Raw genomic sequence first — 57,192 nt, forward strand, 5'->3', positions numbered from 1 at the left:
ACAGGGGGGCTGGCCTGCGGCGGGGCTTGACCACCGCTGCGGCTGAGACCGACGGGCCGTGCGGGGGCGGGAGGGGCGACAGGCGGTGTCGTCCCCCCGCCCCCGCACGGGCACAGGGCAGTCCGCGAACCGGAGGCGAGGAGCCAGGCGGGATCCACGCCCCGCCCCTCCCCCTTCTCCCGGAGTTCACCCGGCCGCCCCGGTCCCACGGCGCGCCACTGGTCGGGCCAATGGCACCGAGGGACAAGGCTTGGCACGGTGCGGGTCGGTGCCCATGATGGACCTGCCGGGTCGTCACGGGACGCGCAGCGCTCTCCGGACGCCCTCCCCTACCCCACGTCCCCTCAGCCGCAGGGAGCACGCATGGAGTTCGCAGGAATCCAGCCGTCCCGACGCCGTCTCCTCACCGGTTCCGCCGCCCTCGCCGCGGCGACGGTGCTCGCCCCCCTCGGCGGTACCCGCGCCACCGCCGCCACCCCGCACGCCGCCACCGCCTACCCCACCGTCCACTGGACGCCGGCCAGCACCTCCAACTACACCGCCTCCAACCGGCCCACCACGTATCCGGTCGAGATGGTCGTCATCCACGTCACCCAGGAGACCTACGCCGACGCCGTGAAGATCTTCCAGAACCCGGCGAAGGAGGTCTCCATCCACTACCTGGTGCGGTCGGCCGACGGCTACATCGGGCAGTGCGTCAAGGAGGACGACGTCGCCTGGCACGCCGGCAACTGGGACTACAACACCCGCAGCATCGGCATCGAGCACGAGGGCTGGGTCGACGACCCCTCGTGGTTCACGGAGACCATGTACCGCCAGTCAGCCGCCCTGACAGCCGCGGTCTGCGCCCGGTACGGCATCCCCAAGGACCGTGAGCACATCATCGGCCACGCCGAGGTGCCCGGCACCGACCACACCGACCCGGGTGAGTACTGGGACTGGGCGCACTACATGGACCTGGTCCGCGACGCGGGCTGAGCCCGCCGGTTCCCGGCACCCGCCCCGGGCGGTCACCGTCCCGTGCCGAGCCCGCCACCGAGGGGCCACGCGCCCCGGCCGCGCACACCCGCTGTATCCTCCTCCCCCGCCCGGTGGCCGTACGGACGGCCGGACCGCCGTGGGTCCGGCCGCCGGCGGCGGACCGCACCGGGCGCCGCAAACCGCCCCGGCCCACCGGCCCGGGCACGAACCGTGGGAGCAACCGGTGAGGAAACGGTACGCACGGGCGCGCGCCGCCCTGACGCTCGTGGCGACGTGGGCCGTACTCGCCGGTGCCGGGGTCGCCGACGCCCTTCCGGCGACGGCCGCCGCCGAACCGGTGCGCGCCACCGGCACCACCGTGCTCGCCCCGGGCATCCGGTACACCACCCTGGATCTGCGGATGCCCGGCGGCACCGCCCACGCCCACCTGCTCACCGCGGACCTGAGGGTTCGCCACGTCACCGCGGACCTGCTCACCCCCGGCGCGGTGGCGCGGCGTGGCACGGTGTCCGCCATGGCCGACGCCCGGGGTGCCGTCGCGGCGGTCAACGGGGACTTCTTCAACATCGAGGAGAGCCAGCACCCCGGGGTCGAGCCCACCGGTTCCGCGGACGGGCCCGCCGTCTCCTCCGGCCGGGTGCTCAAGTCGGCCGTGCCCGACGGGCAGCGGTTCGGTCCGGCACTGCCCGCGGGCACCTCCACCCGCGACGTGTTCGTCCTGGGCACCGACCGCCGGGCCCGCCTCGACGAGCTGACGCTCCGGGGAACGGTGCGCACCCCTCACGGCGTCCTGCGCCTGGGCGGCCTCAACCAGTACGCCGTGCCGGTGGGTGGCGTGGGGGCCTACACCGCGGCGTGGGGTGCCACCTCACGCGCCCGGGCCGTCTGCGGGACCGACACCGTCCGTGCGGCGCCGTGCACCACCGACGCCTACGAGGTGACGGTCCGCCGCGGCAGGGTGGTGGCCACCGCGGAGAGCCCCGGGGCCGGGGCCGTCGCCGGGGACAGCGTGGTGCTGGTGGGCCGGGAAGGGGGCGCACAGGCACTCCGTGCCCTCCACCGCGGTGACCGGGTCGCGGTGTCCGCCGCCCTCCGGGCGCGCACCACGGGCCGGTTGAAGTTCGCCGTCGGCGGCTTCCCCGTCCTGCGCGGGGGCCTCCCGCTGCCGGACCTGGACACCGGAGCGGCGGCGGTGCGCACCGCGATCGGCACCGGCAGCGACGGGCGGACCCTGTACCTGCTCGGCCTCGACGGGGCCACCGGCTCCGCCCGCCTCACCGTGGCCCAGCTCGCCGAGGTCATGCGGGAGCTCGGCGCCGCCGACGCGATGAACCTCGACGGCGGCGGCTCCACCGAGGTGGTCGAACGCGCGCCCGGCAGTCACTCCGTCACGGTCGTCAACCACCCGTCCGACGGTGCGGAACGCCCGGTGGCCGAGGCGGTGGGTCTCTTCGCGGGACGAGGGTGAGGCGGCGGCACCGGGCACGCCCCGCGGCGACTGCGAGGGCCGCGCCTCCCCGGTTGCTGCAAGGGGACACCCGGCCGGCCCCCGGCGCGAGCGTCATGGGGGCGGCGGCCGGTGAGCGCTCCGGCCGCCGCCCCCGTTGCCTGCACCGTCTTCCCATTCGTCTGCTGTGCTCCTGCCCCTGCTTCACCTTCTGCGGATCAGGCGGGCTGGTCGCCGGTGTAGCGGTAGATGTTCCCGGCCGTGTTCACACCCCACACCGTCCCGTCGGCTGCCGCCCCGATGTCGGTCAACGCTCCGGAGACCTGTAGCCAGGGGCTGGCGTCGTCGTTGGTGTACCGGTAGATGTTGCCGCCCGCGTTCACGCCCCACACGTTCGTGCGCGCCCCCGCCGTGATCCTCACCAGCGCACCGGGGATCTGCTTCCAGTCGGCCATCGTCTGCCCTCTCCTCCGCCGGAACTGTTTCGTCCGGCTACTCCCCAAGGGGAGCGATTCATCCGATAAGTGAACAAAGGAACGGGAGAGAGATATGGTCCGTGAAGGTACGTTTGACGAATGACTTCCCTGCCGGTGCGGGCTGTTGCGCCCCCGGAGCCACGTCAAGGCGGCGCGAGTTCTTCTCGCTCGCGCGAGTGATAATCAGGCGAGATGTTGACGCGGGCGGCTCGGAGCGGAGCCGCCCGCGGCCGTCACGGACGCACGGAGCTGACCAGGTCGGCCGCGCCGGAGAGGCCGTTGTGGATCTCGGGGGCGAGGGAACTGCCTGCGAGGTAGAAGCCGAGGACGGCGCAGACCACCGCGTGCGAGAACTTGAGTTTGCCGGTCCTCACCAGCAGCACCGCCAGGGACACCAGCAACAGGACGACGGAGATCGAGATCGCCACGACTACCTCCTCGGCTGCCGCACCAGCGGCGGTGGGTAAGGAACGCGGCCAGTGTTTCCTACCGCGCGGCTCCGACTGCCCATGGCGTGGTCGGCCGATCAGGTGGTCTGACGGTCGCCCCACCAGTGGCGGCCTCCTCCGTCCCGCAGACAACGACCGAGGGCCGCGAACGGAAACGTCCGATCCGGGCACGGGACGACCCCACAACCGAACAACCGAACAACCGGGCAACCGGGCAGACGACCTGGCGGGCCCCGCTGCGGGACCCGCATCGGGAGGTGCGATGAACGAGTCGTGGGCCGGCCGGCCGCGGGGCAGCCGCTCCTGGCCCGCCGAGGTGGCGAAGGTGCTGGAGGCGCTGCCGCCCGTCCTGTTCGCGGTCCCCTACTCCGGTGCTCACCCACCGCAGCCGCCGGCTTTGGCAGTCGCGGGTGAAAGGGCGGCAGCTCCGAGGCCGGACGGGCTGGACCTGACGGCCGGCGCCAACTGCCAGCGCTACGCCTACGCCGTCCTGGCCCACCACGGCCGTCGGGTGCCGCCGCTGCGGTCGGCCGAGCTGTGGGCCGACGCGTCCGCCACGGTCCGTGCGCCACGCCCCGCCCCGCTGGACCTCGTGCTCTTCGACGCCGGTCCGGTGCCGGGACGGGCCGAGGGGTACGGGGCGCACGTGGGGGTGCACCTCGGGCCGGACGCCGTGCTGCATCTCTGCCGGGAGGTGGGCCGGCCGGCCGTGTGGCGCTACGGGGACTTCGCGGCACGGGCGCGTTACGCACGGTTCCTGGGCGCCAAACGGGTTCTCCCGGCGCACGGTTGACGGGCCGGGGCGGCCGTCCGCACCAGCGCCCGCACCAGCACCAGCACCAGCACCAGCACCAGCACCAGCACCAGCACCAGCACCAGCACCAGTGAGCATGACCTACCGAGCTACACGGCACCTGCCTCGGCGACAGTGGTGACGGCCGCCGGCGGGGCCGCCGCCGAGGCGGAGGAGCCGGGTCATGTCGTGTAGTCCGCGTTGACGCGGACGTATCCGGCGGACAGGTCGCAGCCGTAGACCGTGGCCCGGGCCTCCCCGATGCCGAGCGTGACGACGATGTCGACCTCGTCCCGGCGCATGATGTCGACGAGCCTGTCGAGGGTGTCGTCCTCGGGCTCTTCGGGGTACACCTCGACGTCGCCGAACCGCACGGTGACCTTGTCCGGCGCGATGTCGGTGTCCTCGGTGTTCTTGCCGACGGCCATCAGCACCCGGCCCCAGTTGGGGTCGGCGCCGTGGACCGCGGTCTTGACCAGGGGGGAGTTGACCACGCTCTTGGCGATGCGCTTGGCCTGCGCGTGGTCGCCGGCCTGGTCCACCGTGACCTGCAGGAGCTTGGTGGCGCCTTCGCCGTCGCCGGCCAGTTGCCGGGTCAGGTCCAGGCAGAGGTCGGCGAGGGCCGCGGAGAACCGCGCCGGATCGACCGGTCCCGCGGCACCGTTGGCGATGAGCGCCACGGTGTCGGAGGTGGAGGTGTCGGTGTCGACGCTCAGGCAGTTGAACGTCTGGTGCACCGCTCCGCGCAGCGCGCCGTCCAGGTCGTCCGGGGACACCTCCGCGTCGGTGAACACGTAGGCCAGCATCGTGGCCATGTCGGGTTCGAGCATGCCGACGCCCTTGACGACGCCCACGATGCGGGCCTGTCCCACGGTGCGCGCGGCGACCTTCGGACGGGTGTCGGTGGTCATCATCGCGCGGGCCACGTCCAGCGGTTCGGCCGTGAACGCCGCGAGCCCGCGCTGCGCGGTCTCGTCGAAGTGCCTGCGGATCGCCTCCATCGGCAGCGGACGTCCGATGACGCCGGTGGAGCCGATGAGGACCTCCTCCTCTTCGATGCCCAGCACTGCGGCGACGCGGCGAACCACCTCGGCCGCGTTCTCCTCACCCTGGCGCCCGGTGGCGACGTTCGCGTTCTGCGCCAGCGTCGTCACGGCACGCAGGTGCCGCCCTGCCGCATGGGCGCGGCTGAGGACCACCGCCGGGCCCGCGAAGAGAGACCGGGTGAACATCGCGGCACTGGTGGCGGGCCGGTCGGAGGTGACGACGGAGACGTCGTCGCCGTGCTCGCGCAGTCCGCCGTGCCCCGTACAGGCCCGGAAGCCCGCCGGCCACACCACCGGGCCGGCATCCAGAGTTGATGCATGCTCATACGTCATGCAGCATAGGTTTGCATTGGGGGGATGGGGTGTCCATCCCTTTTCCGCCGACGGCACGCAGGCGCAGCACCGCGGTGGCCGGTCGCCGTGGCGGCACGGAGAGGCAAGTGGCGAGTGAGACCGGTGGCCTGCCGGCGCGGGTCTCCACGGGGCCGGGGGCACCCTCCCGGGTGCCGTGTGCGGGAGCGGGCGGCCGGGACCGGGCGCCTCAAAACAGCGACCGCTGCCGGGCGGCGGCCGGCTCAGGGTGTGTCAGAAGCCGCCGCCCTGGAAGCCGCCGCCCCCGCCCCCGTCGCCGAAGCCACCGCCGTCCCCGAACCCGCCGCCACCGGAGAAGTCGTCGGGGTTGAAGTCGCCGCCGGTGTAGTCACCGCCGTCGGGTCCGCCCCAGCCGCCGTCCAGCCCGCCCCAGCCCGCGCCGCCCCAGGGGGCGGGGCCGGCCATGACGTTGCCGAGCATGGTTCCCACCAGCAGCCCCGGCAGGATGCCGCCGCCGAAGTAGCCGCCCGCCCAGGGCCCGTAGACCGGTCCGGCGTCCCAGTACGGGCGCCGCACCCCGTCCTGGGCCGTGACGGTGCGCACCAGGGGGTCGCGGCCGTCGGCCAGTCGCGCCCGGTCGGCGGCGCAGACCGGGACGGTGCGCACCGCCCCGTCCGGTGGGGCCCACTCGACGTCGTCGACGGCGGGTCCGTGCCTCGGGTCGAAGAAGCAGGGCGGGCGCCGCTCCGGCAGGGGCCGGCCCTCCCGCCGGGCGTCCAGTGTCGCCAGCGCGAACCTGCCGTCCTCCAGCGCGCGCGTCACCTCCTGCACGTCGGCGGGGTGGGTGGCCCTGGCCATGGCCGCTTTGGCCGACTCGTAGGACTCCAGGGCGCGGCCGTAGTCCGACCGCATGGCGTCGTCCGCGGCGGGATCGCCGGGGCGGAAGTCGAGGCGGTCCAGTTCCTCGCCGAAAGCAGTGATGTCCTCGTCCACGACGACCCGCAGCGACTCCAGCTGGGCGGCCTGTTGCTCGGCCCGGCGCCGGCGGGCCCGGCGCCGCACCGTCAGGGCCGCACCCAGCACCACGACCAGCAGTACGGCGATACCGACCAGCACGCCGCTGCCGGTGCCGCCGCCGCTGTCCCAGGAGGAGGGTGCCTGGCCGCGGGCCTGGCGGTCGGCCTGGTCGACGAAGGAGGACAACTGGGCGCGGGCGTCACCCGGATGGGTGCGTTTGACCTCGCCCACCAGGTTGCGGACCGCGTCCCGCGACATCACCTGGGGGTCGGCGCCGGCGTCGAAGCCGTCACCGAGCTGCACGGCGTACACCCCGCTGATGCCGACGGCGGTGCGCAGGTCGCGCAGCACCGTGGCGGACGGGTACTCGGCAGCCTTAGGCAGCACCGCCACGAACACCGGCCTGCCGGAGTCCTCGATCCGCTTCTCCAGCGACCGCTCCCGGGAGGGCGGGAGCTGTCCGGAGGCACGTGGGTCGACGTAGACGGGGCGGGCGTTGAGGGCCCTGGCCGCCTCGTCGATGCCGCCGACCGCCCAGGCCTGCGGCACCGCTGCGAGGAGGAGGACGAGCAGGGCGGCCACGAGCGCCGGCAACGCCGCCCGCAGGGAACGACGAGGTGCGATCTCCATACGTATGACGCTACCCGAGGCGCGCTTTTCGGACATCGTCACGGACGCGTTCCCGTGCACCGGAAACCGGCGCCGCCCCGGCCCCGTACCGGCGGACCGGTGCCGGGCGGCCGGGGCATGGTGGCCCACCCCCGGCGGTCTGTCGCGCCGGCGCGGGCCACCGTGGTGGTCGGGGCGCGTTTCCCTTAGTCGATCAGGGGGAGCGGGGAGGCTGGTGGTGTCACACCCGCGAGAACTCGTCACACCAGACGGAAGCGAGGATGCGATGCGGAAGGCCACCAGCCTGATCGCCGTCACCGGAGCACTGCTCACCCTCACCCCCGCCGCGTACGCGACACCCGCCGAGCGCGGCGAGGGCGACATCACCGTCACCGCCCCCGCGGCGCACACCTCGCGGCGGTGCAACGACTCCCTGGTGGTGCGATGGCGCAACACCACCGGTCGGGACGTCGACATATGGCTGGCCGGGAAGGGGGGCGAGGGCGGGGGCGCACACGAGCACCTCGCGCAGCTCGCGTCCCACGTGGGGGCGCGGGCCGACGGTGAGCTGATGGTGTTGCTGCCGCGGGTCGTCAAGGGCAGCGAGTACGCCGTGGAGGTGGCCAGCGTCGACGGCGAGGTCCACGCCGACAGTCACGACTTCGAGATCACCGGCGGCTGACCGGCGCACCCGGGACCGCCCGGTCAGGGTGCGGCCAGGTCCACCAGGTCGGCCAGGGCGGCCCGGTGGTGACCGGGGGTGCCCAGCGCGATCTCGTCGCTCTTGGCCCGCTTGAGGTAGAGGTGCGCGGGGTGCTCCCAGGTCATGCCGATCCCGCCGTGCAGCTGGACGCACTCCTGGGCGGCGCGGACGGCGACCGGGGCGCAGTACGCCTGGGCCACCGCGACCGCCACCGCCGCGTCGGGGTCGCCGGCCGCCAGGGCGTCGGCGGCGTTGCGGGCGGCGGCCCGCGCCGAGGCGACGTCCAGCCAGAGGGCGGCCATCCGGTGTTTGAGCGCCTGGAAGGAGCCCACCGGACGGCCGAACTGGTGCCGTTCGGCGGTGTGGCTGACGGTGGCGGACAGGCACCACTGGGCGAGGCCGAGTTGCTCGGAGGCGAGCAGTCCCGCTCCGGTCAGCAGCGCCCGGGCCACCGCCTCCCCCGCGGTGCCGGGGCCGGCCAGGAGGGTGGCGGCCGCGGCGCGGAAGGCGACGCCGGCCAGCGGCCGGGTCAGGTCCAGGGGGGTGAGCGCGGTGGTCTCGGAGTCGGCCCGCGCCACCGCGTACAGGCCCTCGCCTTCCGGTCCGCGGGCCGGGACGAGGAGGACGTCGGCTGCGGCGGCGTCCGCCACATGGCCCACCTCGCCGGTCAGGACGGTGCCTTCGGCGGTCGGTTCGGCCCGTACCGTCGGCTGCGGCGGCTTCCCGGGGGCGGCGGTTAGCGGGACGGCGAGCACGGCGACGCGGTTGCCCTCGGCGAGGTCGCGCAGCAGCGTGGCGACCGCAGCGGTGGCGGTGTCGCAGGCCAGCAGCGCGCTGGTGGCCATCACCGCGCTGGTGAGGTAGGGGGCGGGCGCCACACCGTGCCCCAGCTCCTCCAGCACCACGGCGGCCTCGCGGGGCCCGGCACCGGCACCGCCCAGCGCCTCGGGCACGAGCAGGCCGGCCACGCCGACGTCCCGGGCGAGGCCGCGCCACACGGCGGGGTCGGGGCCTTCGGGCGACTCCAGGGCGGCCAGGACGGCAGCCGGGCCGCCCCGGTCGGTGAGCAGGTCGCGGACCGCGGACCGCAGGTCCTCCTCGTCCTGGCCGTAGAGCAGGTCGGGGTCCCGGGGGGCGGGACGGGGTGCGGCGGTGCTCATCGGGGGAGGTCCTTCCAGGCGACGTCCTTGTCGGTGCGGGGCTCGGGCGGCAGGCCCAGCACGCGTTCGGCGACGATGTTGAGCAGCACCTCGCTGGTGCCGCCCTCGATGGAGTTGCCCTTGGCCCGCAGGTAGCGGTAACCCGCCTCCCGGCCGGTGAAGTCGACGTGCTGCGGGCGTGCGAAGGTCCAGTCGTCGTAGAGGAGACCGTCCTCGGCGCTGAACTCCACCTCCCAGCCGCTGATCTCCTGGGCGAGACGGGCGAAGGCGAGCTTCATGCCGCTGCCCTCGGGCCCGGGGGCGCCCACGGCCAGTTGCTGGCGCAGGCGTTCGCCGGTGAGGCGGGCGACCTCGGCGTCGACCCAGTGGTGCAGCAGGCGCTGGTGGAGGTCGGTGGTGCGGCGCTCGGGGTGGGCGCGCCAGGCGCGGGCGGCCACGGCGATCATCCCGGCCGGCGGCTCCCCGGGCGGCAGGGTGTCCTCGCGCGGGATGCGGGAGGAGCTGCCGATGGCGACGCGCTCGTTCATCAGTGTGGTCTGGGCGACGCGCCAGCCCTCGCCGACCTCGCCCAGGCGGTGCGCGTCGGGGATGCGCACACCGGTGAGGAAGACCTCGTTGAACTCGGCTTCGCCGGTGAGCTGCCGCAGCGGCCGCACCTCGACGCCGGGGTCGCTCATGTCGCAGACGAAGTAGGTGATGCCCCGGTGCTTGGGCGCGTCGGGGTCGGTCCTGGCGATGAGGATGGCCCAGCGCGCCATGTGGGCCGAGGAGGTCCACACCTTCTGGCCGGTGACGATCCAGTCGCCGGACTCGTCGCGGACGGCGCGGGTGGCCAGGGCGGCCAGGTCGGAGCCGGCGCCCGGCTCGCTGAAGAGCTGGCACCACACCTCCTCGCCGGTCCACAGCGGGCGCAGGAACCGTCTGCGCAGTGCGTCGTCGCCGTACTTGAGGATCGTGGGGGCGGCCATGCCCAGGCCGATGCCGATGCGGCGGGGGTCGTTGTCCGGGGCGCCGGCCGCGGCGAGTTGCGCGTCCACGGCGGCCTGCAGGGACCGGGGGGCGCCCAGTCCGCCGAGGCCCTCGGGGAAGTGGACCCAGGCCAGGCCCGCGTCGAAGCGGGCGCGGAGGAAGTCCAGCCGGTCGGTTGTGGCCGGGGGGTGGGCGGCGAGCAGTTCGGTGGTGCGCTCGCGCAGTTCCTTCGGGGTGGGCGGCTTGCTCATCAGGCGGCTCCCTTCTCGTCGCCCGGGGTGAGGGCGGGGAGGACCGCGATGCGGCCGGTGGTGGTGCCGTCGAAGACGCGCTGGACGGCGTCGGCGGCCTGCTCCAGGGGGACGCGGCCACCGATGAGGGGCCGCACGACGCCCTGGGCGGCGAGGTCGGTGAGTTCCCGGTGGCAGGCTTCGACGGCTGCCGGGTCCTTGGTGTTGTACAGCCCCCAGTGGAGGCCGAGGACGGCGTAGTTCTTGACGAGGGCGTGGTTGAGGGCGGCGGTGGGGATGGCCCCGCTGGCGAAGCCGACGACCACGATGCGGCCCTCGAAGGCGATGCACTTGACGGACTTGGCGTACGCGTCGCCGCCGACGGGGTCGTAGACGACGTCGGCGCCGCGACCACCGGTGGCCTCCTTGACGGCGGCGACGATGTCGTCGGACCGGCGGTCCAGGACCAGGTCGCAGCCGAGTGCGGCGGCGACCTCGGCCTTCTCCTTGCCCCCGACGACTCCGACCACCCTGGCGCCGGCGGCCTTGCCGAGCTGGACGGCGGCGCTGCCCACACCGCCCGCGGCGGCGTGTACGAGCAGGGTCTCGCCGGGCTGGAGGTGGGCCCGCCGGTGCAGTCCGAACCAGCCGGTCTGGTAACCGATGTGGAGGGCCGCGGCCTCGGCGTCGTCCAGGGCGGCGGGTGCGGTGCGCACGGCTGCGGCGTCGGCGACGACGTACTCGGCGAACCCGCCGTCAGGCAGACCGGGTTGGGCCAGGACGCGGTCACCGACCGCCACCCTGCCCGCGTCGGCTCCCTCGCCGAGCTCCACGACCTCGCCGCAGACCTCCACTCCGGGGGTGAACGGGAACGGTGGCCTGACCTGGTACTGGCCCCGGCACAGCAGCGCGTCGGGGAAGTTCACGTTGGTCGCGAGGACGCGCAGCAGTACCTGTCCGGCCCCCGGACGCGGGTCCGGTACCTCCTCCAGCCGCATGACGTCACGCGGTTCGCCGTTCTCGGACACGCGCCATGCCTTCACCTGGGCCTCCACAAGCTCGGTTTCGCGGGCGGCGCGAAGCCGCGGGAGGCCTCGACGCCACCGGCATACTAAGCGGTCGGTATCTGTTGTGGGAACAGCCGTTCACCTGCGGAACCGGCTCCGGGGCGCGCGTACCGCCGGACCGGAGGGGGCCCGGGGGCCGCCCCTGCGGCAACCGCACCGGACACGGTGGCCGGCTGCCGTCCGGTCAGTCCTCCAGGGCCTGCCGTATGCGGCGGGAGGGCGTGAAGACGTACAGGTCGAGGATGTCGGACGGCGCGGCGAGCCCCGGGCCGCCGGCGGCGCTCCAGGTCGCGATGTCGTCCGTGGCGTCGCTGTCGTTGACCAGGCCCAGCCAGACGGGGCGGCCGCCGGCCCTGCGCCCCTGCGCGGAAGGCTGCACGACGACGACGTTGGCGTGTTCGCAGGCGTCCAGGCAGTCGGTGACGCGGACCTGCGCCAGCCCCTCCAGCGACCGGCGGAGCCGGGCCAGCTGGGCCGCGTGGTCGAGGCCGGGGACCTTCGGGGTACCGCAGCAGCAGCCCCGGCAGACCGTGACGGTACAGCGGGCCGCCGCACCGGCGGGCTCCCCCGCACGCCGGCGGGCGCTCACCTGCCACCCCCCGCGAGCCCGCGCCGGCGTCCAAGAGCACCGCAGCGGGCCCGGCGCCCCGGCCCGTCCGCAGTGAGGCCGGAACCCGCGCCGAGAAGGAGGGAGGAGGCGCACGGGGCCCACGGGGGCTGCCGGAGAGCGGCGCCCCCCGGGCACCCGGCACGGTCGCCGCCGTGGCGGCGGGAAGCGGCCGGTGACTCGCCGGCGTCGGGCCCCAGGGAGGCGGGGGTGGTGGTGCGGGAGAGCAGGACGTCCTCCGGAGGTACGGCCGTCGAGAGTGACGGCGGGTGGGCGGTCGGGGCGCGGCTGAGCCCCGCCGGATCGGTCACCCCTCCCCTGCGGATCGCACGCCGCTCCGGCACGGCCGTCCGCCGCCCCGGCCGACAGGGCGTCAGCGGCAGGCGGAGACCACCGCGCCGGGAGTTCACCGTACGGCGTCCCCGCCGGCGTGCCGCCGGGGGTGCCCCGCCCACCGCCCGTTCGCCCCGGTCGAGCGCCCCCCGCGCCGCCGTGCGCGGGGCCGTGCGCCTGCTTCGGGCCGGCCGTGGCGGTTCACGGCGCGCTGGGCGGGTACACAGCAGCGCGGTCGGACATGTGCGTCGGCCGGGTTCCTGGGCCGCGCGGCAACCGGTCGCGGCACTCTCCCGATCGGCGCAAAGACGGCCTTGAGCAACCGGCCGGCACCGGTTTAGGTGGACTCGTGGCGATATCGGCCGCGGCCGACCGTCGAGGAAGGGGAACCATGCCCGCACGTCCGACCGTGACGGAGGCCGAACTCGAGGCCCACCTGAACGGCATCTGCTTCAAGACCGGCCCGCCCCGGCGGATCGGCGTCGAGACGGAGTGGCTGGTCCACGACGCCGACGACGCGCGATGTCCGGTCTCTCCCGAGCGCCACGCCGCGGCGGTGGCCGCCCTGCGCGCCCTCCCCCTGCACTCCCTCCTCACCTTCGAGCCCGGCGGCCAGGTCGAACTCAGCTCCCGGCCGGCCCCGACGCTCACCGACTGCGTCGCCGCCGTCACCGCCGACCTGGCGCTGGTCCGGTCCGCGCTGGTCCCCCTCGGTCTGAGCCTCGGTTCGCTCGGCCACCACCCCTGGCACGTCCCCGCCCGCCTGCTGCACGAGCCCCGGTACGACGCCATGGCGTCCTACCTGGGTCGTTGGGGGCCCGCCGCCCGTTCCATGATGTGCGCCTCGGCCTCGGTGCAGGTCTGCCTCGACGCCGGCCACGAGGGGCCCGGACCGCTGGGCCACCAGCGGCGGTGGCGGCTGGCCCACCTGCTCGGCGCGGTCCTGTGCGCGGCCTTCGCCAACTCCCCCACCAGCGGCGGCCTGCGGACCGGCTACCGCTCCACCCGGCAGGCCGTGTGGGCGGCCCTGGACCCGGGGCGCACCCAGGCGCCCGCCACCGACGCCCAGCCCCGCTCGGCCTGGACGGCATATGCCCTGGACGCCCCGGTCATGTGCGTGCGCGGCGACGACGGACCGTGGACCGCCCCCGAGGGGCTCACCTTCCGGGACTGGGTCCGGGGCGGCGGCCCCCGGCCCGTGACCCGGGCCGACCTCGACTACCACCTCACCACGCTCTTCCCGCCCGTCCGGCCGCGCGGCCACCTGGAACTGCGCATGATCGACGCCCAGCCGGGTGAGGACGGCTGGATCGTGCCGCTGGCCGTCACCGCGGCCCTCTTCGACGATCCGGCCGCCGCCGACCTCGCGTGGCACCTGGTCGAACCGCTCTCCGGCCTCGACGGGCCGGGGGCCGCGCCCCGCAACCCGCTGTGGGACCGCGCTGCGCGGCTGGGACTGCGCGATCCCCGGTTGCAGGCCGCGGCCCTGGGGTGCTTCGAGGCGGCCGCCGACGCGCTGGAGCGCCTCGGCGCCCCGGCCCGGGTCCGGCGCGCCGTGGCCGCCTTCACCGAGGCCTACGTCGCGGTGGGGCGCTGCCCCGCCGACGACACCTTGGAGGCGACGGCGCCCGTCGTCCCCGCCGGCTTCCGGTCCGACGGTTCCCGCCGGGCGGCCGGGCAGCCGTTCACCCTCGCTCCGTTCAGCCCCGCCGGCGGCGCGGGCGGGCATCCCGAGGACGCCACGGCGTTCGGGAAGGAACTCTCGTGAACCTCGTGAACCGACCGCAGACCGAGGACCCCGCGATCGTGCGCGAGCGGGCCGGCGCGGCGCTGCTGGCCGCCCGGGACCGCACCTCGCTGCTGACCACGTGTGTCGACGAGCACGATCTCACCGCACAGCACTCCCCGTTGATGTCACCGCTGGTCTGGGACCTGGCGCACATCGGCAACCAGGAGGAGCAGTGGCTGCTGCGGACGGTGGGCGGCCGGGAGGCGATGCGGCCCGAGATCGACTCCGTCTACGACGCCTTCGAGCACCCCAGGGCCGAGCGCCCCTCGCTGCCACTGCTCTCGCCGGCCGAGGCCCGGGCCTACGCGGCGGAGGTGCGCGGCCGTGCCCTCGACGTACTGGAGGGCACCCGGCTGGAGGGGTCCGCGCTGGTGACGGCGGGGTTCGTCTTCGGCATGATCGCCCAGCACGAGCAGCAGCACGACGAGACGATGCTCATCACCCACCAGCTCCGTCGCGGCCCCGCGGCGCTCACCGCCCCGCCGCCCCCCGCCGCCGGTGAGGTCACCGCTTGCGAAGTCCTGGTTCCCGGCGGGCCGTTCACCATGGGCACCTCGACGGAACCGTGGGCACTGGACAACGAACGCCCGGCGCACCGCCGGCTGGTGCCGGCGTTCCACATCGACACCACGCCGGTGAGCAACGGCGCCTACCTGCGGTTCGTCGAGGACGGCGGATACCAGGACCCTCGTTGGTGGCAGCCGGCGGGCTGGGCACTGGTACGGGAACACGGCCTGACCGCCCCCCTGTTCTGGCGCCGTGAGGGCGGCGGGTGGCTGCGGCGCAGCTTCGGCGTGACCGAGCCCGTGCGCCCCGAGGAGCCGGTGGTGCACGTCAGTTGGTACGAGGCGGACGCCTACGCCCGCTGGGCCGGGCGCCGACTGCCGAGTGAGGCCGAGTGGGAGAAGGCCGCCCGCCACGATCCGGCCACCGGCGTCTCCCGCCGCTACCCGTGGGGTGACCAGGACCCGGGCCCCGACCACGCCAACCTCGGCCAGCGCCATCTGCGTCCCGCCCCGGTGGGCGCGTACGAACGGGGCCAGTCCCCGCTGGGCGTACGGCAGTTGATCGGTGACGTGTGGGAGTGGACGGCGAGCGACTTCCTGCCCTACCCCGGCTTCCGGGCGTTCCCCTACCGGGAGTACTCGGAGGTCTTCTTCGGCGACGGCCACAAGGTGCTGCGCGGCGGCTCCTTCGCGGTGGACGCGGTGGCCTGCCGCGGCACCTTCCGCAACTGGGACCTTCCGGTGCGGCGCCAGATCTTCGCCGGCTTCCGCACGGCGCGTGACGCGGCGGCCGCCTGATGTGCCGGCACCTGGCCTACCTGGGCGATCCGCTGCCGGTCGGGGAGCTGGTGGTCTCACCGCCGCACGGGCTGTACCGGCAGTCCTGGGCGCCCCGGCGGCAGGCGCACGGCACGGTCAACGCGGACGGTTTCGGCGTCGGCTGGTACGCACCCGACGATCCGGTGCCGGCCCGTTACCGGCGGGCCGGGCCGATCTGGGCCGACGCCTCGCTGCTGGACCTGGCGCGGGTGGTGCGCAGCGGCGCGGTGCTGGCCGCCGTCCGGGACGCGACCGTGGCCGGCGCGGACGCGGAGGCGGCGAGCGCGCCGTTCGCCACCGGCCGGTGGCTGTTCAGCCACAACGGGGCGGTGGCCGGCTGGCCCGGTTCGCTGGCCGCGCCCGCCGCCGGGCTGCCGCCGGCGGCGCTGCTGGAACTCCAGGCCCGCTGCGACTCGGCGCTGGTGTGGGCGTTGGTCCACCACCGGCTGTCGCAGGGGTTCTCGGCGGGCGAGGCGCTGGCCGAGACCGTCGTGGAGGTGGCCGGCGCGGCGCCCGGCTCCCGGCTGAACCTCCTGCTCCACGACGGCGAGTCCGTCGCCGCCACCACGTGGGGCGACACGCTCTTCCACCGCCGCCTGCCGGGCACCGGCACGGTGGTGGCCTCCGAACCGTACGACGACGCCGGGGACTGGGCCGTCGTCCCCGATCGCACGCTGCTGGTCGCCACCCGCGACGACGTCACCCTCACCCCGCTCAAGGAGCCACCCGCGTGAGCACTCCCGCCGTCACCCGCACCCTGCCCGCCGACGCCACGACCGCGGCCCTGCGTACCGACGTCGCCGCCGGTCTCAGTCACACGCCCAAGCGGCTGCCCCCGAAGTGGTTCTACGACGCGCGGGGCAGTGAGCTCTTCGAGAAGATCACCACGCTGCCCGCGTACTACCCGACCCGCGCCGAACGGGAGATCCTGCTGCGTGAGGCGCCGCGCATCGCCGAGGCCACCGGGGCGCGGACCCTGGTGGAGCTGGGCTCGGGTTCCTCGGACAAGACCCGGCACCTCATCTCGGCCCTGCCGCAGCTGCACACCTACCTCCCGGTGGACGTCAGCGAGAGCGCCCTCACCGCCGCGGCCCGGGCGCTGACGGCGGAGCACCCCGGGCTGACCGTCCACGCGCTGGTCGCCGACTTCCTGCTCGGTTTCGCGCTGCCCGGTTCGCCCACGCCCCGTCTCCTGGCGTTCCTGGGCGGGACGGTCGGCAACCTGCTGCCCCAGGAGCGGGCCGCGTTCCTGCGGTCGGTGCACGACCTGCTGGCGCCGGGCGACGCGCTGCTGCTCGGCACCGACCTGGTCAAGGACGAGGCGACGCTGGTGGCCGCGTACGACGACCCGGAGGGGGTGACGGCGGCGTTCAACAAGAACGTGCTCAGCGTCATCAACCGCGAACTGGGGGCGGACTTCGACCTGGACGCCTTCGAGCACGTCGCCCTCTGGGACGCGGAACGGGAGTGGATCGAGATGCGGTTGCGCTCCCGCGTCCAGCAGTCGGTGAAGGTGCCCGCCCTCGACCTCGCGGTGGTCTTCGAGGCCGGTGAGGAGATGCGTACCGAGGTGTCGGCGAAGTTCCGTGAGGAGACCGTCCGCGCGGAACTCACCGCCGCCGGGCTGGACCTCGCCCACTGGTGGACCGACGAGGCGGACCGGTTCGCCCTCTCGCTCGCCTTCCGGCGGTAGCGGGCGCCGCAGGTGCGGTGTGCGGTCGGTGGGGGGCCGGCGGCGTACCGCACCGGCGGCCGTTCACCCCGAGCCGACCACCGACCGGGTCAGCGGGGCGCGGGAGAGGACGACCGCCCCGGTGAGGACCAGCGCCACGCCGATCGCCTCGGGCAGGACCCAGGCACCCGTGCGGATGGACTCGGAGTACAGGGTCACCCCGAGGCAGAGGCTCACCAGGGCGTCGCCGAGCGTCAGCACGGGCTGTGAGGCGGTCAGCGGGCCGGACTGCATGGTGTTCTCCAGCATGAAGAGCGACAGCGCGCCGACGAGTGCGAACCCGTAGGTCTGCCAGGAGGTGAAGAAGGCACCGGCCCCGCCGGTCTGCCAGGCGTGGGTGGCGTCCTTCATCAGGGCGGCGGTCAGCGCGTAGCCGATGGCCGAGGCGCCCGCGAAGCAGGCGGCCCGGGCGCTGCCCGCCGGGCGCTGTGTCGCCCATCCGACGATCGCGGCCAGGACGACGGCACAGATCACCAGGGCCACGATCCACCGCGGGGTCGTGGTGTGGTCGGTGCCCGCGGAGGGTGCCGCCGCGCCCAGGGCGAGGCCGAGGCCGCCGACCACGCAGACCACCCCGGCCCAGCCCGACCGGGCCATGCGTCCGCCGAGCAGCAGTCTGCCGGCGAGCAGGGCCAGCGGCAGCTCCAGGACGAACAGCGGCTGCACGATGGAGAGGGCCCCCTCGGAGAGCGCGAGCGCCTGGAAGAAGGCCGCAGCGATCACGGCGAGCATGCCGCCCAGCCACGCGGGCCGGCGCAGGAGGTCCACCACCAGGCCCAGCCGCAGCCCGGGGGCGAGCGGGACGTTGCGGGCGGCCTTGCGTTGCAGGACGGTCGCCATGGCGTTGCTGGCGGCGGCGAGCAGCGCGCACAGGACGGCCAGCCAGGTGCCCACTGCGGGCTCCTTTCCTCACGTCACCGGTGCGGTCGGCGGGTCACGGGACGGCTCGGGGTCCGGACGCCGGCAGTCGGCCCCCGCGCGGGGGCCGTGCCGCCGCGGCGGTCACCGCACCCCTCCCCAGCCTGCGGGGCGCGGGGGCGGCGCGCAGTTCCGGCGGCCCGTACGGACCACCCGCCGGCCCTGGCGGTCGACGCCCGGCCCGGTGCCGGACCGTGGAGGATGGGGGGCCGGGCACCGGAAGCCGGCGTCACAGCGGCCCCAGGTGTTCATCGGTAATTCCCACCATTGGGGGGATTAGAGCCGAGCAGCGGCTGCGGGGCCGATCGGGCGCGCAGCATCACCGGCGTGAACGCATCGCTGCCAGGCCTTGTCCGGCGGATTCTCGGGGGCCCTTCGCGCTTCCCCGGGTTCCGCCTGCGGGGTGCTCCCGGGCACCATGCTCCCCCCGGCGCCACCGGGGTGGGCCCCGCCACCACCTCCTCGAGCGCGGCCCCGCCCACCCGGTGCCGGGCCGCCCCGCCGCTGCGCTCCCCGCGGGCCGAGGCGGCCGGGCCGGTCCGCCGCACCCTGGTGCGCGGGGGGTGCCGCGCGGCCCTGGTCGTGGCGGCGGCGGCCCTGGCCACCGGGTCGGCCGCGGTCGCCCCCGCCCCGGCCGCCACCATGCACGACAACTGCTCCTACGCGGGCACCCACCACCACTTCCCCTTCCCGCCGGGCTGGCCCTTCCCCGGCAAGGGCCACGGCTTCCCCGGCGACCACCGGGGCGGCCACCGGTGGCACGTCCCGTGCTCCACTCCGACGCCGACGCCCACCCCCCGGCCGACCCCGACGCACACCCCCCCGCCGCCCAGGCCGCGGCCGACGCCACCGCCGCCCGCGCCGGCTCCCCGGCCCCCGGTCCGGGTGGCCCCTCAGCCCCGGCCCACTCCGCCGCCCCGGGTCACGCCGCCGAAACCGACGCCCCGGCCGACGCCCCCGCCGAAGCCCACTCCCACCCCGCGGTCGTTCTACCCGAACGGCGCGCCCGCGGCGGCCCGCAAACCGGTGGGGGGTCGCTCGCTGGTGACGACGATGCTCGTGATCACCGCCCCCGCGGTACTGGCCGCCGCCGCCCTGCGTCCGCGCGGATCGAGCGGTTCCGGTGGGCGGCGTTCCTGAGGGGCGGCCCGCCGGCCGGCACCCGCCGCGCTCCCACCGGGCCGGTCCCTCCCGCTCCCCGTCCGGTGTCCGCGAACCCGGTCCGCCACCGGGCGTCGCGCCGGCCGGTTCACCGCCCCACCGCCACGTACCCGGGCGCCCCTGCCCGGTCCGGCGCGCCGCCTCGCGGGTGCGTCCCCAGTCGACTTTCGAAGTGAGGTCCCATGTCGGAATGGCTTGTCCTGCTCATCGCCATGGCCGCGGCCTGCGCGGTCGTCCTGACCATCACCGTCCTCAACCAGCGCCGGGTCCCGGACGACGACAATCCCGACGAGACCCCCGACGTCATCGAGTACATGACGATGATGGTCGGCGTGGTCTACGCCATCGTGCTCGGCCTCGCCATCGCCGGCGTCTGGGAGGCCAGAGGCGCGGCTGAGGACACCGTCCACACCGAGGCGCAGGCGCTGCACGAGATCAGCGAACGCGCCCGCACCTACCCGCCGGAGGTCCGCGACCGCATCCGCCACGACGTCGACGCCTACGTCTCCTACGTGGTGCACAAGGAGTGGCACGCCATGACGGAGAAGGAGGAGCTGACCGCCGAGGGGACCCGGCTGCTGGACAAGGTCCGGGCGGACGTGTCCGACTACCACCCGCGCAACGACTTCGAGGGCGAGACGTACCAGCCGCTGGTGGACCAGGTCGCCGTGGCGGACGGTGCCCGCAGCGCGCGGGCCGACAGCGCGGGGGCGACGATGCCGCCGGTGGTGTGGTTCGGCCTGCTGGCGGGTGCGGTGGTCACCGTGGGCCTGATCTTCACCCTGCAGATCCGGCGGACGGGGCGGGAGTTGCTGATGGCGGGTGTCTTCACCGCGCTGATCGCGTTCCTGCTGTTCCTGGTGTGGGACTTCGACTCGCCGTTCGTCCGCGACGCGGACAACACCCTGGGGGCGTTCACCTCGATGTTCCCGCATCTGTGAGGCAGGCCCGCACGGCCGCGCGGGCGGGCCGTGCGCCGTGCGGGCCGCCGCGGCGGGTCAGCGCAGCGCCTTCTCGTACCAGGCGACGTCCCAGTAGGTGCCGAACTTGCGGCCGACCTGCTCGTGCAGCCCGGCGGGGTGGAAACCGAACCGCCGGTGCAGCCGGTCGGACGCCTCGTTGGGCTGGGTGACCCCGGCGTAGGCGCGGTGCACGTCCTCCTCGGCGAGAGCCTCGAACAGCGCCTGGTACAGGCGGCTGCCCAGGCCCCTGCCACCACTGTCGGGCGAGAGGTAGACGGTGGTCTCCACCGAGGTGGCGAAGGCCGCCTTCGGACGGAAGGCGCTGCTGGTCGCGTACCCGAGCAACTCCCCGTCCTGCTCGGCCACGAGCAGGCGGTGCGGACCGCGGGCCGGGTGTTCCTCGAACCACTGCCTGCGCTGCTCCACGGTGAACGGCTCCACGTCGAACGTGATCGGCGTGTGCGTCACGTAGTGGTTGTAGAGAGCCGTGAGCCCTTCGAGGTCACCGGTTTGACCTGGTCGGATGCGCGGCGTGGAGCTGTCCTGCATGGGGGCCTCCTTCGATCCGGTGGAGGCTATGTCGGCCTTGTTACGCCCAGGTTTCCGGCCCCGGGGCCCGGTGGGCGGGAGCCGCAGGGGAGGCCGGGAGCGGACGTGGGTGCCGGCCCCGGGGCAGCGGAGGGCGCTGCGGTCGTACACCCGGACAACGGCGGACGCGCCCTTTCACACGATCCTCCGAAGATCTGCCGGCGCCCGGGATTCTTTGTGTCCATCCTGGCTCTGATCTGGCCTTTTGTCTGTTTTCCAGGTGCTAGCGTGCGGGGCGCGATCCCCCACGGGATCTTCACCAGATCCTTTCGATCCCTGTGCTCCGCATGCCCGGATTCCCCCCATGACAGAACTGGCAGGTCTCATGAGCAACTCCACACACCGGCGTCGCACGAGTCGCAGAGCCAAGCTGGGCGGCCTCGCGGTGGCCGCCGCGGTCGCGGTCGGCGGCGGCGTCGCGATAGCCGGTTCGGCCATGGCCGACAAGGCGAGCCCCGGCACCACCTCGACCGCCGCGACGACCGGCGGTTTCTCGCCCTACGTCGACACCTCGCTCGCCTCGGCCGGAAAGCTGGCCGACCTGGCGAAGACCTCGGGGGCCGAGGACCTCAACCTGGCGTTCGTCACCTCCGGCGGGGACTGCTCGCCCGAGTGGGGCGGCACCACCGACGTCGGCGGCGGCGACCTCTCCGCGCAGATCTCCGCGCTCCGGGACGCCGGCGGCGACGTGCGGGTCTCCTTCGGCGGCGCGAACGGCCAGGAGCTGGCCCTGGCCTGCGACAGCGCCGGCGCGCTCGCCGACGCCTACGGCAAGGTCGTCGACGCCTACCAGCTGAAGAAGGTCGACTTCGACGTCGAGGGCGGAGCCGTCTCCGACACCGCCGCCAACACCCGCCGCGCCCAGGCCGTCGCGGAACTCCAGAAGGCCCACCCCGGCCTCGACGTCTCCTTCACCCTGGCGACGATGCCCACCGGGCTCACCCAGGACGGCGAGAACCTGCTGAAGGACGCCAAGGCGCAAGGGGTGGAGGTCGGCGCCGTCAACCTCATGGCCATGGACTACGGCTCCTCCTTCGACGGCGACATGGGCGAGTACGCCGAACAGGCCGCCACCGCCGCGCACGGCCAGATCCAGTCCGACCTGGGCCTGAGCAGCGACGCGGCGTGGAGCCATCTCGCCGTCACGCCGATGATCGGCGTCAACGACGTCCAGGCCGAGAGGTTCACGGTCGCCGACGCCAAGGAGCTCGCCGGCTTCGCCGCGTCCAGGAACCTGGCCTGGCTCTCGATGTGGTCGGCCAACCGCGACCGGCCGTGCCCGGGCGGTGCGGGTACCTCGGCGCAGCCCACCTGCAGCTCGGTGGAGCAGGGCGAGGGCGACTTCGGCAAGGCCCTGGCGGGCGGCGCGAGTTGATCCGGGCCGGCCGGTGACGGACCGAGGACCCGCTCGCCGGCTTCCGGCCGGCGCCTGACCGGGCGCCGGCCGGAAGGGGGCTCAACCGGCCAGGACGCGGGCCTCGGTCTCCGGGTCGAGGCCGTGCTCGGGGCGGTCGGGACGCTGCGGGGCCCGGCCGCCCCGCTCGCACAGCCAGCTCCAGGTGTCCCGGACCGTCTCGGCCACGGGGCGGCAGCGCAGCCCGGCGGCGTGGGCGCGGGAGACGTCGGTGGTGTGCATGGCCTCGTGGTCGGGGCCCGGCGGCAGCCACACCGGCAGCTCGGTCCAGGGCTGCACACCGGCCGCCAGGATCTGCTCCGGAGCCGTCCACCGCAGCTCGGCGGTGGAGCCGGTGGCCGCCACGCAGGCCCGCAGCAGGCTGCCCATGGTGGCGTGGCCGCTGCGGGAGGTCACGTTGTAGGCGCCGCCCAGTCCCCGCTCGGCGGCGACCAGCAGCCAGTCGGCGAGGTCCCGCGCGTCGACGTACTGCAGGGGGAGGTCCTCGGGGCCCGGCGCCAGGACGGGGCCGCCGCGGGCGATGCGGTTCAGCCACCAGGGCAGCCGGCCGACGTTCTCCTGCGGCCCGAGGACGAGTCCGGCGCGGGCCAGCAGGGCGGCGTCCCCGAAGTGCGCGAGCGCGGCGAGTTCACCGCCCCGTTTGGCCCGGGCGTAGTCGGCACTGCCGGTGTCGTGCGGCGAGGCCTCGACGACGGGGCTGCTCTCGTCGCCTCCGCCGGGTGCCGGGTAGGTGTACACCGAGCGGCTGGAGACGTAGAGGTAGCGTGCGGCGCGCCCCGCCAGCAGGCGCGCGGCGTCGTCCACGGCGCTCGGTGCCCCCGTCCAGGTGTCGACCACGGCGTCCCACTCGCCGCCTGCCAGCGCGGCCAGGGCCCCGGGGTCGTTGCGGTCGCCGAGGAGTGTCGCCGCCCCCGGGGGTGCGGCGGCGTGACCGCGGTGGAAGGTCGTCACCTCCCAGCCCCGCCCCAGTGCGGCCGTCACCACGGCGCGTCCGACGAACGCGGTCCCTCCCAGCACCAGAAGTTTCATGCCACCACCCTCACCGAACGGGCGTGAGGACGGGGGCGGTTGCGCTGTGAGCGTGATCGCCGGGAGCGGAGCGGTGCACACATGCTTCCCTTCCCTGGTGACTGACGACATCGACATCCTGCGCGTCTTCTGCGGGCCGGACGGCGCCCACGGCAACCTGCTGGGCGTGGTGCGCGAGGGCCGCTCGGTCCCCGGTGAGGAGGCCCGGCGGGCCCTCGCCCGGCGACTGGGCTACAGCGAGACCGTGTTCGTCGACGACCGGCGCCGCGGGACGGTGGACATCCACACGCCCGGCGCGCGGCTCCCCTTCGCCGGGCACCCGGTCGTCGGTGTGGCCTGGTTGCTCGGCCTGGAGACGGTGGAGACGGCGGCGGGGAGCGTCCCCGTCCGCCGCGAGGGGGACCTGACATGGATCAGGGCACGGGCCCGTTGGGCGCCGGCACGCACGCTGCGGCAGTACGGCAGCGCCGAGGAGGTCCAGGCGCTGGCGGTGCCGGAACCGGGAGAGTGGGTGTACGCCTGGGCCTGGCAGGACGAGGCCGCCGGCAGGGTGCGGGCGCGGGCGTTCCCGGGCCGGGGCGACGGCGTCGAGGAGGACGAGGCCACCGGCGCGGCCGCGCTGCTGCTGGCCGACCGGCTCGGGCGGGCCCTGACGATCACCCAGGGTGCCGGGTCGCAGATCATGGCGGCGCCGGGTCCCGACGGGACGACGGACGTCGGGGGCCGGGTCCGCGCGGTCACGGGGACCGCGGGATGATCCGGGCCTGAGGCGGCCCGGCCCGCGTCACCGCAGACCCGCCCCACGCCCGGTCGCGGCGTGCGGCCGGGGCGGGCGCGCCCGCCCCGGTGGGTCAGCCGCGGGCGACCACCGTCTGCAGCACGTTCGGCAGCGGGTACCAGTCGGCGGTGGCGAAGCTGGCGTGCTGCCGGGCGAGCGCGTCGACCCGCGCGAGCGCCTCCGCCTCGGTGGGCTTGACGGCGTCGATGGCCGGGGCGACGTTCTGCGCGTCGGTCATCACCACCAGGTAGTGGTTCCGGTCGTACCAGGCGGTGTCGATGGCCCCGGCGACGAACGCCGAGGCGTCGCCGTCGAAGACGACGAACCACGGCCGCAGGTCCTGCGCGTAGCGCTCGCGGGGGTCGCCGGCCTCGGCGCCGTGCACGGCGGGGAAGGCAGTCGCCTCGGCGAGCCGGCCCTGCCCGGCGAGGTCCCGCAGGTGGGTGGCGTACTCCTGGTCCGTCCAGAGCTTGTCCAGCGGGTTGTTCTCCTCGACGGTGCCCGGGATGAGTTCGAAGAGGAACTTGCCGGCAAGCGCGGACCTGGCCGGCCAGCCGTCGGTGCGGACGGCGTCGTCGAGGGTCGCGTGGGTGCCGGCCAGGTCGCCGGGGCCGAAGACGGCGTCGCCCAGGTGCGAGCGGACCAGCGCGTCGAACTCGTCCGGGCCGCGCCCGCCCTTGTCGTTGAAGCCGTCCTTCATCTCGACCTTGACCAGGACGGGCCGGTGGCCGGGGTGGGCGTCGTGCCAGGCCTTCATGTCGGCCAGGCAGCCGCCGAGGTCGTGGTCGGTGGGCCCGGTGCGCAGTGCGCTCGCGTCCGCGGCGTTCGCGCAGTTGTTGTCGTTGCCCACCGGGTTGCTGTGGGCGACGCGCCAGGGGCTGCCGAACACGTTGGTCCACACGTCGAGTTCGACCAGTGAGGCTCCTGAGTCCAGGGCGTCGGCGAAGTAGGGGTACTTCGCCTTGTCGTAGGCGTTGTGCACGCCGACCGCCGTGGTCGTGTCGTAGCGGTCCGCCGGTGCCGCGTCCGCCGGCGTGCTGACCGCCGCCACCGCCACCGCCGCCACGACCGCCGTGGCCACCCGTCCCACGCTGCCCATCCCCGCCCCCACTCGTCGGTCCCGCGGCGCAACGGGGCAGCCGCGTGACGCCGCGTCGCTGCCGTCAACGAGAGGGCAGCGTATACGCGTTGGGAGAACCTGGGGAGAGCGGGGGTGGGCCCGGGAGTGACGGCCGGGTGGCGCGGGAGGGCAGACGCGGACGCCGGGCCGGTCACGAGGACCGGCCCGGCGTCAGCCGGCACGCTGGGTCAGCTGTTCTGCTTCACCAGGTCCCGGGCGGCCCGGGTGATGGCGTCGGCGTCGATGCCGGCCGCGCTGAGCTGCTCCTCGGGCGTGGCCGAGCCGGGCATGTTGCGGACGCCCAGGCGCACGGTCCTCGGCACCGGCCGGCCGTCGGCGAAGGCCTCCATGACGGCGTCGCCCAGCCCGCCCTCGGGGTGGTGGTCCTCGACGGTGACGAAGTGCCCGGTCGCCTCGGCCGCGGCGTGCAGGGTCGCGGCGTCCACCGGCTTGAGGGAGTACAGGTCGATCACCCGGGCGGTGATGCCCTCCTCCGCCAGCCGGTCGGCGGCCGTCAGCGCCTCGTGGACGGTGATGCCCGCGGCCACCAGCGTGACCTGGTCGCCGTCGCTGGAGCGCAGCGTCTTGGAGCCTCCGATGGGGAAGGACTCGGCGGGTCCGTAGATCACCGGGGACTCGCCGCGGGAGGCGCGCAGGTAGCGGATGCCGGAGGACTCCGCCATCGCGGCCACCAGCTTGGCGGTCTGGTTGGCGTCGCAGGGGTAGAGGACGGTGGCACCGTGGGTGGCGCGGAAGGCCGCGAGGTCCTCCAGGCCCATCTGGGACGGTCCGTCCTCGCCGATGGCGACGCCGGCGTGGGTGCCCACGATGTTGAGCTGGGCCCGGCTGACGGCGGCCATCCGGACGAAGTCGGTGGCCCGGCTGAGGAAGGCGGCGAAGGTGGAGGCGTACGGCAGGTATCCGCGCACCTGCATGCCCACGGCGGCGGCGAGGAGCTGCTGTTCGGCGATGTACATCTCGAAGTACCGCTCGGGGTACTTCTCGCCGAACTTGCCGGCGCGCGTGGAGTCGCCGACCTCGCCGTCCAGGGCCACCACGTCCTCGCGGGCGGCGCCCAGCGCCACCAGCGCCGCGCCGAAGGCGTCCCGGGTGGCGACGGAGTCCCCCACCTCGTAGGCGGGCAGTTGCGGGGTGCCGCTGCCGGGCGTCATCCGCCGGTCGGCGTCCACGGGCTTGGCGACGGTCACGTCCAGGTCGCGTTCGCCACCGAGTTCCTCGATGGCCTCGGACGCGTCGGGCAGCGGCTTGCCGTGCTTGCCCTCCTTGTCCTCGACAGCGGCCACGCCCTTGCCCTTCTTGGTACGGGCGATGATCGCGGTGGGCTTTCCGACGGTGGAGGCAGCCTCCTGGTAGGCGTCGTCGATCGCCCGGACGTCGTGGCCGTCGATCTCGATGGTGTGCCAGCCGAAGGACTTGATGCGCCGGGCGTAGGCGTCGGTGTCCCACTGGTGGCGGGTGGGGCCGCGCTGGCCGAGGCGGTTGATGTCCAGGACGGCGACGAGGTTGTCCAGCTCCGCGTAGCCCGCCTCCTCGAACGCCTCCCACATGGAGCCTTCGGCCAGCTCGCTGTCGCCGCAGAAGACATAGACGCGGTAGGGGGTCTTGTCGAGCTTCTTGCCGGCCAGGGCCACGCCGACGCCGACGGGCAGGCCCTGTCCGAGGGAGCCGGTGGCGACGTCGACCCAGGGGATGCGCGGGGTGGGGTGGCCCTCCAGCCGGCTGCCCTTCTTGCGGAAGGTCAGCAGTTCCTGGTCGTCGACCACCCCGGCGGCCTTGCCCATCGCGTAGACGAGCGGTGAGGCGTGCCCCTTGGAGAAGATCAGGTGGTCGTTGCCGGGGTGGTCGGGGTGGGTGAAGTCGTAGCGCAGGTGCCGCGCGAGGAGGACGGCCGCGAGGTCTGCGGCGGACATCGACGAGGTCGGGTGTCCGGAGCCGGCGGCGTCGGCGGCGCGTACGGAGTCCACCCGCAGCTGCTGGCCGAGTTCGGCGAGCGTCTGGTGGTCGTTGACCGGCGTGGCGTGTTCTTGGATGGTCATGCCTCTCCTCCAGAGCCCAGGGTGGGGCGGTTCGGGTGGTGGTCGGGGGGCGCCGTCAGCCGTTCTTTCCGGCGGGGGCGGGGACGCGGGCGAGTTCGGGCGTGGGGCTGTCGATGGGGACGGACCCGGAGCGGACCAGTCCCAACTGGACGGCCTGGCGCGGCAGTACCGCGTCCAGCAGCCAGTCGGCGCCGACCCGGACCCGGTTGCCGGGCATGGCCGCCAGGTGGTAACCGCGGGTGACGGCGTTGGCCAGCGGGCCGGAGAGCGGTACGTGCAGCGGGTTGGCGGCGGCCTGCACGCCTCCCAGGTCGACCATGAAGCCGAGGTCGTTGTGGCGGTAGGCGCGCGGCTCACCCTGCCCGCAGGAGGCGGCCACGTTGTGGGCGCAGACCTTGCCCTGCCGCTGGGCGTGCTGAGCGGTCATCGGGGTGAACTCGCCGGGTCGGGTCAGGTCGGGCACGGCCGCCGCGTCGCCGCAGGCGAACACCTCGGGGTGGCCGGGGACGTTCAGGTACTCGTCGACGCAGAGGCGGCCCTTCTCGGTGGGCAGGCCCATGGAGTCCACGAGCGGGTCGGGGCGCACCCCCACGCACCAGATCAGGGAGCGGCTGGCGACGAAGTCCCCGCTGTCCAGCAGGACCCCGTCGTGCTTGGCCTCCTTGACGGTGGTCTTCATCCGGACGTCCACGCCGCGGTCGCGCAGCACCCGGTCGGCGGTGTTCGACAGCCGCTCGTCCAGCTCGGGCAGGACGCGGTCGGCGACGTCCAGGAGCAGCCACCGGGGCCGCGGGCCGTCGCGCAACCCCTCGTTCTGGCGGGCCAGGGCGTCGGTGAAGCGCACGCCGTGGGCGGCAACTTCGGTACCGGTGTAGCCGGCTCCCACCACGACGAAGGTGGTGCGGGCGGCGCGTTCGGCCGGGTCGTCGGCGGCGCCGGCGAGTTCGATCTGGCGCGTGACGTGGTCGCGCAGGTAGAGCGCCTCCGGCATGCCGCGGAACCCGTGGGCGTGCTCGGTCACCCCGGGGATCGGCAGCAGCTTGTTGACGCTGCCCACCGTCAGGACCAGGCGGTCGTAGGAGAGGGAGCCCTCCCTGCCCTCCGGGTCGGTGTAGTGCACCTCGTGGCCCGTCAGGTCGACGTCACCCACCTGGCCGAGGACGAGGCGCACTCCCGGCAGCGTCCCGGTGAGGGAGACCGACACCCGCCTCGGCTCCAGCACGCCCGCCGCGACCTCCGGCAGCAGCGGGAGGTAGAGGAAGTAGTCGTGCGGGTTGACCAGGACGATCTCGGCGGCGCCCCTGGCCTTCCGGGACAGCGAGCGGGCGGCCTGGTAGCCGGCGAATCCGGCGCCGACGATCACGATGCGGGGACGGCGACTCACGTGGGCTCCTGCGGTCGGGTGCGGTGGGCAGTGCGGGCTGAGGGGGCGGGCGGCCGGACCGGCGGGCAGCCCCGGCCTTCGCCGGCCGGGCCCCGCGACGGGCGGCGCCCGGCAGTCGCGGGGCCCCGGGGTGTCACGACGGTCGCGCTCCGCCGGCCGGCGCGGGCGCCGGGCGCGGCTGCGGCTCCTCCGTCGGGGTCACCATGGCTGCGCTCCTCCTCGGCATGGACACTCCGGGCCGGACCTGCGGTCGGCTGTCAGTCCGGGTGCCCGGATCACCGCCCGCTATGTCCGCGGCGCGGACACAACCGACCAGCGTCATCCCGCGGTCCCGAGTCGCGCGGTTCGGCCGTCCGGGTGAGGCTGGAGGTGACCGGCGGCCGGGCCGGCGGCACGGACGGGCGAACGGACGCCCCCGGGGCCGGCCGGCCGGGCCGCCACGTACCGGGGTCCCGCCGCCGGCAGGGGTCGGCGCGGCGCCGGTACGTCCAGGCCGGCCGGGAGGCGCCCGGCCGGGTGCCGGCGGGGCCCGGCGCGGCCCCGTCCTCGAGACACGCCACGGGAGCAGTCCCATGTCAGGAGAACGATCCGGCCGCCGCCCGACAGCGGCGCCCGTTCTGTACGTGCCGGTCCGTCAGGGGCCCAAGGGGTGCGTGGCGCGCCTGTTCCGCACCCCGCGCGGCGGCCGTACCGCCGTGGGGTTCACCAGTGCCCAGCGGTTGCGGTCCACGCTGGGTGCGGCGCAGCGGTGGGTGCGGCTCGCCGAGCCCGCCCTGCGAGCGCTCACCGAGCCCCTGGGAGCCGCGGCGGTCATCGTGGACCCGGTCCCGCAGCCCCGTCCTCGCACGGCGACGGTGGTGAGGGAGGTCCGCGGCCCCGCCTTCCTCGGGCCGCGGCGGGCGCGGCCGCTCACCGCTGCGGCAGGCGGTGCAGGGTCACCTCGCTGAGGCGACCGGCCGCCACGTCCGCCGTCAGGTAGGTGCAGTGGGGCTGGCGGCGGCGGTCGGTGGGCGAGCCGGGGTTGAGCAGCCGCAGGCCGGTCCCGGCGCAGGTGTCCCACGGGATGTGGCTGTGGCCGAAGACGAGAACGTCGAGGTCGGGGAAGCGCTCGGCGCAGCGCCGCTCCCGGCCCTGGGCGGGGCCCGTCTCGTGCACCACCCCGAAGCGCAGGCCGCCCAGCCGGGCACGGGCGACCTCGGGCAGCCGGGCCCGCAGTCCGGGGCCGTCGTTGTTGCCGTGGACCGCGACGAGCCGGCGGAAGTGCTGCTCGAAGAGGTCGAGGGTGGCCTCGTCCACCCAGTCCCCGGCGTGCAGGACCACCTCGGCCCGCGCCATCTCCTCGACCAGCTGTCCGGGCAGCCGGCGGGCGCGCTTGGGCACATGCGTGTCGGAGACCATCAGCAGGCGCATGAGGGCACTCTAGGCAGAGTGGCACCCGCCGCCGCACGGGCGTCAATCCTCCTCCGGGCGGGATGTCACCTGCGCGGACGGGTAGCGGAGGACCTATGACGAAGCTGGGCCTACCCGAAACCATCCGCGCCTGCCTCTTCGACCTGGACGGCGTGCTCACCAGGACCGCCGTCGTCCACGCCGCGGCCTGGAAGGAGACCTTCGACGACTTCCTGCGCCGCAGGGAGGGTGAGGGCTTCCGGCCCTTCAGCGACGAGGACTACGACACCTACGTCGACGGCCTGCCGCGGGCCGACGGTGTCCGCTCCTTCCTCGCCTCCCGCGACATCCACCTCCCGGAGGGGTCACCGGCGGACGGGCCGGAGCGCGAGACCGTGGGCGGGCTGGGCAACCGCAAGAACGAGCTGGTGCTGAAGAAGATCCGCGAGGAGGGGGTGGAGGCCTACGAGGGCTCCCGGCGCTATCTGGCGGCGGTGCGGGCCGCGGGCCTGCGCACCGCGGTGGTCTCCTCCAGCGCCAACTGCCGCGACGTGCTCGTCTCGGTGGACATGGCCGGCCTCTTCGACGTGCGGATCGACGGGGTGGTGGCCCGGGAGCGGCACCTGCCGGGGAAGCCGAAGCCCGACACCTTCCTGGAGGCCGCGCGGGAGCTGGACGAGCCGGCGTCGGCCTGCGCGGTGTTCGAGGACGCGCTGGCCGGCATGGACGCCGGCCGCGCGGGAGGCTTCGGGTACGTGGTCGGCGTGGACCGCGTCGGGCAGGCCGACGCCCTGCGCTCGCACGGCGCCGACGTCGTCGTCACCGACCTGGCGGAACTGGAGGACCACGCGTGATCAGCCACTCCTCGTACGCCGTCGAACCGTGGACCGTGCGGGAGACCTGCCTCCAGCTGGACGTCCTGCCGCAGAGCGAGTCGGTCTTCGCGCTCTCCAACGGCCACGTGGGATGGCGCGGCAACCTCGACGAGGGCGAGCCCCACGGCCTGCCCGGCAGCTACCTCAACGGCGTGCACGAACTGCACGAACTGCCCTACGCCGAGGCCGGGTACGGCTACCCGGAGGCGGGCCAGACCTCCATCAACGTCACCAACGGCAAGCTGATCCGGCTGCTGGTCAACGACGAGCCGTTCGACGTGCGCTACGGCCGGCTGCGCTCCCACGAACGCGTCCTGGACCTGCGCACCGGGCAGTTGCAGCGCACCTGCGAGTGGACCTCGCCCGCCGGGTGCACGGTGCGGGTGCGCTCCACCCGGATCGTCTCCTTCACCCAGCGTGCGATCGCGGCGGTGGCCTACGAGGTGGAGCCACTGGACTCCGAGGTGCGGGTGGTGGTCCAGTCCGAGCTGGTGACCAACGAGCAGTTGCCGAAGGCCACCGGTGACCCCCGGGTCTCCGCGGCGCTCGAGTCCCCGCTGGAGGCCGAGGAGCACCACGCCGACGACGTGCGGCTGCGGCTGGTGCACTGCACCCGCCGCAGCGGGCTGCGGGTGGCCACCGCCGCCGACCATGTGGTGCGGGGGCCGGACACCACGCGGACCTCCGGTGAGAGCGGCGACGACGTCGCGCGACTGACCGTCACCTCGTTGCTGGGCCCGGGGCAGACGCTGCGGCTGGAGAAGCTGGTGGCCTACGGCTGGTCCAGTGCGCGGTCCCTGCCTGCGGTGCGCGACCAGGTCGACGCGGCGCTGGCCGGTGCCCGCTCCACGGGCTGGGACGGCCTCGTGGAGCAGCAGCGTTCCTACCTGGCGGACTTCTGGGCGCGCGCCGACGTGGAGGTCGACGGGGACGCCGAGGTGCAGCAGGCGGTGCGGTTCGCCCTCTTCCACGTCCTGCAGGCCGGCGCGCGGGCCGAACGGCGTGCCATCCCGGCCAAGGGGCTGACCGGCTCCGGCTACGACGGCCACACCTTCTGGGACAGCGAGACCTTCGTCCACCCCCTGCTGACCTACACCTCGCCCGACGCGGTGGCCGAGGCGCTGCGCTGGCGGCAGGACACGCTGCCCGCCGCGCGGGACCGGGCGCAGCAGCTCGGACTGCAGGGCGCGGCCTTCCCCTGGCGGACCATCGACGGTTCGGAGTGCTCGGCGTACTGGCCGGCGGGCACCGCGGCCTTCCACGTCAACGCCGACATCGCGGACGCCGTGGTGCGCTACGTCTCCGCCACGGGGGACGAGGACTTCGAGCGCGAGACGGGCGTGGAGATCCTGGTGGAGACGGCCCGGCTGTGGATGTCGCTGGGCCACCACGACCACCACGGCACCTTCCACATCGACGGGGTGACGGGCCCGGACGAGTACAGCGCGGTGGCCGACGACAACGTCTACACCAACCTGATGGCGCAGATGAACCTGCGGGCCGCGGCGGACGTCGTGGAGCGCCACCCCCGGGAGGCGGCGGCGCACGGTGCGGACGACGAGGAGAGCGCGACCTGGCGGGACGCGGCCGAGGCGATGGCCGTGCCCTACGACAAGGCGCTCGGGGTGCACGAGCAGTCCGCCGGTTTCACCCGCCACCAGACCTGGGACTTCCCGGGCACGGGGAGCGACCAGTACCCGCTGATGCTGCACTTCCCCTATTTCGACCTGTACCGCAAGCAGGTGGTCAAGCAGGCCGACCTGGTGCTGGCGATGTTCCGCTGCGGTGACGCCTTCGACGACGAGCAGAAGGCGCGGAACTTCGCCTACTACGAGGGGCTGACGGTGCGGGACTCCTCGCTGTCGGCGTGTATCCAGTCGGTGATGGCCGCCGAGGTGGGGCACATGCGGCTCGCCTACGACTACCTCGGCGAGGCGGCTCTGATGGACCTGGAGGACCTGGAGAACAACACCCGCGACGGACTGCACGTGGCCTCGCTCGCCGGCACCTGGCTCGCGCTGGTCGCCGGCTTCGGCGGGATGCGGCACATCGGCGGGACGCTGTCGTTCGCTCCGAAGCTGCCGGAACGCCTGAGCCGGCTGGCGTTCTCGATGGAGGTGATGGGCCGGCGCCTGCGGGTGGAGATCACCGACTCGGTCGCCTCGTACTCCCTCGTGGAGGGGGCGCCGCTGGAGATCCGGCACTACGGGGAGGCGCTGACCGTCGGCGGTGACGAGCCGCTCACCCGGTCGGTGCCCCAGCCCACCGCCCGCCCCGAGCCGCAGCAGCCGCCGGGCCGCCGGCCGCGGCGCCGGCACTGACCACCGCGGGGGCTTTCAGCGGTCGCGGGCCCGGCTCGGCTGGACCCGGGTCGGCTCGCCGGCCGCCTTGGGGTGGTCGGGCGGGTAGGGCAGGTCGGCCTCGCCGCTGTCACGGCGCTGCCGTTCGTAGAGGTCCAGCAGCCCGTCCAGGCTGAAGCGCCGGGAGTCCATCCGGTCGTGGACGTCGCCGAGTTCGGCGTACCGGCGCGCCACGCTGAGCAGGTCGAAGTCCTCCGGGGCGGCGTCGTCCAGCTCCTCCCAGCGCAACGGGGTGGAGACGGTGGCGCCGGGCCGGTTGCGCAGCGAGTACGCCGAGGCGATGGTGCGGTCGCGGGCCATCTGGTTGTAGTCGACGAAGATGCGGCTGCCCCGCTCCTCCTTCCACCACTTGGACGTCACCCGGCCGGGGAGCCGCTGCTCCAGCTCGCGGGCGAGCGCGATCACCGCGAAGCGGCAGTCGGTGAAGGTCCAGCGCGGCTCGATGGGCACGAAGACGTGCAGCCCCCGGCCGCCGGAGGTCTTGGGCCAGCCGGTGAGGCCGTACTCGTCGAGCAGGGCGTGCAGCTCGTGAGCGGCGCGGACGGCGTCGGCGAAGTCGGTGCCGGGCTGCGGGTCGAGGTCGATGCGCAGCTCGTCGGGGTGTTCGGGGGCGTCCCGCCGGACCGGCCAGGGGTGGAAGGTGAGGCAGCCGAGGTTGACGGCCCAGAGCACGGCGGCGGGTTCGGTGGGGCAGATCTCGTCGGCGTACCGGCCGCTGGGGAAGGCGATGCGGGCGGTGGGCAGCCAGTCGGGGCGGCCCTTGGGGGCCCGCTTCTGGTAGAAGAACTCGCCCGCCACGCCGTCGGGGAAGCGCTGCAGGGTGGTGGGCCGGTCCCGCAGGGCGCGCAGCGCCCCCTCGGCCACCGTCAGGAAGTAGTGGGCGACGTCCGCCTTGGTGAAGCCGCGCTCCGGGTAGTACACCTTGTCGGGGTTGCTCAGGCGCACCGTCCGCCCGGCGACCTCCAGCTCCACTGCCTCGGCCATGGCACCACGCTAGGGCTTCCCGACCGGATCGGCCGGATCAGTCACCCTGCGTCCGATATGTCGCAGGCGGCGGCCTCTGTCCTCGGACGGGCCCCGGGCGCGCCGCAGGCCGCGCGTCGCGCGCGCGTGTCGCCGCCGGGGACCGCAGGATCGGAGCATGGACCTCCCCGTGATGCCCCCGGTCTCCCCCATGCTCGCCCGGTCGGTGGCGAGCATCCCGCCGGGGATGAGCTACGAGGCGAAGTGGGACGGCTTCCGCGCCGTGGTCTTCCGGGACGGCGACGAGGTGGAGATCGGCAGCCGCACCGGCAAGCCGCTGACCCGCTACTTCCCCGAGGTGGTGGCGGCGGTGCGGGCTCAGCTGCCGCAGCGGTGCGTGGTCGACGGGGAGATCGTCGTGGCGCACGACGGACGGCTGCACTTCGAGGAGCTGCTGGAGCGCATCCATCCCGCCGAGTCGCGGGTGCGGACGCTGGCCGAGCGCACGCCCGCCTCCCTCGTCGCCTTCGACCTGCTGGCGCTCGGCGACCGGGCGCTGACCGGCGAGGGCCAGTCCACGCGCCGGCGGGAGCTGGCCGGGGCGCTGGCCGGCGCGGCGCCCCCGGTCCATCTGGCGCCCGCCACCACGGACGTCGCGGTGGCGCGCGAGTGGTTCGAGCACTTCGAGGGCGCCGGGCTCGACGGTGTCGTCGCCAAGCCGCTGGACCTGCCCTACCGGCCCGGGGAACGGGTGATGTACAAGGTCAAGCACACCAGGACGGCGGACTGCGTGGTGGCGGGCTTCCGGTGGCACCGGTCGGGGCCGGTGGTGGGTTCGCTGCTGCTGGGGCTGTACGACGGGGACGGGCGGTTGCAGCACGTGGGGGTGGCGGCGTCGTTCCCGATGGCGCGGCGGCGGGAGCTGGTGGCCGAGCTGGAGCCGTTGCGCACCGGCACCGAGGGCCACCCGTGGGCGGAGTGGGCGGACGAGGCGGCGCACGCGCGGTCGCGGATGCCGGGCGGTCCGAGCCGGTGGAGCGGTGGCAAGGACCTTTCGTGGGTGCCGTTGCGACCGGAACGGGTGTGCGAGGTCGGCTACGACCACATGGAGGGCGACCGGTTCCGCCACACCGCCCAGTTCCGCAGGTGGCGCCCGGACCGTACGCCGCTCAGCTGCACCTACGAGCAGTTGGCGGAGCCGGTCGGGTACGACCTGGCCGGGGTGCTCGGCGGCGGCCGGCCCTGACGGCCGCCCTTACGCCGCCTCCGCCCACGTTCGGCCCAATGCGCGCCGTGCGCACTGCTCCTCCCGTACGAACGGGGGGTGCGTCACGGCCGCCCGGCGTCCGTGCCGCGCGCGCGTGGGGGTGATCGACGTCGGTCCGCCGCGCGGCAGGTCAGCCGGTCGCGCCCGACGGGCGGTCGGCTCGTGACGAGGAAGGGATGTGGCGCCATGACGGCGCAGACGCAGGCACGGCCGCAGGAACCGGGCGGTGGTCAGGAGGTCGGGCCGCCGAGGCCGAGTCGCGGGAAGGCCGTGGTCACCTGGCTGACGACCACCGATCACAAGCAGATCGGCACCCTCTACATGGCCTCGTCCTTCACCTTCTTCATGGTCGGCGGCCTGCTGGCCCTGGTGCTGCGGGCGGAACTGGCGCGGCCGGGCACGCAGATCGTCTCCAACGAGCAGTACAACCAGGCCTTCACCATGCACGGCACGGTGATGCTGCTGTTGTTCGCCACCCCGCTGTTCGCCGGTTTCGCCAACTGGATCATGCCCTTGCAGATCGGGGCGCCCGACGTGGCCTTCCCCCGGCTGAACATGCTGGCCTACTGGTTGTTCCTGTTCGGCTCGCTGATCGCCCTGTCCTCGTTCATCACCCCGCAGGGCGCCGCGGACTTCGGCTGGTTCGCCTACCAGCCGCTGGCGGGCCCCGAGCACACCCCGCAGGTCGGCGGCGACCTGTGGTTCATGGGGCTGGGCATGTCGGGCTTCGGCACGATCCTGGGCGCCGTCAACTTCATCACCACCATCATCTGCATGCGCGCCCCGGGCCTGACGATGTTCCGCATGCCGATCTTCACCTGGAACATCCTGCTGACCAGCGTGCTGGTGCTGTTCGCGTTCCCGGTGCTGGCGGCGACGCTGTTCGCGGTGGAGGCCGACCGGCGGTTCGGCGCGGTGGTGTTCTCGGCGGCCAACGGCGGGCCGATCCTCTACCAGCACCTGTTCTGGTTCTTCGGCCACCCCGAGGTCTACATCATCGCGCTGCCGTTCTTCGGCATCGTCACCGAGATCATCCCGGTCTTCGCGCGCAAGCCGGTGTTCGGGTACGTCGGCCTGATCGGCGCGACCATCAGCATCGCCGGCCTTTCGATCACGGTGTGGGCGCACCACATGTTCGTCACCGGAGCGGTGCTGCTGCCGTTCTTCTCGTTCCTGTCGTTCCTGATCGCGGTGCCCACGGGCGTGAAGTTCTTCAACTGGATCGGGACGATGTGGCGGGGGGCGCTGTCCTTCGAGACGCCGATGCTGTGGACGATCGGCTTTCTGGTGACCTTCCTCTTCGGCGGCCTGACCGGCGTGCTGCTCGCCTCACCGCCGCTGGACTTCCACGTCAGCGACAGCTACTTCGTGGTGGCCCACTTCCACTACGTCGTCTTCGGCACGGTGGTGTTCGCGATGTTCGCCGGCTTCTACTTCTGGTGGGCGAAGTTCACCGGCAGGATGCTGGACGAACGGCTCGGCAAGATCCACTTCTGGACGCTCTTCGTCGGCTTCCACACCACCTTCCTGGTGCAGCACTGGCTGGGCGCGGAGGGCATGCCCCGGCGCTACGCCGACTACCTGGCGGCCGACGGTTTCACCGCCCTGAACACGGTGTCCTCCATCGGTTCGTTCCTGCTGGGCGGGTCGACGCTGCCGTTCCTCTACAACGTCTGGAAGACGGCGAAGTACCACCCGAAGGTGCTGAGCGACGACCCGTGGGGCTTCGGCCGGTCGCTGGAGTGGGCGACCAGCTGCCCGCCGCCGCGCCACAACTTCCACTCCCTGCCCCGCATCCGCTCCGAGTCCCCCGCCTTCGACCTGCACCACCCGGACATCTCCGAGCTGGACCAGGCGGAGAACACCGAGCGCCGTGACGTGCTCGACAAGGTCGGCGAGGCGTCCACCGGGCCCCGCCGCGACGAGCCGGACGCCTGAGGACAGGCGTGGACAGCCGTCACGAGGCCGCCTCCGGCATCGCCCAGCTCGAGGGCTACCTGCTCTGGCAGCAGGAGCTGGGGGACGCCCGCTCGCGCGCCGAGGCCTTCGCCGACCGCATGGAGTGGCTGACGGAGGGCCAGCGGGAGGAGGTGGTGCGGCTGTACGCCGAGGACCACCTCGACCTCTCCCGGGCCGCGCTGCGGCGCATCGCCGACCGGTGCGGGGAACTGCGCGAGGAGTACACCGAGCGGTACGACCAGCTCCGGGTGCGGTTGCTGTGCCGCACGACGGCGGTGGTGGTGGGCATGGTGGCACTGTGCTGCAGTGCGTTGCTGGTGGCGGGGGTCCACTGAGGCGGCGACGCCCCGGACATCGGCGGTGGCCCGCGGGAGGTCTTGCGGGCCACCGCCGATGTCGGCTCAGTTCGGCACGTACACGTCCTCGACGTAGCGGCCGGCCGCGACGAGGGCGGCGAGCCACTCCTCGGAGGCGGCCGCGGCGGCACCGGTCGCCTCGCCGTGCACGGCCCGGAACGCCTCCCGCACCCCGGGCGCCATCCGCGACCCGTCGCCGCACACGTACACCCGGGCACCGGCCTGCAGCAGGTCCCAGACCTCCGCGGCCTCCGCGGCGATGCGGTGCTGCACGTAGCGGTTGCCGTTCTCCGGCGCGTGGCTGAAGGCCGGACGCAGCGACACGGCGCCGGTCTTCTCGGCGGCGTGCAGTTCCTCGGCGTGCAGCAGGTCGGCGTCGGGGGCGTCGCAGCCGAAGAACAGCAGAGCGGGGGTGTCGGCGCCGGCCGCGACCCGGTCGGCGAGGGCGCCGCGGAAGGGCGCGAGCCCGGTGCCGGCCGCCACCATGATCAGCGGCGTGTCCGCGGCGGGGTCGATGCGGAAGGCCTCGCGGCAGGGCTGGACGCGGGCGGCGAGGGTGTCGCCGGCGGAGAGGGCGTGCAGGTGGCCGGAGCCGGTGCCGCCGGGCAGCAGGGAGACCATCAGCTCGGCGTGGCGCGGGGTGGTGGCGGGGCTGGAGGAGATCGAGTAGTGGCGGGGCCGCAGCGGCGGCAGGAGGTCGAGCACGACCGGCCAGGACAGGGCCCCGCGCAGCGCCGGGTGGGCTTCGAGGAGGTCCAGCACGGTGTGCTCACCCGGTGCGCTCTGCCGCAGCGCGGCGGCCTCGGGCGGGCAGGGGTGGTGCTGGGCGAGGAGGGCGATCTGGTCGGCGCCCGCCCGGCCGGTGAGCTCCAGGTGGTGGGTGAGCAGGTCGCGGACGCTCAGCGGCCGGTCCAGTGGCAGCCGGTCGCGGCCGGGCCGGCTGGGGTGGATGCTCAGCACGGTCTGCGGGTCGACGCCGAGTGCGGCCAGCGCCCGGTCGACGGTGGCCTGCGGGTTGGCCGGCAGGACGGTGAGGTGGTCGGCGGTGCGGTAGGTGACGCCCTCGGGCAGCGCCACCCGCAGGAACCGCTTGGGCCGGGGGTGTCCCGGGGCGGTGAGGTCCGCGGTCTCGGTGACGGTCATGGGGGTCAGGCCGTGCACCCGGCTGAGCGCCTCCAGGGGCTCGCCGCGGACCTCGGTGACGGTGTAGGTCGGCTGGTCCTCCGCGGCGGCCTCCCGGCTGTCGGGGTCGCCGTACCGGGTCAGCAGCAGGGTGCGCAGCTGGCGGGTGAAGGCGTGGACGGGGGCGTCCAGGCCGGTGGCGGCGTCGGCCTCGGCGCGGGGCAGCAGCCGCTCTCCCCCGAGGGCGGCGAGGCGGTCGTCCAGCAGGGTGGGGACGCGCTGGTAGGTGGCGGCCCAGTTGCGGTCGCCGACACCGAGCACGGCGTAGGCGACACCGTCCGCGGCACCCGCCCCGGCGGTCTGCGCCCACTGGGCGAAGGCGGCGGCGTCGTCGGTGGGGTGGCCGTTGTAGGAGGCCGCGACCAGGACGACGGGGCGGTCGGTGGGCAGCCGGCCCGCGTAGTCGTCCAGCGGGGCGACCTCGACGGTGCAGCCGAGCCCGCCGGCGGTGTCGGCGAGCCGGTCGGCGAGGTCGCGGCAGGTGCCGTAGTTGCTGCCGTGCAGGACCAGCAGGCCGGTGCCACGGTGGACCCGGGCCGGCAGGGTGCCCTCGGCCTCGGGGGCCGGCTCCTCGCCCGGCTGCGTGCCGGTCAGCGGCAGGACGCCGAGGGCGGCGCGTACCGCGGCCCGGTCCTCGGCGCCGCGCCGCCGGGGTACCAGGCTGAAGCCGTCGGGCTTGAGGGTGAGGGTCTCCTTGATCCGCAGCCGGTAGTCGGCGTGGTCGGCCAGCCGGTAGCGGTGCAGGATCAGGCCGAGCAGCATCGTCGCCTCGTGCACGGCGAACTGCCGCCCGATGCAGGCGCGTTCACCGGTGCCGAAGGGCTTGTAGGCGTGCGGTGAGCGGGCCGCCTCGGCCTCGGGGGCGAAGCGCGCGGGGTCGAACAGCTCGGGGTTGTCGCCCCACACCGGGTCCCGGTGGAGCATGGGCGTGAGGACCAGGACCGTCTCCCCCGCCCGCAGCGGGTGGCGCCCGCCCAGCAGGGTGTCCTGACGTGCCTGGCGGGAGAAGGCGGCGGCGGTGGGCCACAGGCGCAGCGCCTCGTGGAGCACCTGGCGGATGTAGCGCAGCCGTCCGACGTCCTCGAAGGTGGGCTCGGGGTCGGTGGCGTCGCCGAACACCGCGTCCGCCTCGTACTGGGCCAGGCGCAGGGCGGTGGGGTCCTTCAGCAGGTGGTGCAGGGCGAAGGAGAGGGCACCGGAGGTCGTCTCGTGGCCGGCGATGAGGAAGGTGATGACCTGGTTGCGGACGTTGGCGAGGTCGAGCGTGGTGCCGTCGGCGGGGTGCGGGGCGCTGAGCATCAGGGCCAGCAGGTCCTCGGCCTCGTCGGCCGGGCCGGGCTCGGCGGTGCGGGCCGCGATGACCTCGTCGACGACGGAGGCGAGGTAGTCGGCGTCGGCCCGGAAGGCCTCGTCGGCGGCGCGGGTGTCGGCGTCGGGCGCCCGGCCGAGCCGCTTCATGCTCCACTCCAAGCACCGGACCATGGCCTGCACGAAGGGGTGGGCGGACTCGCGGTCGAAGGAGCCGAAGTCGAAGCCGAAACCGGCGAGGCCGATGGTGTCCAGCGTCATCCGCGTCATGTCCTCGGCGACGTCCGCCGGCGTGCCGTCCTCGGCGTGCGCGTCCCAGGCGGCGAGGAGGCGGCGGGCCACCCGCACCATGACGGGGTGGTAGGTCCGCATCGAGCCGAGCGCGAAGGCCGGCATGAGGATGTCGTGCGCCTTGGCCCAGTTGGGCTCGTCGTTGTAGGCGGTGAACAGGCCGTCGCCGGCGAACTCGCGGACGCTGGTGAGGGCCGGGCCGATGCCCTTGCTGAACCGCTCCTCGTCGGCGAGTTCGGTGACCAGGTCGAGGGAGGTGACGAACAGGGTCTCCCGGCCGTGGGAGCGGCGACGGAAGATCGGCCCGTGCTCTCTGGCGAGCTCCATGGCCTGCTGGAGCGGGGTGGGACCCAGGCCGGTGGCGGAGACGTCGACCACCGGGATGTCGGAGTGCTCGTGGGGAGCGCCGGAGCGCGAACTGATCATGTCCGTCATGTGTTCAAGGGTGGCGCGGGCGGGGCCCCCTTCCCGCCGGGACACTGCACGATGATGTAGTGGTCACCCCCGTCCGGACCCTTGCGGAGCAAGGAGAGGCACGCTATGGAAGAGCAGGTTCCCGGTGGCGGGCCGACCACCGCCCCGGGCCACGGTCCGCCGGCCGGCGAAGAGCCGTGGCCCGACGCCGCCGCGGCGCGCAGCGCCCGCCTCGCCTCCGCCCGGAACTGTTCGCTGGACCCCGGCCGGCCGCTGCCCGGGTGGCGGGACGGTGACGCCGACGCCTGGCGCAACAACTTCCTGGCCCTGCTGGACCGCGTGCCGCTGCCCATCGCGGTCTGTGAGGCCGACGGCCGCACCCTCCTGGCCAACCCCGCCATGGCCGCGGTGTGGGGGTGCGTGCCGGGCCGGCTGCGGGGCCGCCTGCTGCTGGACCTGTTCCGGCCGCTGGCGCCCTCGCAGGTGGAGCGGCTGACCACCGCGCTGCGGCTCGGCCACCGCTCCCGGTACCCGATAGCGGTGAGCTGGCGGGCGGAGGGCGAGGAGGCCGCGTCCGAGGGCGAGCTGACGGTGGACCCGGTGGGTGACCCCTCGGTGCGTCCGCCGCTGCTCCTGGTGCAGCTGCGGCCACTGCCGGGCCCCTCCCCCGAGCCGCCGCGGCCTGCGCGGGACGAGGTGAGCGCGGTGGAGGCCCGCATCCTGGCGCTGGCCGCCTCGGGCGCCACCACGGCCGCCGTCGGGCGGGAGGTCGGGCTGAGCACCGACGGCGTCAACTACCACCTGGCCCGGCTGGCGCGACGCTGGCGGGTGCGGGGGCGCACGGCCCTGGTGGCCAGGGCCTATGCCTGCGGTGTCCTGGTGCCGGGCGAGTGGCCGCCCCGGGCGGGCTGAGCGGGCTGCGGGCACCCGGGCCTCGCCGGCCGGAAGAGGAGGGCCCCCTTCCGGCAGGGCGTTGGGCCGCCGGGGGATAACCTCTCGCCTGTGGATGAGAACGAAACCTCGGCCTTCGAACGTGGGACGGACGGCCCGAAGGTCATCGTCGTCGGTGTCGACGGCACCGCGTCCTCGTGGCGGGCCGCCGCCTACGCCGCCGGCCTGGCACGGCGGCAGGGCTCCCTGCTGGCACTGGTCTACGTCCAGCCGGTGCTCCCGGTGAGTGCGGCGATGGGCGCCTCGGTCAGCCAGACCACCATGTCGATAGCCGAGGAGCTCATGGCGGAGATCCAGGCGTCGACCGAACGGCTGCGCGACGTCTACCGGCTCCGGTGGGAGTTCCACACCCTGCACGGCGACCCGTACAACGGCATGGTGCGGATGGCCGACGAACTCAAGGCCGACGCCGTCGTGGTGGGCGCCTCGGAGTCCGCCGGCCACCGGATCATGGGATCGGTCGCCGTCCGCCTGGTCAAGGCGGGCCGCTGGCCGGTGACGGTCGTCCCGTAGAGTGCGAGCCGCCCCGAGCAGGCGCACCCCTGCGGGCCCGTCCGGTGGCGAGAGACCCTCGGGACTGCCCTTTCGGGGCCTGAGGAGTCATGATGATCCGCCGCGACACACGTCACGACGGAGGGAGACCATCCATGTCAGTTCGGCCGGGCCGCGGCGTTCTGCGCCGTATGCCCATCGAGCACATCCCGGAGGGAGAGGGCGGCAAGGAGCAACAGCTCAGCCGTTCGCTGGGGCTGTGGCAGCTCACCGCCATCGGCGTCGGCGGCATCATCGGCGCCGGTGTCTTCACCCTCGCCGGCACGGTGGCCAACGGCACGGCCGGGCCCGCGGTGCTCGTCTCCTTCCTCATCGCCGGGATCGCCAGCGCCGCCGCGGCCTTCTCCTACGCGGAGTTCGCGGGCCTCATCCCGCGCGCCGGGTCGGCCTACACCTACGGCTACGCGGTGCTCGGGGAGGTGGCCGGCTGGTTCATCGGGTGGGACCTGCTGCTGGAGTACACCGCGATCGTCTCCGTGGTGGCCATCGGCATCTCCGGCTACTTCAGCTTCCTGCTGGGCGAGATGGGGGTGCACCTGCCGGCCTGGATGCTCGGCGCGCCGGGGACCGGGGCCGGGCACCGCTTCGACCTGTTCGCCGCCGCGCTGTGCCTGCTCATCGCCTACCTGCTCAACCTCGGCGTCAAGAACGCCGCCCGGTTCGAGACCATCGTGGTCGGGCTGAAGGTGCTGGTGGTGCTCCTGGTGGTGGTCATCGGCTTCTTCCACATCAAGACCGGCAACTACACCCCCTTCTTCCCCTTCGGGGCGGGCGGCGCCTTCACCGGTGCGGCAACCGTCTTCTTCGCCGTCTTCGGGTACGACGCGATGAGCACGGCGGCCGAGGAGTCCCGTGACTCCCACCGTCACATGCCCAAGGCGATCCTCTACTCGCTGGCGATCTCGATGGTGCTGTACGTGCTGGCCTGCCTGGTGCTGACCGGCATGCAGAACTACAAGGACATCGACCCGGAGAGCGGCTTCGCCTCGGCCTTCAAGGCGGTCGGGCTCGGCGGGATCGCCGACGTGGTGGCGGTCGGCGCGATCATCGGCATCCTCACCGTGATGTTCACCTTCATGCTCGGCGTGACCCGCGTCTGGTTCTCCATGAGCCGCGACGGGCTGCTGCCGAGGTGGTTCGCCAAGACCCACCCGACCCGCCAGGTGCCCACCCGCGTGACCTGGATCGTGGGTGCCGCCTCGGCCGTCATCGCCGGTGTCCTGCCGATCGGGGAGGCCGCCGAACTCACCAACATCGGCATCCTGCTCGCCTTCGTCGTGGTGTGCGTGTCGGTCATCGTGCTGCGCTACAAGCAACCCGAGCTGCCGCGGACCTTCCGCTGCCCGGGGGTGCCGGTGGTCCCCGCGCTCGGGGTGGTCTTCTCGCTGTGGCTGATCACCTTCCTGGCCTGGCAGACCTGGGTGCGCTTCGCGGTGTGGTTCGTCATCGGACTGGTCGTGTACTTCGCCTACGGCCGCCGGCGTTCGGTGCTCGCACGGATCGAGCAGGCCGCGACCACGGGACCGCCCCCCAAGGGCGACTGACCCGGCGGGACCTCCGCCACCTCGGGGTGGGCAGACCGCCCGCCCCCGCACCGCCCGGCCGGGCCACCGGCCGGGCGGTGCGCGTTCAGGGAGCAGGGGCCCCCTGACCCGGACGGGCCGACCGGCCGGCCGGGCCGCCACACCCGCCCGCACCACCGCGCCCACCGCCGGGGCGCCCGCCCCGCCTTCGGTTGCTGCCCCGCCCGTGCCGTCCCGGGGCCGGGCGCATGAGCCGACCCGGCGAACCTCGGCGCCCTCCCGGCGCGCGGCCTCGCCGGGAGCCCTCACGCCCGGTACGACTCTCCCCATCGCCGCCGTCCACGGGTCCCGGGGCCCGCACCACCGCACCGAGCCGGGCCGTCCGCGCCCCGCCGCTCGCCCCGCCGCCGTGCCGCGCCCCCGCGCCCCAGGGGCCGGGGCCCGATGCGGCGGTCTGCCACTCGCCCCCGGAGACGTGCAGCGGTCCTCGTCGCCCCGAAGGCTCCTCGCGGCCCCCCGTGGCGTCCATCCGGCGCGCGGCACCGCCCGTCCGCCGGCTGCCTGCCAGGCCCCCCGCACCCGCTCGTCCCTGTCCTCAGGAGGTCGTCCCCCATGTCCTTCACCCGCCGCACGCGCCTGGCCGGCGCAGGCGTGGCGTTCGTGCTGGCCCTGTCCGGTGGTGCGCTCGCCGCACCGGCCGCCGGGGCCGCCCCGCCCGCGGGCCGCCTCACCGACCTGGTCAACCCGTTCATCGGCAGTCAGAACGAGGGCAACACCTTCCCCGGGGCGACCGTCCCGTTCGGCATGGTCCAGCTCTCCCCCGACACCGGGCACAGCACCGGCTACGACTACCGGCAGCACAAGATCCGCGGTTTCAGCCTGGTGCACGCCTCGGGCGCCGGCTGCCGGCTGGGCGGTGACCTGCCGACCCTGCCCACCACGGGCGAGGTGACGCAGACCGACGACGCCGCGTACGCGGCCCCCTTCCGCCACGACCACGAGCAGGCCGGGCCCGGCTACTACCGGGTCCGCCTGGACTCCGGCGGCGGCATCGAGGCCGAACTCACCGCGACGACGCGGACCGGGCGGCAGCGCTACACCTTCCCGGCGACCGACAAGGCGAACGTGCTGCTCAACGCCGGCCAGGCGCTGCACCGCACCGTCTCCAGCACCGTGCAGGTGCTGGACGACCACACCGTGCGCACCGCCGTGACCGGACGGGGCTTCTGCCGCGACACCCGGCCCTACACGGTCTACACGATCACCCGTTTCAACCGGCCGTTCGCCGCCTTCGGCACCTGGCAGGGCAAGCAGGTCACCGCGGGGGCGAAGGGCTCGGCCACGGCGGTCGCCGGCTCCCACGGGGCGTACGTACGCTTCGATGCGCGCCGGGACCGGACGGTCGAGGCGACCACGGCGCTGAGCTACGTGGACGCCGCCGGTGCCGCCGGCAACCTGCGGGCCGAGGGCGGGCCCTCCTTCGACGCCGTGCGCCGCGCGGCGGACCGGGCCTGGAACGACCGGCTGTCCCGGGTGGCGGTCCGGGGCGGCAGCACGGACCGGCGCCGCACCTTCTACTCCGCGCTGTACCGGGCGCTGCTCCACCCCAACGTGGGCCAGGACGCGGACGGCCGCTACCGCGGCTGGGACCTGGCGCCCCACCGCGCCCGGGGGTTCCGCTACTACCAGAACTGGTCGCTGTGGGACACCTACCGCACCCAGGCGCAGTTGCTGGCCCTGCTCGCCCCGAGCGAGTCGCGGGACATGGCGCTCTCGGTGCTCCAGGTCGCCAAGGACGGCGGCTGGCTGCCCAAGTGGGGCTACGGGACGGTCGAGACCAACATCATGACCGGTGACCCGGTGACGCCGTTCCTCACCAACGCCTACCAGCAGGGCCTGCTGAAGGGCCACGAGGAGGAGGCGTACGCGGCCCTGAAGCGCAACGCCGACGGAGTGCCGCCGGCCGCCAACGCCGCCCGGGGCCGCGAGGCGAACGTCGAGTACCTGCGCCACGGCTTCGTCCCCTACCTCAAGGGCCGCAAGAACGCGGGGAAGCTGGGCGACCCGGAGTTCGACGAGAGCGCCTCGGTCACCCTGGAGTACGCGCTGGCCGACGCGATGCTGGCCGAGATGGCCCGCGACCTGGGCCACCGGGCGGACTCCGCCCGCTACGCGGCACGGGCACGCAACTACCGCAACGTCTTCGACCGCTCCACCGGGTTCTTCCGGGCCCGGGACGCGCAGGGCCGCTTCACGGGCCCCGCGGACCCGGCCCGCAGCGTCGGCTTCGAGGAGGGCACCGCCTGGCAGTACCAGTGGCTGGTCCCGCAGGACGTCCCCGGCATGCTGGACCTCCTCGGCGGCCCGGCCGCGGCGGGCCGCCGGCTGGACTCCTTCTTCGCCTACGACGCGATGATGAAGGACCCGGCGGGCACCGCCCGCAAGGTGTGGGTCAACGGGCCGTACGCCTACGACAACGCGGACAAGTACAACCCGCAGAACGAACCCGACCTCATCGCGCCCTACACCTACCTCTCGACCGGTCAGCCGTGGAAGACCACCGACGTGGTGCGCACCGCGCTCTCGCTCTTCACGGACGCGCCGACGGGGCTGACCGGCAACGACGACCTGGGCACCATGTCCTCCTGGATGGTCCTGTCCTCGCTGGGCGTCTTCCCGGTGCAGCCCGGCACCGACACCTGGGCGCTGACGGCCCCCGTCTTCGACCGGGTGGACCTCTCCCTGGACCGCCGCTACTACCCGCGCGGGCACCTGACCATCAGCGCCTCGGGGGCGGAGGGGCCGCGCCGCTACGTCGGTTCGGTCCGGCTGGACGGCGCCCGGCGGACCGCCACGTACCTGCGGACGGAGGACCTCCGCGCCCACGGCGACCTCGCCTTCACCCTCAGCGGTTCGCCGACCGGCTGGGGCACCGACCCCCGCACGGCCCCGCCCACGGTCGGGCTGCCGACCACGGCGGCGGAGGCCGGGAGCCAGTGATCCCGTGCGGCGGAGCACCGGCCCGGTAGGGGCCGGCGCACCGTGCCCGGTGCGAGCGCCGCACTGGGGCACGGCGGGCCGGTGCACCCCCGCTCCGTCAGGGACGGGGTGCACCAGTCCGGGGCTCCGCGGGGGTAGTCAGGGCAGGATCTCCACGTACCCGTCGGTTCCGTGCACGCGGATCCGCTGCCCGTCCCGGATCAGCCGGGTGGCCTGCTCCACGCCCACGACGGCCGGCAGGCCGTACTCCCGGGCGATGACCGCGCCATGGGTCATCAGGCCGCCCACCTCCGTCACCAGGCCCGCGATGCCGACGAACAGCGGCGACCAGCTGGGGTCGGTGTAGGTCGTGACCAGGATGTCGCCCGCTTCGAGAGCGGCCTGCGAGAGGTCCAGGACGACGCGGGCCCTTCCCTCGACCGTCCCGGCGGAGACCGGCAGGCCGGCCAGGGCACCCGCCGGCACGTCCTCGCGCCGGTACGACCCGCTGAGGGCCTCACCGTCCGAGGTGAGCACCCGGGGCGGGGTGAGCGCCTGGTAGGAGCGGAACTCCTCCTTGCGTCGACGGATGAGCCGGTCGTCCACCCGGTGCGAGCGCACCACCTCGCGCAGTTCGTCGAAGGTGAGGTAGAAGGCGTCCTCCTTCTCGGGGAGCACGCCGGCCTGCACCAGGCGCTCGGCCTCCGCCAGCAGGGCCTGCTTGTAGACGAAGTAGCGGCTGATGATGGCGTACTTCGGGTACTCCCGGTACCCGATGAAGGTCCTGACCCGGTCGATCATCCGCTCGGCCTCCTCGGCCCTGCGTTCGCCGTCCGGCAGGGCCCGCAGGCGGGACAGCACGTCCGCTGCCTTCCTCCGCGCCCTGCGCCGCCCTTCCTCGAAGCGCCGCCGGGCGGCACCCGGCTCGAAGTTGCGGACGTTGTCGAGGAGCAGGGGCACGAGCGTGGTGGGGCGCTCGCGCCACCGTGGCCTGGTGATGTCGATCTCGCCGACGCAGCGCATGCCGTACCGGTCGAGGTAGGACTCCAGGGCCTCCCGCGCCTCGGTCCCGCCCGTGCGCTTCGCCAGCTCCTCCAGGAAGTCCTCGTCCGCGACGCCCTCGTCCACGACGCTCTGCAGGAACGCCACCACCTCCGGCTGCGGGCGGATCACGTCGGCGACGTCGAGCAGTGCCAGGCCCATCTCGGAGGTGACGTTCCCGGGGGCGGAGAGCGTCAGCGTGTCAGCCGCGTTCTTCTCGCCCAGCCACTCCTGCAGCCGGTCGTTGAGCCACCAGGTGGCCTCCATCCCCGCCATGATCGCCTTCAGGCTCAGCGGGTCGCTGAGGGCGCGCTTGTGCTCGGCGAAGGCCTCCAGCAGGAAGTCGAACAGCTGAGGACCGGTCTTCGTCCGGATGTCGCGCTCCAGGGCGGCGACGGACGCCTGGCTGCGCTCGACCAGTTCGGTGACCAGGGCCGGGTCGGTCTCGACCGCGGCGGACGAGCGGTCGGCCGGCGGTCCACCGGGGCTCGGGTCCGGGAGCGGGGGCAGGAAGTCCTCGCGCTCCAGGACGGTCTCCAACGCGTCCCGGGTCAGCGGGTCGCCTCTGCCCACCAGGTCCAGGAGGGCGGCGCGGCCGGCGGGCGAGGCCAGGCGCCGGGTGGCGTCGACGAACAGCCTCCCGCCGGCCTCGTGCATCGGCGCCATGGCGGTCAGCTGCCACGTCGAGATCCCCAGCGGCTTCATGGCGTCGGTCATCATCTGCTGGTGCCCGACGGAGAGGTAGACGTGGTTCTCCCGGTCGCCGGCCTCGGGGACGGGGAACAGCGTGGTGATCGGCCTGCTCTGCACGATCTGGAAGTCGTCCTCGGCCAGGCACCACTCGATGTCCTGCGGCCGGCCGAAGTGCGCCTCGATCCGGCGCCCGAGCTGTACGAGCCGCACGACCTGCGCGTCCGTCAGCGCCGGCTGCTCCTGCCGGCCGGGGTCGACCGCCACCTCCCGCGTGCCGCCGGCCGGCAGGGCGTGAACGGCACGCTGTTTCGCGGCGATCGTCCTGCCGACGACCTCGCCGTCCCGCACCCTGTAGACGTCCGGGTTCACCAGGCCGGAGACCAGGGCCTCGCCGAGGCCGAACCCGGCGTCCACGATGGCGGTCCTCCGGTTGCCCGTGACGGGGTCGGCGGTGAACAGGATGCCGGCCGCGTGCGGGAAGACCATCCGCTGCACGACCACGGCCATGTGGACCGTCCGGTGGTCGATGCCGTTGCGCCGGCGGTAGGTCACGGCCCGCTCGGTGAACAGTGAGGCCCAGCACCGGCTGACGTGCCGCAGGACCGACGCCGCTCCCACCACGTTCAGGTAGGTGTCCTGCTGGCCGGCGAAGGAGGCCGTCGGCAGGTCCTCCGCCGTCGCGCTGGACCGGACCGCGTAGGCGGCGCCCTCGCCGGACCGGGCGAGGGCGCGGGTGACAGCCGTCGCGAGGTCGTCCGGGACGGCGATGTCCTCGATGGTCCGGCGGATCCGGGCGCTGAGCGTGCGGACCGCCTCCCGGTCCTCGGGGTGGAGTCGCGCCAGCTGCTCCAGCAGGTCGTCGAGCGACGGGGCCTGCGCCCTCACCCGCCGGAAGGCGTCCGTCGTCACGCAGAAACCACCCGGCACGCGGATGCCCTCGATCCGCGACAGTTCGCCCAGGTGGGCGCCCTTACCGCCCACGGCCGCAGCCTGTCCCCCGTCGACCTCGTGCAGGTCCCGCACGTACTGCTCCGTCATCGCGACACCCCCGGGGCAGCCGTGGTCCCTCGCCCTGCGGTGGCCGATCGCGTCACCGGCGCCTCCCACTTCGTCGCACACCTTGTCGAGCACGTCCTCATCCCTGGTTCCCTCTTTCTCCGGCGGGCCGGCCGCTCCGCTCCGTCGGGCGGCGCGCACCTTCGGACTCCGCGCCGGGCACCACGACCGCGCCGCAGATCGCCCCGGTCCGGTGCCACACGTCCCCGGGCCGGCCGCACCCCACGCACCTCGTGCCTGTTTGCGCTGGTCGAGGCGCCGGGCGACGATTGTGCGCCCTGACCGGGGCCTTGCGGCAAGCCCCCCGGCGCGCTATAAGTTGAGAGTGGCGAGGAGAGTGTTCTCCTTGCCTTTGCTTCTGCCCCCCCCGGAACCGACGGCTCCGCGTGTCACAGGGCGCGCCGCGTGCGGGTACCCCGCCCTCTCGTCGTCGGTGGTGGCATCGGGGGCGGCCGGGTGTCAGCCCGGTGGGGGCGGCCGGTACCGAGCGCGCGCGTCGTGGCGCGGCGCGAGGTTCGCTGCGCTTTTGCCCCGCCGACCGGGCGGGGACACACCGGGGGCGCCGGGTAAGGACCGGGCGGACGGCGCGTGCGGCGAGCAGGCGGTGTCCTGCCCGGAGGGTGTCGCTGCCGTGGAACGGCGCGTGGCCCCCTCCACCCGAGGGGGGGGGGGGCCGCGCCGGGGGTTTGCCGGGGCAGTGCTTGGTGGGGTTGTAGGGCGTGCAGAAAAACTCGAAGGACCACTCGCCGTCCTTGTTGCTGTCCTTGGCGGCTATCACCGCCTCGGCGACGGGCCCGGTGACGGTGAGGTCGCCCATCTCCGCCATGGCGCTGCGGAACTCGTCCGCCGTGACCCGGCCGTCTTTGTTCGCGTCGAACCGCGCGAACGTCAGCTTCGCCGCCTCGATGTCCGCCATGTGTGGCCCCTTCTCCGTGCTGCGTCCTACTCGTGCCGGCGGCCTGTCGCCACGGCACCGGTGAGGCGTCACACTAACCGACCCGCACCGGGCGGGGGGGGCGGGGGCCCGGGGCCCCCCCCCCCCCCCCCCCACGCCCCCGGGGGGGCGGGGGGCACCCCCGCCCCCCCCGACCGGCGCCCCGGCGGCCGGCCCGCGCCCCGCCGCCTCGGCCGCGGTGAGGCGACAACCACACCGACCCGCCGGGGGCGGGGCGGACGGGGCCCGGGGCCCCCGTCCGCCCCCGGCTCAGGCCGTCGGGGCGAGGAGCGCCTCGCGCGCCTCGCGTACCTGCGCCCAGTCGGACGGACGCGCGACCAGGGAGCGCAGAGTGCGCGTCTGGCGCGGCGTCAGGCCGATCGCGGCCACCCCGGTGACCCGCTCGCGGTCGCCGTAGAAGGCGATCACGCGGCGTGCCTCCGCGTCCAGGACGGTGGCCTCCACCTGCTCGGCACCGGCCAGCAGGCCGTACGCCTGGAGCTTCAGCCCGTACTGGTCGGACCAGAAGTAGGGCACCGGCGCGAACTCCCGCCGCTCGCCCTCCTCGGGGACGAGGTCGGCGTAGAGGTTGCGGGCCGCCGCGAGCCCCTGCTCGGTGGCGTTCATGCGGTGCTCCACGCGCAGCGGGCGCCCGTACACGGGGTGCTCCCAGCGCGCGACGTCGCCCGCGGCGTAGACGCCCGGCGCGGCGGCGCAGTAGGCGTCGCAGCCCACGCCGTCGGTGAGGTCCGGCAGGCCGGAGGCGGCGAGCCACTCGACGGCCGGCTGCGAGCCGACGGCCACCAGCACGGTGTCGGCGGGCAGCACCGCGCCGTCGGCGAGCCGTACGGCGCTGACCCGGCCCTCGGCCGCCTCGAAACCGTCGACGTCCCCGGTCATCAGGGTGACGCCCTGCGCCCGGTGTTCGTCGGCCAGCAGGGCGCCCACCTCGGCGCCGACGACGGCCACCATGGGGACCGGCTCGCGGCCGACGAGCGTGACCTCGTGGCCGAGCTTGCGCGCGACGGCCGCGGCCTCGCAGCCCAGCACGCCGTTGCCGACGACGACGAGCCGCCCGCCGCCGGCGGTGAGCGCGCCCCGCAGCGCCAGCGCGTCCTCCAGGGTGCGCAGGGTGTGGACGCCCGCGAGGCCCTCGGTGCCGGGCAGGGTGCGGGCCCGGACGCCGGTGGCCACGATCACGCCGTCGCAGGCCAGTTGCTCACCCGAGGCGAGGGTGACGGTGCGGGTCTCGGCGTCCAGGGCGGTGGCGGGGGTGCCCAGCCGCACGTCGAGGTCGAGTTCGGCCAGCTGCCCGGGGGCGCGCAGGTGGAGCCGTTCGGCCTCCCAGTCGCCGCCCAGCAGCTGCTTGGAGAGCGGGGGACGGTCGTAGGGCGGGTGCTTCTCGTCGCCCACCAGGGTGAGTTCCCCGGTCCAGCCGAAGCGGCGCAGCGCCTCGGCGGCCGCCAGTCCGGCCGCCGAGGCCCCGACGACCGCGATGCGGCCGGTGCGGGAGGGGGTGGCGGCCGTGCTCACGCCTGCACCTGGATGACGGCGGCGGGGCAGATGGCCGCGGCCTCACGGACCGCGTCGTGCTGTTCGGCCGGCGGCTCGGCGTCGAGCAGCACGACTATGCCGTCCTCGTCGCGCTGGTCGAAGACCTCGGGGGCCACCAGGACGCACTGACCGGCGGCGCAGCACTTGTCGGTGTCGAGGGTGATCTTCACGGGATGCTCCTGTCGGGATGGGGAGGGCCGGGCGCACCCGGTCCGCAGGTGTGTCTACCAGGTGACGGGGAGGGAATGGCAGCCGTAGATCGCCATATCGGTGCGGAACGGGATCTCCTCGACGGGGGCGGCGGGGCGCATGTCGGGGAAGCGGCGCAGCAGGGTGGCGATGACGACCTGCAGCTCGACGCGGGCCAGAGCCTGGCCGAGGCACTGGTGGATGCCGTAGCCGAAGGCCACGTGGTGCTGGGCGTTGGGCCGGCAGACGTCGAGGCGGTCGGCGTCCTCGAAGACCTCCTGGTCGCGGTTGGCGGAGGGGACCGCCGTGACGACGCCCTCGCCGGCGCGGATGAGGACCCCGCCGACCTCGATGTCCTCGGTGGCGACGCGGCGCGGGCCGTTACGGATGATGCTGTGGAAGCGCAGCAGTTCCTCGACCGCGCCCCGCACCAGGCCCGGCTCCTCGCGCAGGCGGTCGGCGGTCTCCCGGTCCTGCATGAGGGTCAGGGCGCTCAGGCCGATCATGTTGGCGGTGGTCTCGTGGCCGGCGATCAGCAGCAGGGCCGCGAAGGAGACGACGTCCTCGTGGGTGAGTTCGCCGGGCTGCTCCTGTTCGACGATCAGGCGGCTGAGGATGTCCTCGCCGGGCTGCTTCTCCTTGCCGAGCACGAGGTGGTGCAGGTAGCCGCGGAGTTCCTCGCGGGCGACGGCCCGCTCGTCCTCGGTGACGGTGCGGGAGAGCAGCGTGCCGGTGAGGCGCTGGAAGAGGTCGTGGTCGTCGTAGGGCACCCCGAGCAGGAGGCTGATGACGAGGGAGGGCACCGGCAGCGCGAGGGCCTCGACGAGGTCGATCGGCTCCCCCGCGGCGTGCGCCTCGGCCATCCGGTCGCACAGCTCGTCGGTGATGCGCTGGACCTCGGGGCGCATCGCCTCGACACGCTTGACCATGAACTCGCGGGTCACCATCCGCCGCAGCCGGGTGTGCTCGGGCGGGTCCATGCGGATGAAGCCGCGGTGCCGGCTGGTGGTGGAGCCGCCGGTCATGCCGCTGAGGGGGTAGCCCGGGAGGGTGGTGTCGGAGCTGAAGCGGGTGTCGCCGAGGATGGCCCGGACGTCCGCGTAGCGGGTGGCGAGCCAGGCCTGGGTCCCGTCTGCCAGGGAGATGCGGGAGACGGGCTCGTCGGCGCGCAGCCGGGCGAACTCCGCCGGCGGGTCGAACGGGCAGCCGGCCGGGGGTTCTACCGGGAGCGGGGCGGGCGGCGTGCTGAGTGACATGTCGATCCCTTGTTGGCGCACCGGCAGGGATGTGCGCCTGCGTCGGAAGTTGACTAACAGACGTAAACTTACACCCGTAACAGTTGTATAGGCCAACTGGGTCCCGAAGGTTCGCCGGCATCCCGTAACCCACCCGGGCGGCACCCGGCAGCGAAAACACACCGGGAGGGTGAGGGGGGCGCACCCAGGGGGCGGGTCGACGCGGAAGTCCCGCGACGGTCACCCCTCTCGCCACTCCCGCAGCCCTGCCCTCAGGTCTACTTTCGGTAGCGGTCCGGTCGCACGGTGCGATCGGCCGGGTGCGCCGGCACGGCGCAGAGGGTGGAGGAATCATCATGCGGATGTGGAAGCGGTTGGCCCTGGGATGCGGTTCCGCGGCGCTCGGCGCGGCGGTGCTGGCGGCGACGCCGGGGGCCTCGGCGGCCGGTGCGGCGGCGCCGCACGCCGCGGTACCGGGCCAGGGCGCGCAGGTCTCGCTCCGGCTGGCCGCCAACCCCCGTCAGGTCGCCAACGTCTCGGGCGCGTCCCACGAGAACAGCGCCCATGTCATCGAGTGGTCGTGGACCGGTCAGGCCAACGAGCGGTGGACGGTCCGGGACGCCGGCAACGGCTACTACCGCTTCCGGTCGGTGAACAGCGGCAAGTGCCTCAACGTCTCCGGTGGCGGAGACCAGAACGGCGCCCAGGTCATCCAGTACACCTGCGGCGACTCCGCCAACGAGCAGTGGCGTCTGGTCCCCCGGCGCGACGGCTACCAGCTCGTGGTCCGCTCCTCGGGGAAGTGCCTGAACGTCCAGGGCGGTGTCGGCAGCGGCCGCGACCTGATCCAGTACACCTGCGGCAACGGCACGGCCAACGAGGTCTGGCTGCCGGTGTGGGAGCAGCACCGGCGCTGACGGACGGCGGCACGGTCGGTGGGCCCGCCGACCGTGCCGCCCCGCCACCGCGGCTGCGGCTGCGGCTGCGGTGGCGGCTGCGGCTGAACGGCTTCAGCGCTCCAGCAGCAGCCGGAGGATGTCGTCGACGACGCGGTCCAGCCGACGGGTGTCCTTGACGCTGGGCATCGCCTGCCACAGCATGACGCGGCCGTGGACGGCGGACCACAGCAGGTAGGGGGCCTCCTCGTCGTCGCAGCGGATCCGCCAGCCCGCCTCGCGACAGGCGGCCAGCTCGTCCCGCCAGATGCGTACCAGCAGGCCGGCGGGGTGGTCGCGGAGCCGCTCGGGCCCGACCGGTGTCTGCCGCGTCTCGTGCAGCAGCCGGTACTTGGCGGGGTGTTCGGTCGCGTAGCGGCAGTAGGCCCGGAGCTGGGCGCGCAGCCGGGCGACCGGAAGTTCGGCGGCAGGACCTGCGTGGGCGGCCTCCGCCTCGGACGCGGCCTGCGCCATGGCGCGCGCGAGCCGCTCGAAGTTGGTCTCCAGCGTCGCCCAGACCAGCTCGGTCTTGTCGGTGAAATGCCGGTAGATGCTGGGCGCGGCCACCCCGGCCTCCCTGGCCACCGCCCGGAGGGACAGCGCGTCCTCGCTGCCCACCTGCTCCAGCAACCGTTCGGTGGCGTGCAGCAGCTCGGCACGGAGCCGTTCGCCCTGGCCACGCGGGTTTCTGGAGCGCACGGGCGCAGGTCCCGTCATCGCCACACGCCCTTTCCTCGTGTTCGTCCTCCGCGGCCGGGGCCGGCCGCGGGGTGGGCCGCGGTGTGCGCCGACACCCCCTTCGGGGCCGGCCCGCGTACCGGGCACCGGTGCGGGAGGCCGCCGGGGGCCGTCGGACGGCGCAGGCCCTCGCCTCGCCCCTCCCATGATGCCCGCTCCTGTTGGGCGACCGTGCCACGCGCGGCAACCCGGAGAACCAGGTGGCTCTTCTGGCGGACGGTGGCGGCGGGGTCTCCGGGTGACCCGGCACGACCGACGGCAGAGCGCGGCGTTCCGCGCTCCACGGTGTCAACACCCCCGGGGGTCGGAGGCGACGGCGTCCTCGCGTTGCGCCGGCATCACCCGTCTGTACAAGCTCACCCTCGCCGAGTGAAGGGAAACAGTTCTGGTCGACTGGCACACCTCAGAAAATCCAGGGGCCAACGCATAGGCACCGAGTTCGAGGTGCTTACCGATCCGCGCGGAGTCAGTGGGGTGCACTACCAGCTCTCCTCCCCCGCTGGCCCCGGTGGTCTCTTCCCGCTCTCCGTAGTCCGCCACGGCAAACGGCATCGCCCTCGCCCGCTTGGAATCAGCGCGAGGGCGAACGCGTTTCCGAGTTCGAGCCCTTGCACGAGCAGATCGGCAACGCCGACCTCGTCGGGGTGGCCATCGTTCGACCGATAAACACCGGGCCCTGCCTACACCTCGGCCGGCGAGCGCCACTACTCATCAGGAGACCGCTTCCCAGACTTCAGTGGTGGCAGAAAAAGAGCCAGTCGCTTTATTGAAATCCCCGACTTGAATGAACGCGGTGCGCCCCGCCGCCGTCCTTACACAATACCGGTCCCCGCTGGCCACTGGTAAAACATCCGTAGCCTGTGTGGAAATTCGATCTGAACATTGCCGGTAATTCGGCTTGGACGAATCGGTCCACTGCGCAATGGTTGACTGCGTCGTGAAGAAGTCTCCTCTGAGGCCGTACAAGGTTGCCCCTTCGGCTTCCTCATCACCTTCCGAGTCGAGCTTGTAGTTTACCCAGATGCTTGCATCATCGTTACTGGACAGCGTTTTGGGGGGACGCGAGTCGAGGTTGACGAAACTCAGGTTGATGCTCGCCCTCCACGAGCTCGAATCTTCGCTTGGAGTCGCGGAGTTTGTAACGCCGCGCGTCGCCTCGCCAGTCGATGAGCGTACACTGGAGGATTCCGATGGTTCGACAGGTTCGCCAACACCGTTTCCCCTGTTTCCATCCCCACAGATCGCCCCCGAAGAACAGGAGGTCACTCTCCTACTGTCAGTGCAACCTGCAAGGGATATGGCGATCGCCAGAGAGGTCGCAAGGATCAGTACGCGACCCGCTTGAATACACGCAAATTCCACCCCAGGAAGCCCTCTAAGGATTCGCGGTTTCATTCTTGCCGCCATTGACGGTGTTTCCAGAGTTCTGGTCACCGCAGACCGCTCCGCGGCTGCATTCAGTGCGCGTTCCACCGTCATCGCTCTGCAGAAGGACGAAGGCGCCACCGATTATCGCTGCGATGATTGCAGCGGCCGCACCGATCCCAGCAATGACATACTGCTTGTCCAACCCGGCCATATCACTCCAAGTGACCAACCGACCGCGAAAGGTGATCCAGATCGGTTTCCGACCACACCTGACGGGGTTCCACTACCCGGGATCGTAGCGCAGCAGTCCTCATGCGGCGCCGATCAAATGATGCGCCATGACAGCGAAGGCCCCCGCGGCCAAACGCAGTTGACACTCCTGGCCCGGGTACGGCGAATGTCTCCTGTATCTGCGGCACAACGCCTAGGCTGCGCCCGTGACCGAGGACGACGCGCACACCGCCTGCCACCCCTGCGAGCCGGCGGCCACCGGTTGCCGCCCCGAAGCCGCCCCTCCTGCGCACCGGGAGACCGCCCGGCCTCGCGGGTGGGGCCACAGCGACCGCTTCCCCCTCGACCTGCCGGTCGTCGCCGGGTTGCGGGACACCGCGGCGGGGTGGGCGT

46 protein-coding genes (1 of these 46 cut by a window edge) are annotated in these 57,192 nt (G+C 73.9%); 23 read left to right on the forward strand and 23 right to left on the reverse strand.

The window, feature by feature from the left end; translation table 11 throughout:
- The first annotated feature begins 363 nt into the window (after positions 1–363).
- Positions 364–978: an N-acetylmuramoyl-L-alanine amidase gene (locus tag ACFV3R_RS17655; RefSeq protein WP_385582990.1), complete on the forward strand. Its 615-nt coding sequence runs from the start codon at positions 364–366 to the stop codon at positions 976–978.
- Between the two features lie 226 nt (positions 979–1,204).
- Positions 1,205–2,449, forward strand: a complete 1,245-nt coding sequence (locus tag ACFV3R_RS17660) for a phosphodiester glycosidase family protein (RefSeq protein ID WP_385582993.1) — start codon at positions 1,205–1,207, stop codon at positions 2,447–2,449.
- Between the two features lie 197 nt (positions 2,450–2,646).
- On the opposite strand, the gene ACFV3R_RS17665 is transcribed toward ACFV3R_RS17660, so the two are convergent.
- Complete coding sequence (locus ACFV3R_RS17665; RefSeq protein ID WP_385582996.1) at positions 2,647–2,883, reverse strand: tectonin domain-containing protein; 237 nt, start codon at positions 2,881–2,883, stop codon at positions 2,647–2,649.
- A gap of 254 nt (positions 2,884–3,137) precedes the next feature.
- Entirely contained in the window at positions 3,138–3,332 is a 195-nt protein-coding gene (locus ACFV3R_RS17670; protein ID WP_385582999.1) for a hypothetical protein, read from the reverse strand.
- 283 nt (positions 3,333–3,615) lie between these two features.
- On the opposite strand from ACFV3R_RS17670, the gene ACFV3R_RS17675 reads away from it, so the two are divergent.
- Positions 3,616–4,146: a cell wall hydrolase gene (locus ACFV3R_RS17675; RefSeq protein ID WP_385583002.1), complete on the forward strand. Its 531-nt coding sequence runs from the start codon at positions 3,616–3,618 to the stop codon at positions 4,144–4,146.
- Positions 4,147–4,328: 182 nt separating this feature from the next.
- Here the strand turns inward: ACFV3R_RS17675 and argJ are convergent, their stop codons facing one another.
- A complete protein-coding gene (argJ, locus tag ACFV3R_RS17680) occupies positions 4,329–5,525 on the reverse strand; it encodes a bifunctional glutamate N-acetyltransferase/amino-acid acetyltransferase ArgJ (protein ID WP_385583005.1) in 1,197 nt (398 codons plus the stop codon).
- Between the two features lie 252 nt (positions 5,526–5,777).
- On the reverse strand, positions 5,778–7,151 hold the full coding sequence (locus ACFV3R_RS17685) for a hypothetical protein (protein WP_385583008.1): 1,374 nt from the start codon (positions 7,149–7,151) through the stop codon (positions 5,778–5,780).
- A gap of 265 nt (positions 7,152–7,416) precedes the next feature.
- Between ACFV3R_RS17685 and ACFV3R_RS17690 the strand changes: the two genes are divergently transcribed.
- Positions 7,417–7,812 carry a hypothetical protein gene (locus ACFV3R_RS17690; RefSeq protein WP_385583011.1) on the forward strand — a complete coding sequence of 132 codons (396 nt, stop codon included), beginning with the start codon at positions 7,417–7,419 and terminating at the stop codon, positions 7,810–7,812.
- A 23-nt stretch (positions 7,813–7,835) separates the two neighbouring features.
- Here ACFV3R_RS17690 and ACFV3R_RS17695 read toward each other — a convergent pair whose 3' ends face one another.
- The 4 genes from ACFV3R_RS17695 to ACFV3R_RS17710 form a co-directional block, all read right to left on the reverse strand.
- On the reverse strand, positions 7,836–8,993 hold the full coding sequence (locus tag ACFV3R_RS17695) for an acyl-CoA dehydrogenase family protein (RefSeq protein WP_385583014.1): 1,158 nt from the start codon (positions 8,991–8,993) through the stop codon (positions 7,836–7,838).
- Positions 8,990–10,213, reverse strand: coding sequence for an acyl-CoA dehydrogenase family protein (locus tag ACFV3R_RS17700; RefSeq protein WP_385583018.1), 1,224 nt, complete (start codon positions 10,211–10,213; stop codon positions 8,990–8,992). The genes ACFV3R_RS17695 and ACFV3R_RS17700 overlap by 4 nt, the downstream gene beginning before the upstream one ends.
- Positions 10,213–11,235 (reverse strand): NADPH:quinone oxidoreductase family protein, encoded by a 1,023-nt coding sequence (locus ACFV3R_RS17705; protein WP_385583021.1) that lies wholly within the window; start codon positions 11,233–11,235, stop codon positions 10,213–10,215. Before ACFV3R_RS17705 ends, ACFV3R_RS17700 begins: the two co-directional genes overlap by 1 nt.
- Before the next feature lie 208 nt (positions 11,236–11,443).
- Positions 11,444–11,848, reverse strand: coding sequence for a (2Fe-2S) ferredoxin domain-containing protein (locus tag ACFV3R_RS17710; RefSeq protein WP_385583024.1), 405 nt, complete (start codon positions 11,846–11,848; stop codon positions 11,444–11,446).
- A 742-nt stretch (positions 11,849–12,590) separates the two neighbouring features.
- Between ACFV3R_RS17710 and egtA the strand changes: the two genes are divergently transcribed.
- Genes egtA through egtD form a run of 4 tightly spaced genes read left to right on the forward strand, consistent with a single transcriptional unit; the run spans position 12,591 to position 17,006 of the window.
- A complete protein-coding gene (egtA, locus tag ACFV3R_RS17715; RefSeq protein ID WP_385583027.1) occupies positions 12,591–13,967 on the forward strand; it encodes an ergothioneine biosynthesis glutamate--cysteine ligase EgtA in 1,377 nt (458 codons plus the stop codon).
- Entirely contained in the window at positions 13,964–15,292 is a 1,329-nt protein-coding gene (egtB, locus tag ACFV3R_RS17720; protein ID WP_385583030.1) for an ergothioneine biosynthesis protein EgtB, read from the forward strand. The genes egtA and egtB overlap by 4 nt, the downstream gene beginning before the upstream one ends.
- Positions 15,292–16,047, forward strand: coding sequence for an ergothioneine biosynthesis protein EgtC (gene egtC / locus ACFV3R_RS17725; RefSeq protein WP_385583033.1), 756 nt, complete (start codon positions 15,292–15,294; stop codon positions 16,045–16,047). Before egtB ends, egtC begins: the two co-directional genes overlap by 1 nt.
- Positions 16,044–17,006, forward strand: coding sequence for an L-histidine N(alpha)-methyltransferase (gene egtD / locus ACFV3R_RS17730; protein ID WP_385583036.1), 963 nt, complete (start codon positions 16,044–16,046; stop codon positions 17,004–17,006). The genes egtC and egtD overlap by 4 nt, the downstream gene beginning before the upstream one ends.
- 63 nt (positions 17,007–17,069) lie before the next feature.
- On the opposite strand, the gene ACFV3R_RS17735 is transcribed toward egtD, so the two are convergent.
- Positions 17,070–17,939, reverse strand: coding sequence for a DMT family transporter (locus tag ACFV3R_RS17735; protein ID WP_385583041.1), 870 nt, complete (start codon positions 17,937–17,939; stop codon positions 17,070–17,072).
- A 1,367-nt stretch (positions 17,940–19,306) separates the two neighbouring features.
- Here ACFV3R_RS17735 and ACFV3R_RS17740 point away from each other — a divergent pair.
- The gene (locus ACFV3R_RS17740) at positions 19,307–20,065 is read left to right on the forward strand and encodes a hypothetical protein (protein WP_385583044.1); all 759 of its coding nucleotides are present in this window, start codon (positions 19,307–19,309) and stop codon (positions 20,063–20,065) included.
- Positions 20,066–20,122: 57 nt separating this feature from the next.
- Here the strand turns inward: ACFV3R_RS17740 and ACFV3R_RS17745 are convergent, their stop codons facing one another.
- Positions 20,123–20,635 (reverse strand): GNAT family N-acetyltransferase, encoded by a 513-nt coding sequence (locus ACFV3R_RS17745; RefSeq protein ID WP_385583046.1) that lies wholly within the window; start codon positions 20,633–20,635, stop codon positions 20,123–20,125.
- Positions 20,636–20,999: 364 nt separating this feature from the next.
- Between ACFV3R_RS17745 and ACFV3R_RS17750 the strand changes: the two genes are divergently transcribed.
- Positions 21,000–22,049: a chitinase gene (locus ACFV3R_RS17750; RefSeq protein ID WP_385583049.1), complete on the forward strand. Its 1,050-nt coding sequence runs from the start codon at positions 21,000–21,002 to the stop codon at positions 22,047–22,049.
- 81 nt (positions 22,050–22,130) lie between these two features.
- On the opposite strand, the gene ACFV3R_RS17755 is transcribed toward ACFV3R_RS17750, so the two are convergent.
- Positions 22,131–23,117, reverse strand: a complete 987-nt coding sequence (locus tag ACFV3R_RS17755) for an NAD-dependent epimerase/dehydratase family protein (protein ID WP_385583052.1) — start codon at positions 23,115–23,117, stop codon at positions 22,131–22,133.
- Between the two features lie 97 nt (positions 23,118–23,214).
- Here ACFV3R_RS17755 and ACFV3R_RS17760 point away from each other — a divergent pair, with 97 nt between their 5' ends.
- Complete coding sequence (locus ACFV3R_RS17760) at positions 23,215–23,874, forward strand: PhzF family phenazine biosynthesis protein (RefSeq protein WP_385583055.1); 660 nt, start codon at positions 23,215–23,217, stop codon at positions 23,872–23,874.
- 94 nt (positions 23,875–23,968) lie between these two features.
- Here ACFV3R_RS17760 and ACFV3R_RS17765 read toward each other — a convergent pair whose 3' ends face one another.
- The 3 genes from ACFV3R_RS17765 to ACFV3R_RS17775 all read right to left on the reverse strand — a co-directional run bounded on the left by ACFV3R_RS17765 (position 23,969) and on the right by ACFV3R_RS17775 (position 28,435).
- Positions 23,969–24,994, reverse strand: coding sequence for a phosphatidylinositol-specific phospholipase C domain-containing protein (locus ACFV3R_RS17765; protein WP_385583059.1), 1,026 nt, complete (start codon positions 24,992–24,994; stop codon positions 23,969–23,971).
- Positions 24,995–25,203: 209 nt separating this feature from the next.
- Entirely contained in the window at positions 25,204–27,072 is a 1,869-nt protein-coding gene (locus ACFV3R_RS17770) for a transketolase (protein ID WP_385583062.1), read from the reverse strand.
- A 55-nt stretch (positions 27,073–27,127) separates the two neighbouring features.
- A complete protein-coding gene (locus tag ACFV3R_RS17775) occupies positions 27,128–28,435 on the reverse strand; it encodes an NAD(P)/FAD-dependent oxidoreductase (RefSeq protein WP_385583369.1) in 1,308 nt (435 codons plus the stop codon).
- A 593-nt stretch (positions 28,436–29,028) separates the two neighbouring features.
- Between ACFV3R_RS17775 and ACFV3R_RS17780 the strand changes: the two genes are divergently transcribed.
- A complete protein-coding gene (locus ACFV3R_RS17780; RefSeq protein WP_385583065.1) occupies positions 29,029–29,403 on the forward strand; it encodes an SAV_915 family protein in 375 nt (124 codons plus the stop codon).
- Here ACFV3R_RS17780 and ACFV3R_RS17785 read toward each other — a convergent pair.
- A complete protein-coding gene (locus tag ACFV3R_RS17785) occupies positions 29,366–29,866 on the reverse strand; it encodes a metallophosphoesterase family protein (RefSeq protein WP_385583068.1) in 501 nt (166 codons plus the stop codon). The two genes, ACFV3R_RS17780 and ACFV3R_RS17785, sit on opposite strands and share 38 nt — an antisense overlap.
- 95 nt (positions 29,867–29,961) lie before the next feature.
- Between ACFV3R_RS17785 and ACFV3R_RS17790 the strand changes: the two genes are divergently transcribed.
- Positions 29,962–30,699, forward strand: a complete 738-nt coding sequence (locus ACFV3R_RS17790) for an HAD family hydrolase (RefSeq protein WP_385583071.1) — start codon at positions 29,962–29,964, stop codon at positions 30,697–30,699.
- Positions 30,696–33,041, forward strand: a complete 2,346-nt coding sequence (locus ACFV3R_RS17795; protein ID WP_385583074.1) for a glycoside hydrolase family 65 protein — start codon at positions 30,696–30,698, stop codon at positions 33,039–33,041. The genes ACFV3R_RS17790 and ACFV3R_RS17795 overlap by 4 nt, the downstream gene beginning before the upstream one ends.
- Positions 33,042–33,056: 15 nt before the next feature.
- Here the strand turns inward: ACFV3R_RS17795 and ligD are convergent, their stop codons facing one another.
- The gene (gene ligD, locus ACFV3R_RS17800; RefSeq protein WP_385583077.1) at positions 33,057–34,064 is read right to left on the reverse strand and encodes a non-homologous end-joining DNA ligase; all 1,008 of its coding nucleotides are present in this window, start codon (positions 34,062–34,064) and stop codon (positions 33,057–33,059) included.
- A 157-nt stretch (positions 34,065–34,221) separates the two neighbouring features.
- On the opposite strand from ligD, the gene ACFV3R_RS17805 reads away from it, so the two are divergent.
- The 3 genes from ACFV3R_RS17805 (at position 34,222) to ACFV3R_RS17815 (ending at position 37,604) form a co-directional block, all read left to right on the forward strand.
- Positions 34,222–35,289: an ATP-dependent DNA ligase gene (locus ACFV3R_RS17805; RefSeq protein ID WP_385583080.1), complete on the forward strand. Its 1,068-nt coding sequence runs from the start codon at positions 34,222–34,224 to the stop codon at positions 35,287–35,289.
- A gap of 207 nt (positions 35,290–35,496) precedes the next feature.
- Positions 35,497–37,248, forward strand: coding sequence for a cytochrome c oxidase subunit I (ctaD, locus tag ACFV3R_RS17810; protein WP_385583084.1), 1,752 nt, complete (start codon positions 35,497–35,499; stop codon positions 37,246–37,248).
- 8 nt (positions 37,249–37,256) lie between these two features.
- Positions 37,257–37,604 (forward strand): hypothetical protein, encoded by a 348-nt coding sequence (locus tag ACFV3R_RS17815; RefSeq protein WP_385583087.1) that lies wholly within the window; start codon positions 37,257–37,259, stop codon positions 37,602–37,604.
- A 66-nt stretch (positions 37,605–37,670) separates the two neighbouring features.
- Here ACFV3R_RS17815 and ACFV3R_RS17820 read toward each other — a convergent pair whose 3' ends face one another.
- Positions 37,671–40,841 carry a cytochrome P450 gene (locus tag ACFV3R_RS17820; RefSeq protein WP_385583091.1) on the reverse strand — a complete coding sequence of 1,057 codons (3,171 nt, stop codon included), beginning with the start codon at positions 40,839–40,841 and terminating at the stop codon, positions 37,671–37,673.
- A gap of 105 nt (positions 40,842–40,946) precedes the next feature.
- On the opposite strand from ACFV3R_RS17820, the gene ACFV3R_RS17825 reads away from it, so the two are divergent.
- The 4 genes from ACFV3R_RS17825 to ACFV3R_RS17840 all read left to right on the forward strand — a co-directional run bounded on the left by ACFV3R_RS17825 (position 40,947) and on the right by ACFV3R_RS17840 (position 46,846).
- Entirely contained in the window at positions 40,947–41,732 is a 786-nt protein-coding gene (locus ACFV3R_RS17825; protein ID WP_385583094.1) for a helix-turn-helix transcriptional regulator, read from the forward strand.
- A 90-nt stretch (positions 41,733–41,822) separates the two neighbouring features.
- A complete protein-coding gene (locus ACFV3R_RS17830) occupies positions 41,823–42,284 on the forward strand; it encodes a universal stress protein (protein WP_385583097.1) in 462 nt (153 codons plus the stop codon).
- A gap of 134 nt (positions 42,285–42,418) precedes the next feature.
- A complete protein-coding gene (locus tag ACFV3R_RS17835; RefSeq protein ID WP_385583100.1) occupies positions 42,419–43,867 on the forward strand; it encodes an amino acid permease in 1,449 nt (482 codons plus the stop codon).
- Between the two features lie 591 nt (positions 43,868–44,458).
- A complete protein-coding gene (locus ACFV3R_RS17840; RefSeq protein ID WP_385583103.1) occupies positions 44,459–46,846 on the forward strand; it encodes a GH92 family glycosyl hydrolase in 2,388 nt (795 codons plus the stop codon).
- A gap of 138 nt (positions 46,847–46,984) precedes the next feature.
- On the opposite strand, the gene rph is transcribed toward ACFV3R_RS17840, so the two are convergent.
- The 5 genes from rph to ACFV3R_RS17865 form a co-directional block, all read right to left on the reverse strand.
- Complete coding sequence (gene rph, locus ACFV3R_RS17845) at positions 46,985–49,597, reverse strand: rifamycin-inactivating phosphotransferase (protein WP_385583372.1); 2,613 nt, start codon at positions 49,595–49,597, stop codon at positions 46,985–46,987.
- Positions 49,598–49,694: 97 nt separating this feature from the next.
- On the reverse strand, positions 49,695–50,531 hold the full coding sequence (locus ACFV3R_RS17850; RefSeq protein WP_385583106.1) for an EF-hand domain-containing protein: 837 nt from the start codon (positions 50,529–50,531) through the stop codon (positions 49,695–49,697).
- 288 nt (positions 50,532–50,819) lie between these two features.
- Positions 50,820–52,082, reverse strand: a complete 1,263-nt coding sequence (locus ACFV3R_RS17855; RefSeq protein WP_385583109.1) for an NAD(P)/FAD-dependent oxidoreductase — start codon at positions 52,080–52,082, stop codon at positions 50,820–50,822.
- Complete coding sequence (locus ACFV3R_RS17860; RefSeq protein ID WP_385583112.1) at positions 52,079–52,273, reverse strand: ferredoxin; 195 nt, start codon at positions 52,271–52,273, stop codon at positions 52,079–52,081. The genes ACFV3R_RS17855 and ACFV3R_RS17860 overlap by 4 nt, the downstream gene beginning before the upstream one ends.
- Positions 52,274–52,327: 54 nt before the next feature.
- Positions 52,328–53,548 (reverse strand): cytochrome P450, encoded by a 1,221-nt coding sequence (locus ACFV3R_RS17865; RefSeq protein WP_385583115.1) that lies wholly within the window; start codon positions 53,546–53,548, stop codon positions 52,328–52,330.
- 335 nt (positions 53,549–53,883) lie between these two features.
- Here ACFV3R_RS17865 and ACFV3R_RS17870 point away from each other — a divergent pair, with 335 nt between their 5' ends.
- Complete coding sequence (locus ACFV3R_RS17870) at positions 53,884–54,444, forward strand: RICIN domain-containing protein (protein ID WP_385583118.1); 561 nt, start codon at positions 53,884–53,886, stop codon at positions 54,442–54,444.
- Positions 54,445–54,537: 93 nt separating this feature from the next.
- Here ACFV3R_RS17870 and ACFV3R_RS17875 read toward each other — a convergent pair whose 3' ends face one another.
- Positions 54,538–55,161, reverse strand: a complete 624-nt coding sequence (locus ACFV3R_RS17875) for a TetR/AcrR family transcriptional regulator (RefSeq protein ID WP_385583121.1) — start codon at positions 55,159–55,161, stop codon at positions 54,538–54,540.
- A gap of 1,844 nt (positions 55,162–57,005) precedes the next feature.
- Here ACFV3R_RS17875 and ACFV3R_RS17880 point away from each other — a divergent pair.
- A protein-coding gene (locus tag ACFV3R_RS17880; protein WP_385583124.1) for an aminoglycoside phosphotransferase family protein crosses the window boundary here: on the forward strand, positions 57,006–57,192 show its beginning. The gene runs 860 nt beyond the window's last position; the window shows 187 of its 1,047 coding nt (coding positions 1–187); it begins with the start codon at positions 57,006–57,008; its stop codon lies beyond the right edge, outside the window.

Source organism: Streptomyces sp. NPDC059740 (assembly GCF_042733155.1).
In the GTDB taxonomy this organism is placed as follows: domain Bacteria; phylum Actinomycetota; class Actinomycetes; order Streptomycetales; family Streptomycetaceae; genus Streptomyces.

Bases quoted from the DNA above. Each gene is read 5' to 3' on its own strand.
- ACFV3R_RS17790 (WP_385583071.1), top strand. From the start codon at position 29,962: ATGACGAAGCTGGGCCTACCCGAAACCATCCGCGCCTGCCTCTTCGAC.
- ACFV3R_RS17835 (WP_385583100.1), top strand. From the start codon at position 42,419: ATGTCAGTTCGGCCGGGCCGCGGCGTTCTGCGCCGTATGCCCATCGAG.
- ACFV3R_RS17870 (WP_385583118.1), top strand. From the start codon at position 53,884: ATGCGGATGTGGAAGCGGTTGGCCCTGGGATGCGGTTCCGCGGCGCTC.
- ACFV3R_RS17850 (WP_385583106.1), bottom strand. From the start codon at position 50,531: ATGGCGGACATCGAGGCGGCGAAGCTGACGTTCGCGCGGTTCGACGCG.
- ACFV3R_RS17755 (WP_385583052.1), bottom strand. From the start codon at position 23,117: ATGAAACTTCTGGTGCTGGGAGGGACCGCGTTCGTCGGACGCGCCGTG.
- argJ (WP_385583005.1), bottom strand. From the start codon at position 5,525: ATGACGTATGAGCATGCATCAACTCTGGATGCCGGCCCGGTGGTGTGG.
- ACFV3R_RS17675 (WP_385583002.1), top strand. From the start codon at position 3,616: ATGAACGAGTCGTGGGCCGGCCGGCCGCGGGGCAGCCGCTCCTGGCCC.
- ACFV3R_RS17785 (WP_385583068.1), bottom strand. From the start codon at position 29,866: ATGCGCCTGCTGATGGTCTCCGACACGCATGTGCCCAAGCGCGCCCGC.
- rph (WP_385583372.1), bottom strand. From the start codon at position 49,597: ATGACGGAGCAGTACGTGCGGGACCTGCACGAGGTCGACGGGGGACAG.
- ACFV3R_RS17825 (WP_385583094.1), top strand. From the start codon at position 40,947: ATGGAAGAGCAGGTTCCCGGTGGCGGGCCGACCACCGCCCCGGGCCAC.
- ACFV3R_RS17695 (WP_385583014.1), bottom strand. From the start codon at position 8,993: ATGAGCACCGCCGCACCCCGTCCCGCCCCCCGGGACCCCGACCTGCTC.
- ACFV3R_RS17690 (WP_385583011.1), top strand. From the start codon at position 7,417: ATGCGGAAGGCCACCAGCCTGATCGCCGTCACCGGAGCACTGCTCACC.
- ACFV3R_RS17685 (WP_385583008.1), bottom strand. From the start codon at position 7,151: ATGGAGATCGCACCTCGTCGTTCCCTGCGGGCGGCGTTGCCGGCGCTC.
- ACFV3R_RS17750 (WP_385583049.1), top strand. From the start codon at position 21,000: ATGAGCAACTCCACACACCGGCGTCGCACGAGTCGCAGAGCCAAGCTG.
- ligD (WP_385583077.1), bottom strand. From the start codon at position 34,064: ATGGCCGAGGCAGTGGAGCTGGAGGTCGCCGGGCGGACGGTGCGCCTG.
- ACFV3R_RS17805 (WP_385583080.1), top strand. From the start codon at position 34,222: ATGGACCTCCCCGTGATGCCCCCGGTCTCCCCCATGCTCGCCCGGTCG.
- egtC (WP_385583033.1), top strand. From the start codon at position 15,292: ATGTGCCGGCACCTGGCCTACCTGGGCGATCCGCTGCCGGTCGGGGAG.
- ACFV3R_RS17665 (WP_385582996.1), bottom strand. From the start codon at position 2,883: ATGGCCGACTGGAAGCAGATCCCCGGTGCGCTGGTGAGGATCACGGCG.
- ACFV3R_RS17780 (WP_385583065.1), top strand. From the start codon at position 29,029: ATGTCAGGAGAACGATCCGGCCGCCGCCCGACAGCGGCGCCCGTTCTG.
- ACFV3R_RS17740 (WP_385583044.1), top strand. From the start codon at position 19,307: ATGTCGGAATGGCTTGTCCTGCTCATCGCCATGGCCGCGGCCTGCGCG.
- ACFV3R_RS17865 (WP_385583115.1), bottom strand. From the start codon at position 53,548: ATGTCACTCAGCACGCCGCCCGCCCCGCTCCCGGTAGAACCCCCGGCC.
- ACFV3R_RS17745 (WP_385583046.1), bottom strand. From the start codon at position 20,635: ATGCAGGACAGCTCCACGCCGCGCATCCGACCAGGTCAAACCGGTGAC.
- ACFV3R_RS17700 (WP_385583018.1), bottom strand. From the start codon at position 10,213: ATGAGCAAGCCGCCCACCCCGAAGGAACTGCGCGAGCGCACCACCGAA.
- ACFV3R_RS17770 (WP_385583062.1), bottom strand. From the start codon at position 27,072: ATGACCATCCAAGAACACGCCACGCCGGTCAACGACCACCAGACGCTC.
- egtA (WP_385583027.1), top strand. From the start codon at position 12,591: ATGCCCGCACGTCCGACCGTGACGGAGGCCGAACTCGAGGCCCACCTG.
- ACFV3R_RS17765 (WP_385583059.1), bottom strand. From the start codon at position 24,994: ATGGGCAGCGTGGGACGGGTGGCCACGGCGGTCGTGGCGGCGGTGGCG.
- ACFV3R_RS17820 (WP_385583091.1), bottom strand. From the start codon at position 40,841: ATGACGGACATGATCAGTTCGCGCTCCGGCGCTCCCCACGAGCACTCC.
- ACFV3R_RS17840 (WP_385583103.1), top strand. From the start codon at position 44,459: ATGTCCTTCACCCGCCGCACGCGCCTGGCCGGCGCAGGCGTGGCGTTC.
- ACFV3R_RS17655 (WP_385582990.1), top strand. From the start codon at position 364: ATGGAGTTCGCAGGAATCCAGCCGTCCCGACGCCGTCTCCTCACCGGT.
- ctaD (WP_385583084.1), top strand. From the start codon at position 35,497: ATGACGGCGCAGACGCAGGCACGGCCGCAGGAACCGGGCGGTGGTCAG.